The sequence below is a fragment of the Chryseobacterium carnipullorum genome (genome assembly GCF_003815695.1).
Lineage (GTDB): Bacteria > Bacteroidota > Bacteroidia > Flavobacteriales > Weeksellaceae > Chryseobacterium > Chryseobacterium carnipullorum.
This window is the reverse complement of record NZ_CP033920.1, coordinates 461,371-519,041: the sequence shown is the minus strand read 5'-3', so window position 1 is coordinate 519,041 and position 57,671 is coordinate 461,371. Positions and strand designations below refer to the sequence as shown.

Here is a 57,671-nt window from a genome sequence, read left to right as displayed (position 1 = left end):
CATGTGCAAAAGTCTGTACTAAAGCTCCTTCAGCTCCTTCAATATTGAATGTTCCTCTTAAAGTGATCACTGCAGAAGAGAAGATCCCTGCGACCATCAATCCTACGTGAGAGAAAGAAGAATAGGCAATGATTCTCTTCATATCGGTCTGGATGATCGCAATCAGTGCTCCGTGAACAATTCCTACAATAGCAAGTATAATCACGATCTGTCCTGAAATTCCCGCAATAGGAAGAGGAGTGATCGGAAGAAGATAACGGATAACCCCATAGATCGCCATCTTCAGCATGATCCCTGATAAAAGCATGGATCCCTGAGTAGGAGAGTAGGTGTATGTATCCGGCTGCCATGTATGGAAAGGAAATACCGGTAATTTCACTGCGAATGCAAAGAAGATAAACCAAAAGACCACCGTTTGTTGTGTTTCTTTAAGCTGGGCGTTGTATAAATCTGTTAAAGCAAATGATGCAGAGTGGTTGTACACATAGATCAATCCAGCTAACATGAATAATGACCCAACGAATGTATAAACGAAGAATTTCGTGGTGAATTCAAATCTTTTATTTTCCTGGCCCCAAAGTCCGGCGATAAACCAGATCGGAATCAAGGTTACTTCCCAGAAAATGTAGAACAACAGTCCGTCTAAAGAAGTAAACACGCCTACAAGACCGAACTGCATCAGCAAAATCAGACCGTAGAATGTATTTCTGTAGCTTACATTTTCGTTAAACGAAGATAAAATAATGATTGGCGTTAAAATATTGGTCAGCAATAACAGAAGCAGACTCATCCCGTCAATTCCGAAATGAAGTGAGCTTTTAATAAACTGTGACCAAGGGTAGTTGATCTCATGCTGCAATACACTGTCTACGGTCGGATTAAAATCAAAATCCGCTGCGATGTAGAAAGTAATAAGCATTTGAATCAATGCAATTCCTAGCGCCAAATATTTGCTGGATTTATTTTTCCATGCAAAAACTAATCCCGAACCTACTAGAGGTAATAGTAATAATGTTAATAATAAACCAGACATTATTGTAATATAAAGTTAACAATCAGTATAATTCCCACAGCTAAAGACATGATAAGAATATAAGTCTCTACATTTCCGTTTTGGATACGCTTCATCGCTTTTCCGCTGTCTTCAGCGCCTTCGCCTACAAAGTCTACAAAACGGTCTAAGATCCCTTTATCAAACATCTTTCCTCCGCGTCCTAATCCTTCAACAGTTTTTACAATCAATGCATTGTAAAGTTCGTCTACATATAATTTCTTAGCAGAAAGCTTTTCCCATCCGGTATAGCTTTCTTCTGCCAGTGCCATCTTTTTCTTTTTCACGTAGGTATTTTTTACAATAAACCATACAGAGAAGAACATCAGCACTGTGGCTGCTAATAATATCATTTCAGTGCCAAACGGAACTCCCGAAAGAGTAGCTTCCATCTGGTTATAGCTTTGCTCAGTAAGAACCGGTTTGAGCCATTCCATCAGCTTGGCATAATGACCGTGTCCGATAAAGTGAGGAAGGTTAATAAAACCTCCAAGCACAGAAAGGATAGCCAGAACGATCAACGGAAGCGTCATATTAGACGGGCTTTCGTGTAAGTGATGTTTCTGCTCTTCCGTCCCTCTGAATTCTCCGTGGAAGGTCAGGTAGTACAGTCTGAACATATAGGTTGCAGTCATTGCCGCTAAAACAAATAAGATCACCCAGTAAACAGGGTTTTTAGCGAATGCTGCTACTAAAATTTCGTCTTTTGAGATCATCCCCGATAATAGAGGGAAACCTGAGATTGCCAGTGTTCCGATAAGGAAAGTAGCGTGGGTGATAGGAATGTATTTTTTCAGACCTCCCATGAAACGCATATCCTGCTCGTTGCTCATCGCGTGGATGACAGAACCTGCTCCCAAGAATAGTAGTGCTTTGAAGAATGCGTGCGTCATTACGTGGAACATCGCTGTAGTATAAGCTCCCAATCCTAAAGCAATGAACATAAATCCAAGCTGAGAAACGGTAGAGTAAGCCAATACTTTTTTGATGTCGTTCTGACGAAGTGCATACAATCCAGCCAAAGCAGCTGTTAAGAATCCGATGAATAAAATTCCTCCCTGAACCGTAGGAGCCAAGGTAAATAAGAAGTTTGATCTTACTACCAAATAGATCCCGGCTGTTACCATCGTTGCCGCGTGGATCAATGCGGAAACCGGAGTAGGACCTGCCATTGCATCCGGTAACCAGGTATATAAAGGAACCTGAGCCGATTTACCGGTAGCCCCGATAAATAAACTGGCCGTAATAAAGATAATTACTGTTCCGTCTAATTCAAATTTTGAAGAGTTCTGTGCTACGGTAAGGTAATCCACTGCATTGGTTTGAGCCGCGATCATGAAGATCCCGATCAGTAAAGCAAGGTCACCAATTCTGTTCATGATGAAAGCTTTTCTTGCTGCTTTACCATATTCTTCATTGGTATACCAGAATCCGATCAGTAAGTAAGAACAAAGACCTACCCCTTCCCATCCGATAAACAGGATCAGGTAGTTGCTTCCCATTACCAGAAGTAGCATAGAGAAGATGAAAAGATTCAGATAAGTGAAAAACTTATAGAAACCTTTGTCATGACTCATATATCCGATAGAATATAAATGAATCAGAGAACCGATCCCTGTAATGATCATCACCATCATTAACGAAAGCTGATCAATCTGAAATCCGACATTAATCTGGATCCCGTTTACTGTAAACCACTCAAAAGCCTTTACAATGACAGGCTGACTTTCAGAATCAAATTTCATAAAAAGACTTACTGCAATACAGAATGATCCGAAAACCATTGCTGTAGCCAGAGAGCCTACGAATATTTTTGGAAGATTTTTTCCGAATAAACCGTTAATAAGAAACCCTAAAAGTGGTAAAAGTACTATTGCATACACTAAATTTTCCATTCCTTATCCTCTTAATTTATTAAATATACTTACATCCACAGAACGGGTATTTCTATACAGCATAGCAATAATTGCCAGACCTACCGCTACTTCAGCGGCGGCTACCACCATAATGAAGAAAACTAAAAGCTGTCCGTCTCCATTTCCTTTATATGCTGAAAAAGCAGCCAATAAAAGGTTTACAGAATTCAGCATAAGCTCTACACAGCCCAAAATAACAATAGCGTTTTTTCTCAACAATACTCCCAATACTCCCAGACAGAACAATACTGAAGAAAGAATGATGAAATAGTTAAGAGGGACGCTTTGTATAAATGTATTTACTTCTCCCATAATTTTATAAATCTTTTTTACCGATTAATACCGCACCTACGATACCTGCCAAAATTAGGATGGATGCAAGCTCAAACGGTAAAACATATTGATTAAACAAAAGTCTGCCCAGATTTTTAGTAAGACCCACTCCTTTGTCTACATCTTCCAATACAATGTGGTTATCGGTTACTCCTCTGAATACGCCTAAAACTCCAATTAATAAAAGACCGGCTGTAAAAACTCCAACAAATTTTAAAGTATTGTTCTTCTTACTTTCGTCTTGTTTATTAAGGTTAAGCATCATCAGGATATAAAGGAATAATACCATGATGGCTCCTGCGTATACTATAATCTGAATGATTGCAAGGAACTGTGCATTCAGAAGAATGTACATTCCGGCAATTGAAAACATCGTAACAATTAATGACAAAATAGCATAGAGAGGATTTCTTGCAAATACAAAATATACTGCACTAGCTACTGCTAAAAACGCCACCAAGAAAAATAAAAACTGATCCATTATTTTACCGCATTTTTTTGTTTCTCGGATTGTCTTGTCGTAATATCAATCCTTTCATTTATTTTTTCAACCAATTTATCTTTTCCATAGATGAAAGATCCTCTGTTGGTTTCTACATCTACCAATCTGTCTGTAAGATAAATGGCAGATTTAGGACAAGCTTCTTCACACATCCCGCAGAAAATACATCTCAGCATATTGATTTCGTATACCGATGCATATTTTTCTTCTCTGTAAAGACCTTTTTCCTCTTTGGTTCTTTCCGCAGCAGTCATTGTAATAGCTTCTGCAGGACAGGCCACGGCACAAAGTCCACAGGCTGTACATCTTTCTCTGCCTTCTTCGTCTCTTTTCAGAACGTGATGGCCTCTCCAGATGGAAGCTCTTGGTTTCTGTACTTCCGGATATGAATATACTGCCGGAGCACCTTTTATCACGGTTCTTACAGCATGCTTAAATGTAATCCCCATCCCGGTAAAAATAGCAGGAAGATAGATTTTTTCAGCAAGGGTCATTTCTTTGTTGGAAACAACTTTTGATCTGTTTGTAAGTTTCATTTAATTATGGATGTTAGATGTTAGACGTTAGATGTTAGAAGATGGAAGTGGGTTTTTATTTCCCGCATCACCATATTATCACATCATCACATCATCTCATTTTTAAATTATTCTAGTTTGCAAATGCTAAAATCACAGCACCTGTAATCAATAGATTGACTAATGCCATTGGGATCAGAGTTTTCCATCCTAAGTGCATCAATTGGTCATATCTAAATCTTGGAAGCGTCCATCTGATCCACATAAAGATCAGAATTCCGATTACCGTTTTCGTTAAGAATGCTACGATACTCAAGATTCCTGCAGCATTTTCACCCCAGTTCTGAGTTACCCATTCAATTCCAGGATAGTTATACCCACCGAAGAAAAGAACAACCATGAACGCATTGGAGATAAACATGTTCACATATTCACCGAACATATACAATCCCAATTTCATAGAAGAATATTCCGTAGAGTATCCTGTTACCAATTCAGATTCACATTCTGGTAAATCGAAAGGGTGTCTGTTGGTCTCTGCCAAAGCAGCTACGAAGAATACAAGGAAAGCAATGGGCTGGTAGAAAATATTCCAGTTCATACCGGAAACCCAAGGAATCACTCCCCATAGTTTTCCACCTGTTTGGCTTTCTGTAATTTCTTTTAAATCTAAACTTCCCGTCATCATAATGATAGAAAGTAATGCTAATCCCATCGCTAATTCGTAAGAGATCATCTGTGAAGAAGCACGGATAGCCCCTAATAATGAATATTTATTGTTGGAAGCCCAACCTCCGATCATGATTCCGTATACACCAATGGAAGCCATTCCGATGATGAAAAGTACCCCAACGTCAATGTTGGCTACCTGTAAATCAAAAGAAGTACCTGCAATATTTAAACTTTTACCCCAAGGAATAACTGCTCCTGTGATCAATGAAATAAACATGACCAATGCCGGTCCTAATACGAAAAGAAACTTTTCGGCATTGGCTGGAGTAAAATCTTCCTTAAAGAAAAACTTTCCACCGTCGGCAAGTGGCTGCAGTAATCCGAAAGGTCCGGCTCTGTTGGGACCAATTCTATCCTGCATGATAGAGGCAACTTTTCTTTCTGCCCAGGTAGAGTAGGCCGCTATCGTAAGAGACAGCAGGAAAAGTGCTAGTACAAGTATAAGTTTAAATGTTAGTAAATCCATTTTATTTTTATAGATGTTAGATAGTAGAGGTTAGAAATTAGCAAGTCTGTTGTCTAATGTCTGAAATCTGATATCTTATTAATTATTTTTCGTCTTTTTCACTGATTTCTTTCGCCATAGGATTGTCTAAAACTCTTAGCTCATCCTTAGGTTTTTCATAGTGGTTCAATGAAATTACTGAGTGTCTGTCGATATGTCTAGGACCTTCAATATTCCAGTCGGACAATTCTTTTCTTTCGAAACGGCATGTATCACAAATGAATTCTTCCACTTCACCCCACTGATCTTTTCTGGCCGTCACTCTTACAATCTCGTCACCTTTCATCCAAACTACGGCTTTTCCTGAACATTTATCACATTTGCAGGTTGCATTCATTGGTTTTGTGAACCAAACTCTGCTTGCAAAACGGGAAGTTCTGTCTGTTAATGCACCTACCGGGCAAACATCAATGATGTTTCCGATGAAGTCATTATCCAGAGCTTTGTTTAAATAGGTAGAAATTTCAGCGTGATCTCCTCTGAAAAGAATTCCGTGCTCTCTTTCACCTGTTAACTGATTGGCAGCCAATACACATCTTGCACAAAGAATACAACGGTTCATATTCAACTTGATATTCGGACCAAGATCATCTGCTTCGTAAGTATTTCTTTCAAATTCAGTTCTGGTTTCAAGGTTTCCGTGCTCATATCCAAGATCCTGAAGGTGACATTCACCAGCCTGGTCGCACACTGGGCAGTCCAGAGGGTGATTAACCAATAGGAATTCGGTCACCGCTTTTCTACCTTCCTGAGCTTTTTCAGACGAAAGGTTTTTCACTTCCATACCGTCCATTACGTTAGTTCTGCAACTAGCAACTAATTTAGGCATAGGGCGAGGATCTGCTTCGGATCCTTTCGAAACTTCGACCAAGCAAGTTCTACATCTCCCTCCACTGGTTTCCAATTTGCTGTAGTAGCACATTGCAGGAGGTACAGATTTTCCACCGATTTGTCTGGCAGCTTCCAAAATAGAAGTCCCAGGCAAAACTTCAGTAGTCTGTCCGTCTATAGTTATTTTGAATTTTTTAACCTCTTCGCTCATATTCTATGCTTTCGCTTATGCTTTTAAGGCGTTAAGCTATATTTTAATTATACTTCTTCGTGTTAAATGTATACCCGATTCCAGCAAGGACCTGTCCGAAAACAAAATCCTGACGCGCTTTATCCGGTTTATTATTCAATGTAGTCTTAATATCCCACATATTGATGTATCCGGCTTTAGCTTCTGCTCTGATCATCCAGTTTTTCCAGAAAACCAGGTTAAGGCTCGTTCTGAGGTCGGTTCCCATTCCAGCAACGTGAAAACGGTCACTTCTTTCATTTCCAAAAAGTTTGATATTACTTTTAGGAAACATTACCCCGATTCCTGCTCCATAAGACCATACTAAATCTATATTTTTTTTATGAATAAGATTTTTATATTTCTCAAGACCTAAATTTTCATAGTTAAGACCATCCGTATGTTCAAAAGTTAAGAACTGGGTATCGGCTAAATTAACCTGTCCGTTCTGCACCATTCCTGCATATTTAGGATCTGAAATGGTTCCTGAAAAGTCAGCCGTCTGGTCCTGTTTCATCACATATTTCATGTGATCGATTCCTAAAACAAGGGCTAAATTATCTTTTATAAAATATCCTATTCTGAAGTTATACTGCGTTACGGTAAACCAGCTTGGATCTATATAAACGATTCCGAACTTGGTAGGTTTATCTCTTGCCTGTACATTATTCAACTGAAAATCGTATCCGTTTCCTGTGAAATGGATGTCAGAATTGCTGAAAGCGCCTCTGTTCCATCCGTAAAAAACAAACACCTGACCTTTTTTGCTTAGTGGTAAAGGTTTTTCTTTCTTTTCAGCTTTATATGGAGTTACCTCCAGTTTATATTCTTTGCCTAATGTATCTTTTTTCACTTGACCGAAAGCAAAACCTGACACCATTAATCCAACAACCAATAACTTCTTCATTTTAGCTATGCATTTTTTTCAACAGCAGGAATAGGATCTGCGTAATTGGCTAATCCATAATTTTGTGTCTGAGATAATTCAGGGTTTTTCACGTGCCATTCGAATTCGTCTCTAAAGTGACGGATTGCTGCTGCAACAGGCCAAGCCGCTGCATCACCCAATGGACAGATGGTATTTCCTTCAATTTTTCTCTGTATATCCCAAAGAAGGTCGATGTCTTCCATTTTTCCTTCTCCTTTTTCTATCTTCTTAAGGATCTTATGCATCCATCCCGTTCCTTCACGGCAAGGCGTACACTGTCCACAACTTTCGTGATGATAAAATCTCGCTAAAGTCATGGTATGTTCCACGATACACTGGTCTTCATCTAAAACAATGAAACCTCCTGAACCCATCATCGTTCCGGTAGCAAAACCACCGTCAGCCAATGATTCATAGTTCATATATCTAGGTTCTCCGTTTACGGTTCTCAATAATAAATTAGCAGGAACAATAGGAACTGAGCTTCCTCCCGGAATACAGGCTTTCAGCTTTTTTCCGTTAGCAATACCACCGCAGTACTCATCAGAATAGATGAATTCTTCAACAGTAATGGTCATATCAATTTCGTAAACTCCGGGTTTGTTGATGTTTCCACAAGCCGAAATTAATTTCGTTCCTGTAGATCTTCCAACCCCGATTTTAGCATATTCAGCTCCGGTGATATCAATGATCGGTACGATAGCTGCGATAGATTCCACGTTGTTAACTACCGTTGGTCTTTCCCAAAGTCCTTTTACAGCCGGGAATGGCGGTTTTAATCTTGGATTTCCTCTTTTACCTTCAAGGGATTCAAGCAATGCTGTTTCTTCCCCACAGATATAAGCTCCTCCTCCTCTCTGAACATAAATTTCACAGTCGAAACCGGTTCCTAAAATGTTTTTACCTAAAAATCCTGCTGCTTTAGCTTCTTCAATGGCTTCTTCTAAAATATCAGGAATCCAAGAGTATTCTCCACGGATGTAGATGTAAGAAACATTTGAACCTAGAGTAAAAGATGAAATAAGCATTCCTTCAATCAGTAAATGAGGAAGAAATTCCATCAGATATCTGTCTTTGAATGTTCCAGGCTCAGATTCATCGGCATTCACGACCAGGTGTCTTGGCACGCCTTCCGGTTTTGCCAGAAAGCTCCATTTCATCCCTGTCGGGAATCCTGCTCCACCACGTCCACGAAGTCCGGAAGTTTTTACTTCTTCCAGGATTTCCTCGGGTGTCATTTTCAAGGCTTTTTCAGCTGCGGTGTAACCTCCCTGTTTACGGTAGGTTTCAAAGTAGCGAATACCTTCTATATGTGCGTCTTTAAGTAAAAGTTTTTTACTCATTTTTTTTATTCTTTTAGCGTTCGGCTATTGGTTCATGACCTTTAGCTTACGGCTATTTTAATTTTATTACAATTTATTAGTCTAAAGCGATTTGTCCTTCTCTACAAAGATCCAGGATTTCGTCTACTTTTTCTATTGTTAAATTTTCATGAAAGAATTTTCCAAGCTGCAACATGGGTGCGTATCCGCATGCGCCAAGACATTCAGCAGGCTTTAAAGTAAACATACCGTCTTCTGTAGTTTCTCCATCCTTAATGTTGAGTTTAGTTCTGATATGATCAAGGATTTTTTCGCTTCCGCAAACCATACAAGGTCCCGTTCTGCAAACTTCCAAAACATATTTACCAACCGGCTTCATATTGAACATAGTATAAAAAGTAGCTACTTCATATACTTCAATTGGCTTAATACTTAATAATTCAGCAACATAATCCATTACAGGAACGTCTAACCATCCTCCGAATTCTTTCTGTGCTATGTGTAGAACAGGAAGAAGAGCAGATTTTTGTCTACCTTCAGGATATCTCGCCATAATTTTATGTACCTGTGCTAAACTTTCCGGTTTAAAAGCTATTGTTTCGCTCATTTTTTATCTAAGATTAAAGAGTAAAGAACAAAGAAAAAAGATTCTGAAGTCCGTTATTCTAAATTCGTATTATATTGGGTTGAAGAAAGTCTTTTACCTTTCTTCTTTTATCTTTTTGTCTATTATATTATGCGTCTAATTCTCCCGCAATAATATTCATACTACACATCGTTACAATGGCATCTGAAATCACAGAACCTGTGATCATTTCAGGATAGGCCTGGTAATAGATGAAGCATGGTCTTCTGAAGTGAAGTCTGTAAGGACTTCTTCCTCCGTCGCTCACCAAATAGAATCCTAATTCTCCGTTTCCACCTTCTACAGCATGATACACTTCTCCTTTAGGAACATCGGTTTCTCCCATAACGATTTTGAAATGGTAGATCAGAGCTTCCATTTTCTTGTAAACATCTGCCTTTTCAGGAAGATAGAAATCAGGAACATCCGCGTGGAATGGTCCTTCAGGAAGGTTGTCGTAGGCTTGGTTGATAATTTTAAGGGATTCCCAGATTTCCTGCTGACGGACCATAAAGCGGTCATAGGTATCACCGGCAGTTCCTACAGGAATAATAAAGTCGAAATCTTCATAAGAAGAATAAGGTTGTGCAACTCTTACATCATAATCTACTCCTGATGCACGTAAATTTGGACCGGTGAAACCATAGCTTAATGCTCTTTCAGCACTGATTGCTCCTGCACCAATGGTTCTGTCCATAAAAATTCTGTTCCTTTCCAGTAAAGTACCGAATTCTTTGAATCTTGCCGGGAACGTTTTTAAGAAGTCCTGTAATAACTCATGGAATTTAGGAGTGAAATCTCTTTCAAAACCTCCGATTCTTCCCATATTGGTCGTCATTCTTGCCCCGCAAATCTGCTCGTACATATCGTAAATACGTTCTCTTTCGATAAACATATAGGTAAGACCTGTAATCGCTCCTGCATCCATTCCGGTTACCCCGTTACAGATCAGGTGGTCGCCGATTCTGGCTAATTCCATTAAAATAACACGCATATAATCTACACGCTTCGGAACTTGTATGCCGATCAGCTTTTCTACTGTCATGTGCCAACCAAGGTTGTTGATGGGTGCAGAACAGTAATTCATACGGTCGGTAAGGGTCGTGATCTGAGAATAATTTCTTCTTTCAGAAATTTTTTCAAAGGCTCTGTGGATGTATCCTACTGTCTGTTCCGCATGAAGAATCCTTTCTCCGTCCATCGTTAAGATATTCTGGAAGATCCCGTGGGTTGCAGGGTGGGTAGGTCCTAAATTGAGGGTATACAACTGCCCGTCAATCTGCTCCTTACTTTCGTATTGGTTAAGTATATTAGATAATGAGTTATCTTTCATAATTTAAATGCTTTAGGCTTTAGGCTTTAGGCTTTAAGCTTATTGCTTATTGCTTACTGCTTATTGCATTATTTTTATCTTCCGAACATATTATCGTCCTTATCTGTTCTTGTTCCATCTTCCAAGCGGTATTCTTTCAGCATCGGATGGTATCCCAGATCTTCCATATTCAGGATTGGTCTCAGATCAGGATGTCCTTTAAATTTAATACCATAGAAGTCAAAGGTTTCTCTTTCCATCCAGTTCGCTCCTGCAAATAATTCTACAAGAGAATCCACTTCAATATTTTCTCTGGACATAAAGATTTTCAGACGTAATCTGAAATTGGCCATCATATTGTGAAGGTGATAAATGACCCCGATTTCCTTATCAGGAAATTCTGGATAATGGATTCCGCAGATATCGGTAAGGAAATTAAATTCCAGTGAGGAATCTCTCAAATAATGAATGATCTTTTTGATATCTTCTTTCTTCACTTCAATCGTCAACATTCCATAAGGTTCTGAACTTGAAATAACAGAATCCGGAAATTCTCTTGTGATGGCTTCTAGTACAAATTCGTTTGTCATTCCGTTAGTTGCTTATGTTGTAAGAATCTAGTAATTTCTGGTATTCAGGCATATCTCTTCTTCTGATGCTTTCACTTTCCGAAAGAGCCTGAACCTGCATTACGCCTTCAATGATTTGTTCCGGTCTAGGAGGACATCCAGGAACGTAAACGTCCACCGGAATAATTTTATCAATTCCCTGTAATACAGAGTAAGTGTCAAAAATACCACCGCTGGAAGCACAAGCTCCAACAGCAACCACCCATTTCGGCTCTGCCATCTGAGTGTAAACTTCTTTTAGGACTGGTCCTAATTTTTTAGATATCGTTCCGCAAACCATCAACATATCTGCCTGTCTTGGTGAGAAAGAGTTTCTCTCCATACCAAATCTAGAAGCATCATACGTAGGGTTCAGGGTAGCCATAAACTCGATACCACAACAAGAAGTAGCAAATGGTAAAGGCCAAAGAGAAAACTTTCTAGCCATTCCGATCACACTGCTCAGTTTTGTTGCGAAAAACCCTTCTCCTTCAAATCCTTCGGGAGCAGGTGCATCTGTTCTTATTACTGGTTTTTTATCTGACATTTTTATTAAATATTTAAAGACTGAAGTATTGAAGGATTCAAAAAAATTGAGCATTACTCATTTTTAAATTATTCAAATACATTAAATCTTTTAATGTTAAAATTTATTTATCCCAATCTAATGCACCACGTTTCCAAACATAGAAAAACGCCATGAAGAAGATTGCGACGAACGTAAGTACGGCCAGGAATCCTTCTACTCCGAATTCTCTGAAATTAACCGCATATGGGTAAAAAAATACGATTTCAATATCGAATAGTACGAACAATACCGCAGTCAGGAAGTATTTAATAGAAAACGGTGTTCTCGCATTTCCCTCTACAGGAACTCCACATTCCCAGCTTTGGTTCTTGACAGAATTTCCTTTCTTCTGTTTCGGTCCCAGAAAATGTGCTCCAAGCAAAGAAACGGCTACAAACGCCATGGCTACACCTGCTTGGATAAGGATTGGAATATAACTTTCAGGTAAATTCATTTTTGCATTATTATCTCAATTTGCAAATTTAGCGAATAAACAAGAAAGCATGAAATTAATAAGCTTAAAAGTGGGATTAAAATGGGGAAAAGCGGTAATTTAGAATCAATAAAAATAGTACTTATTTCTTCATTTTTTTGAGGAGAGAGTAGGCCATGAATGAAATATATCCGAAAAGGATACTGGCTAATATTATGTTAACTACCGTATTCATTCGATCATCTTCGATCTTAAAAAAGAAGTTGTAAGCGATAAATGCTGCGATGAGAGCAGCGAAAACAATAAGATGTGGTTTCATGGATGATGGGATACGGGTTTAAAGATACGGGTTTCGGGTTATCAAATGCCGGGGTTGGGGTTTCAAGGGGTAAAGTATGAGTTATTTGTTACCGGTTTAAAATAAGTCACGAATAACTCATACTTTATTAATCATTAATGATCAGTCATTATTGACCATTAACGAATACGTTCTTCTTCGCTTGTGATTCACCGGATTGTAGTCCTGCCAGAGAACCTGGACACTCTTGTTTTCTTCAAGCTCCGGATTTGTTTCAGCAAAATCGATTCCCATACTGGTAAAACGTACGAAAATTTCTTTGAATATAATGGCTGTTACGCCGCGTCTCTGATATTCCGGATGAATTCCGATCAGGTAAAAATTCGCACGGTCATTTTTCTTTCCTGCCTGCAAGAAGTGCCACCATCCGAAAGGAAATAGTTTTCCCTTTGATTTCTGTAAAGCCTTTGAATATGAAGGCATCGTGATGGCAAAAGAAACCAGTTCGTTATTTTCATCTACCACGCAGATGACGTAGTTTTTGTCTATAAAAGGGAAGTATTTTTCTCTGTAGGTCTGTATCTGTTCGTCTGAAATAGGCGTGTAGGTAGAAAGATGTTTATAAGTCTCGTCAAGCAATTTAAACATCGGTTCTACGAAGGGGAGAATCTCCTGTTTAGATTTGAAATTAAGCACTTTAAGTTTGTATTTCTGCGCAATTAATCCACTGAATTTTTCTACTTTTTCAGGTAAGATTTTAGGGAAGTTCATTTCATATTCCACCCATTCTTTTTCTTTGGTAAGTCCCAGCTCTTCCAGATGTTTAGGGTAGTATTCGTGATTATAGATCCCGATCATGGTGGCCAGTTTATCAAATCCCATGGTAAGCATTCCTGCTTTGTCTAAGTTGGTGAATCCCATCGGGCCTTCAATCTTGTCTATGTTGTTTTCTTTGGCGTAATCTATAGCTTTCTGGATTAAAGCTTTAGAAACCTCCTTATCGTCAATAAAATCAATCCATCCGAAACGTACTTTTCTGATGCCCAATTCCTGTTCTTCTTTGTGATTGATGATCACAGCGATTCGTCCAACCACTTTATTGTCTTTGAATGCCAGAAACTGTCTGGATTTTGAATAATTTAAAGCAGGATTTTCTTTTGCATCCCAAAGTTTAAATTCGTCTTTGATAAAAGAAGGAACATAATAAGGGTTGTTTTTATAAAGATCCATCGGAAACCTTACGAATTGTTTTAATTCGCTTTGGTTTTTAACTTCAATAACTGAAACTTTAGACATAATTAGAAGGGAATTTGAGGACAAATATAAATAATAAAATGTAATACTTTGGCACAGTTTTTACATCATTATGGTTAAAATTTAAACACAAAAATCTATATAAAATGATGGGTTATTATATCATTATCGGTATTTCAATGCTGGTAAGCTGGTGGGTTTCATCCAGATTGAAATCGAAATTTGAATATTATTCCAATGTACATCTCAGAAATGGTCTATCGGGAAAGGAAGTAGCAGAAAAAATGCTTAGAGATAACGGGATCAATGATGTACAGGTAATTTCAGTTCCCGGCCAACTGACGGATCACTATAATCCGGCAGACAAAACAGTCAATCTTTCAGAAGGAGTCTATATGCAAAGAAATGCGGCGGCAGCAGCTGTTGCAGCTCACGAATGCGGACATGCTGTACAACATGCAGTAGGGTATTCAATGCTTAATCTGCGTTCAAAATTGGTTCCTGTTGTTAATATAACTTCTAATTTAATGCAGTTTGTGCTGCTTGCCGGTATCGGAATTATGGCAGCGACAAGATCTATTGAAGATCCCAATGGAAATACAGCCGTTTTGGCGATAGGAGTAGCGATGTTTGCCATGACCACGCTTTTTGCTTTTGTAACACTTCCTGTGGAATATGATGCGAGTAACAGGGCAATGAAGTGGCTTAAAGATACGGGTACAGTTACTCAGGAAGAATTTGTAGGAGTACAGGATAGTTTGAAGTGGGCAGCAAGAACCTATGTAGTAGCGGCTATCGGATCTTTGGCTCAGCTTCTTTATTGGGGTTCTTTGCTTTTAGGAGGAAGAAGAAATTAATCTTTAAATTCAAATGAAACATACTGCATCTCGGATAATTTGTCTGAGATGCTTTCTTTTTGGGCTAGTTTTAAAGAAGCTGTGAGAATGCAGTTTTCATTGGCATCAAAATGTAAAACCTTTGCATCAAATTTAGAAAGTAACGTGAAAATGGTATTCTGTTGATTGAAGTTGAACTGAATTTCAATTTCAGCTTCAAGTTCTTTGGTAATGATATTCGCTTCTTCCAGAGTAATTTTGGCACATTCTTTATAAGCTTTAACCAGACCTGAAACCCCCAGTTTTGTACCGCCATAATAACGTACGGAAATAACAAGAACATTGGTGATCTCATGAGCCAAAAGTTGATTGTAAATAGGAAGCCCTGCACTTCCGGAAGGTTCTCCGTCGTCGTTCGCCCGATAGTTTTCCCCTTCCAGACCCATTCTGAAAGCATAGCAGTGGTGGGTTGCCTTTGGATGTTCCGTTCTCACCTTTTCAAGGGCATCTTTCAGTTCTTTATCATTGTTGACAGGAAATGCAAATCCAATGAACTTGCTTCCTTTTTCTTTCAATAAAGTATTTTCTATGGGTTTTTCTATGGTTTTATATTCGAACATACCGTTCAGTAACTTTTGAACTGCAAATTTACGGTTTATATATTGATAAAAAAAAGAGCGTTTCCGCTCCTTTCTATTTTAAATACATATCGTACCATTAGGTTTACAGACTTCACTGGCATCTGTAGGAACGCATCTGAAGTAACCTGGTCTGCAAGGACAAAAATAGGTGCCATTTGCTAAATAATAGCATCCCTGGATTCCACCCTGAATAGACTTTAATTCTCTGCTTGATAATTTTCTTAAGTTTTTCATGTTGATATTGAATTTAATGGTTAGTTTGATAAAAGGTAAGCAATTAAATCCAATAAAAGTGAAAATAGATAAAAAAAATCGGAGGTAAGTTTTTGACTGATATGTTTTTATGGATGCTTTCCTTTGTTTTTTATAGTGTTTATCTGAAAAAATAGTATATTCTGAAATTAAAGTTCAATAGAGAAGCGATCAATATTTTGACGGCTTTCCTTGTATCTTTTTTGATTTTCTAACTTAATATTATATCCCTGCTCCACAAAGATCCATTGGAATCAGGCACATATAGCTTGTAGGGCCGCAAAAATCCTGCGGACATTTATCTCTGCATCTGGTTGGTTGTCCATTGGGTAGAGTACAGGTTACGAAGGCACCACCGGTGATGCTTTTTAATCCGATTCTTGAGATTTTTTTTAGATTTTTCATATTAATTTTTTTTGGTTAAAGACTAATTTAACCAAAAAAAAATTAATATAATTCTCTATTTTGAGATAAATTAACATATTTACTTATGCTGTTGTCTCGAAAATTTTTGTGGTCAGTAGTATCATGCTTGAATTCAGGAGCTTTTGTTCCATTTTCAAGCTTCAGAGCATCATTTTTAATGACTATTGCTTCATCCCAAAGTCCGGCATTGATAAATTGTTGTAAGGTATAACTTCCGCCTTCTATAATAATGGACTGTATCTGCTCTTTATAAAGTGCATGCATCAGATCCTGTAAGAAATTCTTCTTTTCAACTTTAATAAATGTGATGTTGTTTTCTATTCCTTCTTTAGTGGTATTGATAACCAGAGTTGGAGCTTCATTATTGTAGATCTTAAAATGGTTCGGAACTTTTAAATCAAAGTCTATAAGAACCCGTATGGGATTTGTTCCCTCCGCATTTCTAACTGTTAAACTTGGATTGTCATTTAAAGCAGTCTGGGTTCCGACCAGAATTGCATGTTCGTTTGCTCTTAACTGATGGACAAACTGGTTGACAAGTGAATTGGAAATGGCGGTAGGTGTAAAGTCTTTATCTAGAAATCCATCTCCTGATTCTGCCCATTTAAGGATGATGTATGGTCTTTTCTTTTCGTGGTAGGTGAAAAATCTTTTATTGAGTTCAACAGATTCTTTTTCTAATACTCCGGAAACGACTTCTATTCCTGCATCCAGGATGATTTTCTTTCCTTTGCCATTCACTTTATCGTGGGAATCCATAGCCCCGATTACTACTTTTTTGAATCCAAGTTCTTTTATTTTTAAGGCACAAGGCGGCGTTTTCCCGTAATGGGCACAAGGCTCCAGAGAAACATAAATCGTAGATTCAGCAATGAGTTCTTGGTGCTCTACAGAGTTGATTGCGTTGATCTCAGCATGGTTTTCCCCGGCCTTACGATGATAGCCTTCTCCGATAATGTTTCCGTCATGGACGATTACACTTCCTACCAGAGGATTGGGATAGGTATTGCCTAATGCTTTTTCGGCAAGCTCAATGCATCTTTTTATATATTGTTCGTGGTTGTTCATAAGTTGAAAAGAAAAAGCGAAGACAAATTTCTTTGCTTCGCCTTTATAATATTGTTTAATTGATTACTCTCCTGCAATAATATTGTGAAGATTTTGTCTTAAAGTTTCAAGATGCGCTTTCTTCTCATCGATGGTATTGAAGGTATCTCTTAGAAGTGGATTATCTTTTGACGGATTTTTGAAGAATGACAGGTTGTTTTCCAGTTTTACAATTTCACCTTCAAGATCAGAGATCTGGCTCTTGATTTTTCTTGCTTTATCGGTAAGCTGGTTCTCTGTGAGTCCTTCTTCTTTTAATTCAAGTTCATTGATTTTATTTAATTTCAACTTTTCTCTTAATGTTCTGTTGAACTCGGTATTGATAGCAATCTTGTCTCTCGGTACTTTTCCAATGTTATTCCAGGCTGTTTTTATGGCTTCTATTTTTTCAATACTGCCTTCGTCATTGGAAACCGTTTTCAGGTCTTCAAGAATTTCTTTTTTATGCTTGTAATTTTCCTTCCAGTTGTCATTGGAAGCGTTGTTTTTCTCTCTGTAATTATTAAAAAATGTGTTACATGCATCACGGAACTCATCCCAGATTTTATTGGTCATGCTTTTTGGAACGTGACCGACCTTTTTCCAGTCTTCCTGAAGTTTTTTGAATAAAGGAACAGTAATATCCCATTCTTCATTATTCATATTGTCCTGAGCCGTCTGGATAAGTTTTAGTTTTTCTTCGAGATTAGCCTGTTGCGAACCTTTCAGAGATTTATAGTAATTATTTTTTGTTGTGTTGAAGCTTCTGAGGATTGTTTTAAAGTCATTCCAGTTCTGGTTGGACAATTTTCTTGGAACACTTCCTGTTTTTAAGAATTCTGTTCGTAAATCTTCAACTCTTTTGATAGAATTCTGCCAGTAGTTGTGGTTAGGAGTTTCAGAAGGCTCAGATAGTTTTTTGATCTCTGCAATAATCTGGTTTTTCTTTTCCAGATTATCATTCTGCTCTCCTTCAATGGCTGCCGATAGTTCAGATTTTCTTTCGTGAATTTTATTGGAAATTTCTTTGAATTCTTCCCATGTTTTTTCACGGAATTCTTCAGCAACCGGTTCAGCTTCTTCTTTCCAAAGCTTATGAAGGTACTGAAGCTCATTTAATGCTTTCTGAATGACAGGCTCACTTTCGAGTTCTTTGGCTCGTGCAATGATGTGTTGTCTTTTTTCCAGATTGTGACTGAATTCCTGCTCAAGAAATTCTTTATTCAGATCCAGCATCTGGTAAAACTGATTCAGATGGTGAAAATAGTTATTGTTAAGAATCTTGAATTCAGATTTTGCCACCTGACCTGCTTTTGACCACTCTTCTTTGATTTCACGAATGGATTTGAAAAGATTGGTTCCGGGTTCAGAATTGGTATAAAGATTTTTAAGTCGTTCTATAATGTTCTGGCGGTGATCAAGGTTTTTCTTCTGCTCTTCATCCTGTGATTTCTGGTAAGTGTCATGCTTTTCTCTGAAAATATTGATCAAAGCAGACAATTTAGACTGTAAAGGATGCTCGTAGCTGAAGTTTTCAGGAGCATTTCCTCCCTCTTCATACTCATGCTTTTTGTCTTCCACTTCATCATGAATGTAATGACTTGCTTTTTCTTTTAACTGATTGAATCTTTTGAAATTTTCACCAGCATTGGCTGTGTTGATGATGGTTTCCATTTCTTTCAAAGCATCAGCGAGAGAAATCTCTTCAGTATGGTCCTCTTCCAAATGTTCTGCATCATCAGCGGGAGCCGTTTCAGCATGAGATGCCGGTACTTCTGATGTTTCCTGTTGAGATACTTCGTTAGAATTTTTATTTTCTTCGTTTTCAGAAAGATTGTTTTCTGTAGTCATAGCAAATCTTTTATGTGAGTGGCGTTAATATCCTTTTATATATAGCTGTAAAGCCAATTAAGGTACTAATTTAGGTTATTTTTTTTGAAAATTCCAAATTTCCCAAGCTTTTTCTGCTTGCTGTTCAAGCATGTAATATCCGTTCACTGTTTTAGCCCCTTTTTCTGATGCTTTAATGATGAACTGAGTATAGTTCGGGTTGTAGATAAGATCGATGATCAGGTGCTCAGAAGTGATTCCGTCAAAAGGGAATTCAAGACAGTCTTCAATATTGGGAAACGTTCCGACGGGAGTACACTGGATAATAATTCTATGATTGCGAACGGTTTCGTTGTCAAGGTTTTTAAAGTTGATATCAGAATTCCTGGAAATGGTAACCGATGGAATTCCATGTTTATCCATTACATATTTCACTGCTTTTGCAGCGCCTCCGTTTCCTAGTATTAAAGCTTTGTCCTGATAGGTTTTCTTATGAAGCAGAAGTGTTTTCTCAAAGCCAAAAGCATCAGTGTTATACCCGGTCTTTTTTCCGTCTCTGATCAAAACACAGTTTACTGCACCTATCTTTTCAGCTTCGTCACTAAGCCCGTCAAGGTAATCAATAATCTTTTCCTTGTAAGGGATCGTCACATTGAATCCTAAAAGTTCCGGATCGGTCAGGAGGTTTTCCACTTCATTGATTTCATTCAGATCAAAAATATCGTAGGTGAAGTCTTTCAGCATAAGCTTCTGAAACTTGTCTTCAAAGAATTTTTTGGAAAAGGAATAGGAAATATTCTTTCCTATGAGTCCTAGTTTTTTATTGGAATCCATAGATCAAAAATAAAAAAAAGACCGAATAAATCGGTCTTTGTTCTCAAATATTTTTTATGGTTTATTCTACGATGAATTTTGTAGAGAAACGGTCTGTTTTTAGGATATAATTTCCTTTGGTGATTCCTTTAAGGTTGATCTTATTGGAATTTTTGAAAGGGTTTGCGATTACTTCAATAAGTTTTCCTGAAAGATCATAGATTTCAGCTTTTACAATTGTGCTTAAGTTTTCACCTTTAACAAATAATTCATTGTTTTTTACAGGGTTAGGGTAGATCGCAAATTGAGATTTATCTTTTTTCACGTCTGAAGTTCCTAATGAATTGAAGCATGTCCAGCTTAGGTCATCGATAGCCACTCTGTTTGTTGTGATTGGGTTGACTATTTTAATGATGATATCACCACTTACGTTAATATTATCAATCATAATTGCAGCTGTGGGAGCGGTTGAAGAGTACGCTATTGTTCCTACGGTTACTCCATTGATCTGAACGTTCAGATTCCCTGAACTTCCACCAAATTTTAGTTGTGCTTTTACAGATAAGCTTTTAACTCCTCCAGAGATTGTAGAGCTCGTAAGGCTTCCGTCTCTGATTGTAATGGCTTTTCCTGAAATAGTCTGGTCAGTTCTTGCGTCTGTTGCAGTCCATGTGATGTTATTATTTGTCCATGTTCTGGTTGTATAGCCTGAGTCAGAAGCTGGGATGCTATCAAAGTTTTCAGTTCCACAGCTTGTGTTTCCGCCAGGTTGTCCTGCCAGAGTAGTTCCGTCTGCAGAATTACTTTGTGGAGAAGCGTTTCCTGAAGCATCTTTAGCAATCACATAGAATGTATAGGTCGTAGAAGGCGTCAGTCCCTGCACCGTTGCTGTAGTTCCTGAAACTGTTGTTTTTAATACTCCGTTTGCATATACATCATAAGCGATAACACCAATGTTATCTGTAGCAGCTGTCCAGCTTAAAGATATTGTATTGGAAGTTGGATTTTGAGTAATAAGGTTAGTCGCAGCAGTTGGAGCCTGAGTATCTACAACCTGTGTTCCCCAGATGAGCTCAACGAATTCCGGATGATCTATGAAAGGATTTTTGTTTTTCTGATATTCGTAAGTTGCGTTGTTTCTTGAAATTTCAGCAGGCGATACCGGATCTGTAGCATGCCACGCTCTTAATTGATTAAGCTCCCACGTTTGTAGTCCCGGGAATGCTGTTGTTCCCAGCATATCTCCTGTTCCATTGGCATTTGTAAAACTCGCAAGCTGAGATTGATATCTTGTTACAAAATAAAAAATCATTCTTGCCACATCACCTTTGAATTCATCAATGGGTTCAAATACAGTTCCTCCGTATCCTGCAGATGCCGAAGTTCCTAATTTTGATCCGTTTTGAGATGTGAATGACGGGCTAAGACCTACTTTTCCAAAAGGGTAATTAGATCTCATTCCATTTACTTTTCCGTCCGTTGCTCTGATGAAGTTGACATCCGCTACCATGGGCGAAGCCTCATTAAAGAGACTTTGAGGTACAATATGCTCTCTGTTATAACAGTTACCTTCAGCAGAATATTGTCCACATTGATTAGTGCCAATGGTATAAGTATAAGGATCCGAACCGGTTGGGTTTTCAGAATAAATATCTAGAACAGAGCCATCATTTTCGTAGAAGTAGTCACGATCGGTTGTTTGGTAGGCAGTCCATAAACCGTTATAGGCTTTAGCCTGATGGCCGTCGGTGATAATTTGGCTTAACTTGTTTTTTAAAGCTATGCCTGTCAAACCTGCCGTCCCGTCATAATAGGTTGGAGGTGCCTGTGCTGAAGTAAGAATAATTGCAGAACTCAGCAAAAAAAAGGATAAAATTCGTTTCATTTAAAAAAAATTGGGCCGTAAAGGTACAAAAAATCAAAAATGAAGTAGATTTTTTTTCAGAGTAAGTGTATTAACTTTTAGTAATATAGTCTTTGTTGATTTTGGAAAAGAACCATGAAATCATAATTCCGAAAAGGGAAGCGGTAAGTGCTACAATAACATAGTTTTTACCAACAATTTTTACAGGGAATGGTAACAATTCATTGGCTCTGAAGAATTCAGTGTAAAGTTGGAAATAGCAAAGGATGGTTCCGGCAATTAAACCGGCAATTACACCTGAAATTACAATAAGAATTCCGGTATAAAAATAAGTCATTCTTAAATGGCTTAGGGGAAAACCTAATGAAATAAGGGATCTGGATTGCTCTTTTTTATCAATTTGAAGGATAATAATGGCTCCGGCTAGGTTGAAGGTAGTAATGAAGATTACCAATGCAAAGATCAGGTAGATGAACATTTTTTCTGTATTGATCATCTTCCAGAAAGCCGCATTTTCTTCTTCCTTGGTTTTTATTTCTACGTTTTTACCCAAAGATGTAAGAAGGTTTTGCTTTACAGCATCTGCATTTTCAGGATTTTTTAATTTGATGACAATCTGATATGCGGATTTCTTTGGTAAGCTTAGAAGCTCCTCTGTAAGTTCTATAGGCGCAATAATATAACTGTCCAGTTGCTCTTTCCCTGGAAACACTCCAGTGACCAGAAAATCTCTTTTGTTATAAATATCTTCTTCCTTATTGATAATACCGGTTCCAGGCTTAGGCATGAAAACCGTAGCATAATTGCTTGTGGAATCTATCGGAATGGACAGCCTGTTGTGCAGATTGGTTTCCATCAATACTTCATTGGAGTATTTGAAACTTGGATACGTTCCGTAAAATACATCCTCGTTGATAGGGTTGACCTTTATATAAGCGGAGTCTACCCCTCTTATATAGGCAATATCGCCCTTTCCTTTATAGTTGACATACACTTTTTCCTCAATCACACGGGAAAAATTGCTGATGGCCTTATTGTTTTTTAGAATACCTATTACCTTGTCCAGATCTTTAACTGTTTTTCCTGAAGCACTTTTAAGGGTCAGGTCTGCGTGAAGATTGGAAATAAGGTCTTTGTTGAGAGTTTCCAGTCCTGAGAATACTGATATGATGACGAACATTGCAGTCACAGCAACCATCATAGCACCTGCCGAAAGCCACGTAATGAACGTCACGGCGGTACTGCCTTTTTTAGCCAAAAGGTATCTGGATGCTATGTAAAATGCAATATTCTTCAAGATCTTATAAAACCGGGTTGTCGCCTTCTCCTCTTAGTTCTTTCTCTAATTTTTCAACATCATCAAGAGCGGTGTCCAGGTAAAAATTAAGTTGAGGAATAATACGTACCTGTTTTCCCATTTTCTGACCAATAAAATTTCTGTATTGTGCTTTATTTTCTTCGATTTCCTTCATGACCGCAGTACGGAATTCCTGAGGGAAAATGCTCAGATAAATCTTGGCAACCCCAAGGTCTGCCGATACTTTTACGTCTGAAACGGATACCAATATACTCTGCTTGCTTTCTGAAGCCTGTTTGCGGAAAAGCTCTGCGAAGTCTTCCTGGATAATCTGTGCTACTTTTCTTTGTCTGTTACTTTCCATAAGTTATGCAAATTTAGTACTTTTGTTTGAATTGATACCTTTGAAATTCAGCTCGGGTATCAAATTTACGATTTAATTATATTTATTAGTATTTATGAAGCTAGAACATATTGGTATCGCGGTGAAATCTTTGGGAGTGTCTGATGACCTTTTTGCCAGATTATTAGGAAAAGAATCCTATAAAAAAGAACGTGTGGAAAGGGAAGGGGTAGTGACTTCTTTTTATGAGACTGGAGAAAGTAAAATAGAGCTTTTAGAAGCAAGTAATCCTGACAGCCCGATCTCAAAGTTTATCGATAAAAAGGGCGAAGGCATCCATCATCTGGCATTTGGCGTAGAAAATATCCTTGAAGAGATTGAAAGATTAAAAAAAGAAGGATTTCAGTTTATCTCCGAAGAACCGAAAGAAGGTGCTGATAACAAATTAGTTGTCTTCCTGCACCCGAAATCCACCAATGGGGTACTGGTAGAACTTTGTCAAGAAAAGCAATAAAAAGTTTTGTAGTGAAAGAAATTTTACTATTTTTGCAATCACAAAATTTAACCAAGTTTTGAGGTCCTATAGCTCAGTTGGTTAGAGCACCTGACTCATAATCAGGTGGTCCCTGGTTCGAGCCCAGGTGGGACCACTCTCGTAATCAAGCTTTTACATTAATTTGTAAAAGCTTTTTTATTTGTTTGACGAACATTTGACGAGCAAAGATTCTTTATTTTACCTTATAATTATTATGTTTTTTTTGTATTTTTAAAAATACAAAAGCATAATTTATGGACACAATTGCTTATTTAATTTTTTGCCTTTGGGCTATATTTACTATTGGTATTTCACTTTACAATCTTGGAAGAGTTTATTTCGCTCTTACACCGGTGATGATTTATTACACTTACAAGGAAGAATTGGTATGGTATGAAGGATTGAACAGCAATCGTGCAATTATCATAGTATTTTATTCTTCATTGTCTTTATTTATTGCTTTAACGTATGGTGTTTCGGTAATTAAAAATGATAGCTGGCTTAGTTTAATTGTAAATCTTTTTCTTAATATAATTATACAGGTTGGTTTAATGATGATTATTGAGAATAAAATGCCTCACAATCTTATCCAGACAATAAAGAATTTTTGTGATAAAAATTATGTCTACTATCCTCCAAGTGAAATTCAAGAGAATAAAAGTAATATAATTGAAAGGATTTTCGAAATGATTCAAAAGATCAATCAAACTATAATTGCTTCAGAAAATAAAATTGAAAAAGTACTTGAACAATCAATGTTAATTGAAATTCCCTTTAGACCAAAGGTAAATGAGAATATGTCTACTAGTGATATAATAAAACATTATAAAATATCACCGAAGTCAGCAAACGATGTCGGATTACTGAGAAATGGTAAAGAACCGAAAAACCCGATCATTTTTACTCGCTTACATTCGGGGAAAGTGAATAAGAAGATCATATTTCTGTTTTTTAAAGATAATTTTGAATTAATTGATTATCAAGATAAAAAATGGATTGCGGAACTATCTGTAATTCTTGAATTTATTAATAAGTATAGCACTTTTGAAACTCAAGACAAGGATTATTTGGAGCTTAATAATGATAAATTTGAGATGACAGCAGATATTTTGTCCAGATATAGAGATAAGATCTGATATTTAATTTTGTAGTAAAACAATTAGTTTCCTGATATAGACAAAGAATCATTGCAATAAAAATTGCAATGATTCTTTTTTTGCAATATAATAAGCTCCTAACAAATGTAGGCCTATTCTTATTTTGTTTTATTCGGGCTTGTTTTACAAAATTGCATTGAAGGGTTCACACTTGTATTGTGATACATTTATCAAAAATAAAATGTTATGGATTCGATTAAAAAAAGTAATTCATTAGAGGAGCAACTAATTTCTCTAGTAAAGGCACAAACAGAATTTACATCTAAAGCCTTGATGATTCTTTCTTTGGGTGTTAAAAATATATATTCCAAAGAAGAGGCTGCGCTTTTTTTAAACCTTGATCCGGACTATTTATATCAATTAAAGTTTCATAACAAAATAAAAGCATATAAGAAAAAAGGACAAAAAAAAATCTATTTCAAAAAAGAAGATTTAGAAAATTATGTTCTATCTGATGATTGTGATGAAGCAAATTGTATCGATTTTGAAAAAGAAATAATTGATAAATGGAAAAAATAATGATGGGAAAGAATATTAGGTTGTCAAAAAATAAGCAAGTAAAATTTAAAAATAAAAGCATTGTAACAAAAGCTATTATTCAAAACTGAAATATTATCAGCATTGATTTAAAAAACTTAAAACATTTAAAAAATCAGAAAATGAAAAGTATAGACCCTAAAACCCCGATTTGGAAGTTAACAGTAGAAGAATTTTTAGAAGTGTCAAAAAATCTTAATTCCGAAAAAAAATATGAATACGGGTTGAAAGGTCTTGCAAAGATCCTTGGATGTTCCATTTCGAAAGCATCAGAGATAAAATCTTTGGGAATATTGGATGAAGCCATTATCCAAAACGGAAATATCATCATCATCGATAAGGAAAAAGCTTTAGATCTTTTTGCGAAAAAATAGGATGTATTATCTTGAACTCATACATCGATTTTGGGGTTTTAACCAAGGGATACATCTTCGCCCCACTGCAATCGCAATGTACTTGTACCTCCTTAAAACGAGTTATGACAACGAACGTTATGATTTCAATATTTCAGATATTGTTATCAGTGAAGATTTGGGATTGACCAGACCAACAATAATATCTACAAAAGAGAAACTCAGGAGTTTAGGGTTGATCCACTATCAAACAAAAAACGGGTTCGCTTGTTATTACAGGTTAATATTGGACTATCCTTTAATTTCCGTATCCAAAAAAGTAAAGAAAGAAGTAGTTAATAAAGAGCAATTTGCTCAAAAAGCAGAAGAAATTGCAACTCATCCAAGAGTAGTTGATTCGATTCAAAACCTCACTAAAAATACTGATCAAGAAATTGAAGTAAAGTCAATACCATTTCAATCTGCAAAAGAGAAACGTAATAATGAAGACATACCTACGATGGAAGAGTTTATTAACTATGCGCAAACGTTGGATTCTTATGAAGTTAAAATGGATTTCAGCATTAAGGAGAAATATGAAACTTGGGCAAATAATAATTGGAAGAATAGCTCAGACCGTCAGATCACCAATTGGAAGTCTTCATTGAAAAGCACGTTGCCTTTTATGAAAAATAATATCAAAGATAAAAGCATTTCGTTGCAATCAATACCAAACATAAAGCGTCCAAAATCTTCAACAGACAAATACTAAAATATAGATAAAAACCTTCAATTAAATTCAATACAAAGTCAGAATTATGAAACTATCAGATTTAAAAACCGGACAAAAAGTAAGTATCAATGAGATGCTTGCTGAATATAAAGGCATTCAGAAAGTAAGAATCTCAAATTTTGGTAAAGTAGAAAAAAGAGTTTTCAAAGCCGATGGGATTAATATTTACAAATATTACAATCTTGCTGAAGGTACAAAAACGCTTAAAAGCGAAAAAATTGAATTGATGTAAAGTGTTCAAATCTGTACGAAAATAATCCTAAACAAACTTGAATAACGATTATGGCTTTTCCAGAGAAGGAGCTAAGACTCATCCGTAAGGAATTTGAAAATAAAGACGGGAAAACTCCTGACAGAATTAGATTAGGGAACCATTTTGTGGATGATTTCATATTTGAAGATCACGAAGCTGCGGATATCCCCATCAATGCATTGCGGGTAATCTTCAATATTGTTTCCATTATCAGTAATGAGCAGTTTCGTCCGGAAGACCGACCGAAGCAGCTCTCTTTGTTTGATGAAGAATTTGAGACCGATAACAATATTTTTGCTTCAATGAAAATAAGGAACAGTAAAATTTCTCCAAGCGGTTCGACAAAACAAGTTGTGGATGCCTATGAGTTTTTAACTAAATTCAAAATGAGCTGGTATAAATCTGTAAATTCTAAAGGCAAAGAAATTAAAACTTTTGGTGGACTGATTTCAATACCAAGTTATGAACAGAGAGGTTATACTACGTTTTTAATCAGCAGTTATTGGTTGAAAAAGCTGATGGTAATTCCTAAATACAATTATATGTTGTACAATTTGATATATAATATCAAGAATAACAAACACATTATTTTTGCCATCTGGCTTTCAAAACTTCCCGAAAACGGAGCTGCATTAAAGCTCTCAACCCTGAATAAGAAATTCGGTTTAAATTATAAAACCGCCAATGATTTTTGTTTCAAATTTTTGAAGTCTGCAAGAATAAGTTTAAATCAATACAACAGTTTGTCTTTCAATTATAAATACGAAGCCGATAACATTTTTATTCTTCCCTACTTCACTAAAGCGATCCAGGATTCCACTTTATCTCTGAATACAAAAGAACATTTGGAAATTACCTATCGCTTAGGGTATTTTAAAAAGAAATATCGAATACCAGAACAGGAGATGCTTCGGTTCTCTTTTCATTACAGAAATATTGTCCAAACGAGAGAACTGATCGAAATGTCTTACAAAGAATTTATCCGGAAAAACAGATCGAACAGAGTAAAATCTACAGAATTCCAGGGAAGTGCTTTTCTGAATGAAATTCAGGAAGTAATAATTGAATTTTACAGAAATACGAAAATGGGAAAATTATTGCCCAATGGTTATCCGGTTATAATCTAAATTCGGAAAAGCGCTCATTCCATTTCGGAAAAGCACTCATCTCTAATTCGGAAAAGCACTCATTGAAGTTAAATAAATGTTAAAATTAAAATTTCCACAAATGAGTTTTCGGAAAAGCACTCATTCCTTAATAAAAATAATTTCAAAAAGTGGATAAACATCAATAATTGTGGATAACAGCGACAAATGGTTGAAAAAAAATAATTCAATTCGGAAAAGCGCTCATTTCAAAACGGGTTAGTTTTCGGAAAAGCGCTCATTTCAATTTCGGAAAGACGCTCATCTTTAAGTCGGAAAAGCGCTCATTCCAAACTACCGTTAAATGACCTGCCATAGGGTGATACAACGAATCATTAAAAGTATATTAAAAAGTAATTAAAAAGTTTTTTTTTATTAAAAAGGAAATTGTGGATAAAAAAATTGCTTTAAAAAAGAAAAAAAATGAATTGCGAAAAAATAAAAAATAGAGTTTCGATTAAAAGTGTTTTAGAATCATTTAACTTTTTTCCTGTTAAAGAAAATAGTAAAACAGCATTTTATTTTGCGTTGGACAGAGAGGAGAAGGTTCCGAGTTTATCTGTAGATTTTGCAAAAAATAAGGCATTTGATTTCGGAACTGGAAAGATTTACGATGTGATCTCTATTGTTCAGCAGGTGAAAAAATGCGCCGTTCCTGAGGCTTTACAATATCTGAAAACTCTGGATTTTTCAGAGTGCATACTTAAATTAAAACCTGAAAAAACATCGCTGGCAATTTCTTATGAAATTACCAAAATTAGCGATATAGAACATCCTGCTTTAGTTGAATACCTTCATGACAGAAAGGTTACGGGGCAGAATCATTTGGTAAAAGAGGTTCATTATCGATTAAAAAGGAAAACCTTTTTTGGAATTGGCTTTAAAAATGATTCTGGAGGTTTTGAAGTGAGAAATAAATATTCGAAAATATGTCTTGGAAGGAAAGATATTACTCTTATTAAGAATAAAAACAATAGGAATAATGAAGTTTCTATTTTTGAAGGCTTTTTCGATTATCTGACATTCAGAAAGCTACAAAAAGAAGATTCAAATTCCGACTGTTTGATTTTAAATTCCACGTCAATGCTCTTCAAAGCTAAAGGAAGGCTAAAGGAGTACGATAAAATTTCACTTTTTCTGGACAATGATTCGAATGGTAAAAATACCAAAGAAATAATCAAAAAAGAGTATGAAAATATAGAAGATTGTTCTTTATTGTATGAAAATTTCAAAGATTTAAACGAGTGGTTTTGTAGTAGCTAATCAATCTAAAATGAACACTTGATTATAAGTTCGTATGTGACAAATTGGTCATATAACTGTTCTTCGGATCAGTAATTTTCAGTAGTAAACTCTTTTTGATATCTGTTGTCCTGAAGTCTCTTCTGTATCATAATTCCGTACCTGTCCTCTCAAAATCAATCAGCTCAATTTTCGGAATCATCATTTGCAGTATAAACTTCTTTCATTTTCCTATTAACCAGGTAATATGCAGATATTCTGTTTTCTCCTACCCATACAACATCTTTTTCAGTGATAAAGTAAGGAATCATGGCAGCGGAAACATTTACATCCTCCATTGTTAAGTTTATAGCATTGTACAGCTGCCAGTTGTTTTCCCTCCGAATCAGCAGATTCCTACCTCCGGTGAAATTACCATCTGCTGCTGTACATCCGTAATCAGGGAATATTTATCGGTCACCGCATTCCACAGATACAGCCTGTCAAAGCTATTTCCTCTTGCTTTATCCATTTTGTCCACCTGCTACGTATCCACCACATTCATCAGATAGAGTGGATTACCGATGGCAGTTTCTCCAAAATATCCACGGCGGGTCATTAGAACCTGCTTACGCTTACCGGTAGCCTACGGTAAGTTTAATAAAAAAATAGAGAGCAGATTTGCTCTCTAATTCTTTTAAGATGTTAAGATAGAATAAGACATAAAATATCTATATTCATTATAATCTCCTTATCTTCTGATTCTGTCCCAGATCTCATTCATTGCACCCTCAAGTGTACCTTGAGCACCAGTACTAGGATTCTGAGGATGACAATTACCTAATCCTCTTACTGATAATTTTTGTAATTCTAAATCTTGAGTTCCTACGCTTTTCTTGAATTGATCAAGAGTTAATCTTTTTTCCATTGTTTTGAAAATTTGTTGTTAAAAATTATTATTATATAAAAGTATAAAGCTATATATGTTATATAGATTTTTCCTTGTATTAAATTTTGTTGAAATAAATTAACAATTATTGCGAGTTGAGATTGATTCAGAACAAAAAGAACTAACAGTTAGAACTCTGTAATTTCCTATCTCTTTAACGTAAGCAGAAGTTGCTGTTTCTCTTGAATTGATTAAATTTAATTTCATCGATTTTCGTGTGTTATTTTGAGTTATAAAAATATTATAATTTTTTAATAGCAAAACAATTATTTAAACGTTTTTATATGCTCTGCATATTAAATCCCTTGTTAACCTCTTTAAATGATTCAAACGTAAATACATAAGGTTGATTAGATACATCAATAGAATTAATTAAAGAATTTTTCCTTTCATATATTTGATTAAAAGTATTTACAAATAATTCATACCAATCTTGTCCTTCCTCAGTAAATAAATTAGGTATAGTGAACATATTTATACCAGTTTCAAATCTTTTCATATTAAGAGAAAACCTTCCAATTACTTCTTCATTTTGTTTTCCTTGTAGAGCCTTTTCATTTATAACTATTTCTAAACAAGCATTAATAATTATAAAAGTAAATAGACCATGAAATCTAGAGTACAAATCTCCATGTTCATTTACATCTCCTGTTATTTCAGAAAACTTTGTATCAAATGGATAATTAAATAAATTAAATTTAGAGTTGTATGTTAGAGTATTAAATACAACATGTGCGCTTTCATGCAGTATATGGTCTAAAAAAAACACCTCATCATTTTCATTATGAGCATTAAGAAAGATCATATTATGAGCAAGAATATTTGCAAAAGAATTTGGCTCTCCATCAAAAATCATTATCTTTTTAATTGTCTTTTTTATTAAATCAAAATAGGTAGGAAAATATTCCTTTATTAGCTGGATTGCCTTATTAGCATGATCAATATGTTTTGTATATGTTTTTTCGATTTCTACATCGACTATTTCATCCTGAGCGTCAAAAAATATTTTTTTCAAAAGTGGGTGTTGGCACTTAACTATTTCAATATTTTCATCCAAAAAATGTATTGGTTCAAAGCTGTGAGAAACTTCTTTTCCTTCATGATCAATAATAAAAAACATATTATTTTTCCCCTCTAAAAACAGTTCTTTATTGGCTTCTTGTGTATGAAGATAACCAATTTGTGGAATATATATTGTCCCTGTATGATTAGAAAAGACTTGAATCTTTGATTTTGGATTTTTCTCATATCCAAAAATAATTGAATCTAGGTAACTGTTGTTTTCTTGCATAACATAAGCAAAAAGCAAAGGCTCAAGATATATTCTGTCATCTTCAAAATCAATTCTTTCAAAAATATTTTCATGTCTTTGATAAAGAAGCATTTTCAGAGAATCAATAACATTTCCCTGGCAATTGTCAAAATTTTTATAAAAATCCATAATTATCTTTCTTTAAAGTTTCGTACTAACGTGTATATAAACCTCTGTAATAATCTTATATCGTCTGTGATTATTTCAGCTTGCCCCATAAGATTATTAGGTGTAATTTTTTTATTGTAACTAGTAATAAGCCCTTTATTAAGTTCTATAATAACATAGTAAACATTTTCATTCGTTACATTGGTTACTTTTTTCACTTTTCCTTCCAATACACCATATTCTTCAAACGGATAGTTTAATAATTTGATGTTCACCTTTTGCCCTACTTTAACTTTACCTGCTCTTTCCATAGGCATTTTAGCCCTAGCAAAATATTTCCCCGTATCATTATTATTTGGAATAATAGAAAATAAGGTCTGTTCATTTTTAACATATTGGTCTTTTTGCCAAATATCAAAAAAATTGATTTTCCCATCTGTGGGCGCTTCTATGAGATATTTATTTTTCCATGTTAAAATTTGTGCTTTCAGCTCTTGTGCGGAATTTTCAAGATTTGTAGATAGTTCTATTTTTTGATTCTCTTTTTGTAGACTTAAATCAACATTTTCTTTCTTGATGATACTTTTATCACTTTCTAAATTTGAAATATTAGAGTTGTAGCTTTTATACTTATTTTCAGTTTGAAGCAATTCTATTTGACTTTTTTCAAACTCATTTTTAGAAATTACACCTTGCTCAAATAAGTCCCTATTTCTACTATACTCTTTTTTCTTTACCTCATACTCTTTACGAGCTATCTCTTTTTGATTATTAAACTCACCTTGAACATTATTTACTTTATTGATCCTATCTTGATTTGAGCTAATCCCTACAAGTTGGGGGTTGAAAGTATTGAAATATTTAAATTGATTCAAAGCCTTTATAAATTCATTATAATAAGATTGTACCTCTCCAAGCTTTAAGTTTAGCGGAGTGGGAATTGTCTTTATATCTGAATAATGATTTAGGAGAGAATCAATTTTTCTAATATCTGCTGTTTTAGCAGGATTCTCAATTATTGCAAGCCAACTGTCTTTTTTAACTTCGCCACCATCTAAAACATTAAGCTCATTAACTTTTCCATTCGTTCTGGAAACTAAATAAACAGGTGGATGCTGAGATGTAACTTCTACTTGGGTAGAAATTATATCAGGATATTTTATCATCCAAGAGATAAAAAATAAAACGGCAATAAAAATAAAAAATATTGAGTTACCCCAAGTAACAATCCAAGAAGGTGTTTTTTCAAGAATTTCTCTGGAGTAATCACTATGCTCCTCTAATAAATCTATCTTCTTTTTCATCAATTTGAAAGTTCTAGTTGGTTTTTAACTAACTCAAAATATGCACCTTTAATACTAACTAAATATTCGTGATTTCCTTGTTCTACAACCTTACCCCTACTTAAAACAACAATATTATCAGCATTTTTAACCGTACTTAGCCTGTGAGCAATAACTACTACTGTTTTGCCATTAAAAAAATCATTTAAATTATCCAGTATTGTTTTCTCATTATTTGCATCTAATGCACTCGTTGCTTCATCAAAAAATAAGAACTCAGGATCTTTATAAACTGCTCTTGCTATTAATGTTCTTTGCACTTGACCTCCGCTTAATGACATACCAGTAGATCCAGCAGATCCAATTACAGTGTTGTATCCAGTCGGCAAATTTTCAATCATTTCTTCAATATTTGCGATTCTAACAGCATTTGCAAGTTTTTCTTTATTTAAAGGTGCCTCTGAACCAGACTCAGTAATGTTTCTAGAAATCGTATCGGAAAATATATATCCATCTTGCATTACGACACCGCATAGATTCCTCCATTTCTTCGTATCTATAATTGAAAGGTCTAATCCTCCTAACTTAATTTTCCCTTCTGTTGGTGTATATAGTTTTAATAGTAATTTTAAAAGAGTTGTTTTACCACTTCCACTTTCACCAACAATTGCAGTTATTTTTCCTTGAGGAATTGTCAAATTGATATCATCTAGAATTACCTGAGATCCTTTTCCACCATATTGAAAAGAGAGATTTTCGAGTTCAATATTATGATTCTTAGGAATATCATGGCTGAATTCTTGTTTCTCATATTCATCTTCAATATCTTTTACTTCGTTGATTCTAGCGAGACTCATTTTAGCATCTTGTGCATCTCTAAAAAACTGAATAATTGAAAGAAGAGGATTATTTAATTGTCCAATAATATATTGGATAGCCAGCATCATTCCCAATGTCATATCTCCCTTTATTACGGCATATGCAGCAGTAAAAGATATTAGTATATTCTTAATTTCATTTATTGAGCCTGCTCCAATAAATTGAACTTGGGATAATTTAAGAGATTGTATTGAGTTTTTCAACAATCTTATTTGCATTTCTTCCCAACCCCATCTTCTTCTTTTTTCAGAACCATTAATTTTGATTTCTCTGATACCATTTATTATCTGTAACAAACTACTTGAATTACCAGAAGATTCATCAAATCTTCTATGATCTAACTCTGCCCTTTTTTTAATAAAAAATAAGATCCAAAGGAAATAAAGGGTAGCTCCAACAAAGAAAATTGCAAAAATAGTTTTATTATAATATAAAAGAATACCCATGAAAATGAGCATATTAAAAAAAGAGAAAAGGGTTAATGGTGATGTTGTTAAAAATCTCTCTAGCCTATCTGAGTCTTGTAATCTTTGTAAAATATCTCCTGGCCGTTTTGCATCGAAATATTTTATAGGAAGTTTCATTAGCTTGATTAAAAATTCCGTTGCTATCTTTAAATTTATTCTGGAACCAATATATAACAGAAGCCAACTTTGAATAAAATTGATAAATGCTTGTGAAAAAAACAGTGTAAGCTGTGCGATTAAAACTAAACTTACAAAGCTCAATTCTCTATAGTTAATACCTTTATCTACAACAGATTGAGTTAAGAAAGGAAGTATTAGCTGAATAATACTCACAATAGTAAGACCAACTATAATTTGGAAAGTATATTTTTTGTAAGGCTTTACATATGGAAGTAAAGAAGAGAATCCAATATCTTTTTTATGTTCTTCCTCTATATTATGGAACTCAGACGAAGGTTCAAAGATAATAACTAACCCCTCGTTTGTATCATTAAGATACTTAGTGTTTTGCCAAGCCTCATTAAATTTCTGTTCAGTATAAGTAATTAGGCCATATTCCGGATCAGCAACATAAATTTTATTCTTCTCTATTTTGTAAACAATAACAAAATGCCTTTGTCTCCAATGTACAATACAAGGTAGGGGGGCTTGATTTTTTAAAGTTTCAAAATTAATACTTGCAACTACCGATTGAAAACCTATTTTTTCTGCGGCTTCTGTCATTCCCATAACAGAAATCCCATCTTGCGTAATATTGCATAATTCCCTTAAATATTCAGATGAATATATTTTCCCATAAAATTTCGCCAACATTTTTAAACAAGTAGGTCCACAATCTGTTCTATCATATTGTTTGAAAAAAGGAAATTTTTTTTCTCTAAATTGCATTTGAGTTTTTTAATTTTGCCACAAATATACAAATAGATGATACAAATAGAAGAAATATCTAAAATAGGTCTTGGAACTTATAGAATGTCTAGTGATAACGAAAGATATATAGAAGTAATAAAGTATGCCATTGATTCGGGAATAAATTTAATTGATACTGCTGTAGGGTATGGATATGGAAAATCTGAATTACTAATAGGGCAGAGTACTGATCCAGAAACAAGAAGCTCTATTTTTATTGTGTCTAAAACAGGATATTCAAATAAAGAAGAAATTGCGGAATTCAATCAAAAAGATCCTAATTTAATAGCACTAGACGAAAATACTTTGTTTTCTAATTCTCCAGACTTTATCTCCTTTCAATTAGAAAAGTCTTTAAAAAGATTAAATACAAATTATATTGATTGTTATTTACTACATAACCCTGAATATTATTGTGAGAAGAATTTTTCTACTGAAGAATTGGAAAGGATAATTTTTAATTCTTTTAAATTATTAGAAGAGAAAATAAATGAAGGTAAATTAAGGTACTATGGTATAAGTTCAAATGATTTTTCAAAAATTCCTTTAAAAGCAATAATAAATAGTATAGCTGATTTTCCAAATTTTAAGTTTCTTCAATTCCCTTATAACATAGTTGAAAGAAACACCTCGTTTTTTTTTGACAATAAAAATAATATTACTATTAGTGAGTTAAAAAACATGGGCTTTTATATTTTCACAAATCGTCCGCTTAATACAATGTTAAATGGTAAATTATTAAGATTGGCGGATACTGATATAAATGATGTAAAACCCCTTGAATATGAAGAAGAGTTATTATTCAATGAATTATTACAAAAAATACAAAATTCCTTATCTAAAATGGGTGAAGATCCTAAAATAGAAGAATATTATCCAATACAATTCTTTGTAGAAAACAGAAAAAATATGCCAGATATATCAACAATTAATTTGGCTATCAATGATTATTTATATCCTTTTTTATCAGCAATTAATTTAGTGGATGAAAGTATACTTAATATTGTAAATAATCTTAAAAATTACTGGCATGTTTTTTCTCTATATGATAATCAGGAAAGATTGAATGATTTGAAAGACACTCTTGGTAACCAGGGAATAATAGATAAAAATTATAAGGGCAATTTTTCTTCATATTTAGCAGGATTATATCTTGGGAATTCTGGAATAAATTCAGTTTTAATGGGATTAAGAGAAAAGAAGTATGTGGATAGCATAAAAAATTTACTGTAATATTTTTGTTGAAATAATGAGAAAAGGGATCATATTATGAAATGAATGGAGTAATAAACAATATAAAAATCCATATTTAACCCTTACAAATCCTCCGACAAATGAAGATATTAGTTTAGGGAGTGTAATTATGGGAGCTAATAATAAAGTATCTAAAGTAAATTCATAATTTGAAATATGCATTAATGCGAATAAAACTGAAAAAAAATAAAAAATTACATTAAAATTATTTCTATATAATTTTACTAAACTATTAGAGTATTTCACACAAAGTAAATAACAGGTAATTCCAACTAAGATTGAAGCAGCAATTCTAAGAAAAAAAAAGTTTTCTATATCAAAGTGATCTTTTAAGGTAAAGAAATAATTAATTGTATAAAAAGACAATACACTAATAGATAAGGATAAATTGATCTTAGAATAACGTAGGGGTAACCTAAAAGCAATTTCTTCTATTAACGGGATAAATAAACATGCTAATAGAAAAAGAGTAAAATTATAGTCATCTATACTTTCATGCGCCTTTGATGGTTTATTGGTTATGTAAGTAATGATTATTGTAAGTATTAGCGTAATTGGAAAACTGACAATAAACAAAAGAAGAGTTCTATACATATTTCTATACATAGAACTGTTCTCTTCTTTATCTTTGTTAGGCTTATATATAAATTTTAAAAGCTCAATAAAAACCGATGTTTCAGCATTAGGCATGTAGGAATTCTATTTGATATTTACTGTTTTTTCAAGTTCATCAAATGGAATTATAGTTTTTACTCCGTAGTCTGAAACTGGCCAAGATTGAACAACCGTTTTTACATCAAGATTAAAATCTTTTATTGCTTTATATAAACCTTCTTGCCTTGTTCCTGCTTTCTCCAGTTGTCCATTTTTACTAATCCATACAAGGTCGTCCTGAAATAAAAGTTTTTCCTTTGGAAAATAATAAACTTGATAATCAACTGTATGATCAGACTTTTTTCCGATATAATAAATTTCCATTTTGTAATTTCCGTCTGAAATTTCTAACTTATTTTTTAGCTCTATAGCCTTTATTTTTTTTGGTTCAATTTGTAAACGATCGGGATTAATAGTACGAGGGGCGTTTACAATATAATCTATATATTCTTTGTTGAACTGGTTATAAATAATGTTAGCTTCTTTATGCACAAATGATCTTATTCCTCCAATATAATGAGGATGGAAATGACCAAAAGCAAAATATTTTATTGGTTTATTGGGAGCTATTTTTTTGACTTCATTAATAATAATTTCTCCATTTTCTGAACTAATTGGAGCTTCCGCTACAAGCATAAAATCTTTAAACTCTACTACTAATACCCTGTCATCCGTATGCTTTAATTCTAAAAAATAAATATTCTCATTATACTTTTCTAATTTTGTTTCAGCTTTTAATTTGCCATCCTCTTTGAAAGTGAAATTTTCTGGAGATGGCAATAAATTAGGAACTTTTGCATCTATTGATAATTTTGAAATTCTAACTTCGTCTAGTAATTTTCCGTTTATTTTTTCAATAGAAATGTTTTTGGGATAATATATTTTATCGTCAACATAATCTTTATAATTAAATACAGACAATACATCTCCAAACAATTCATCATCTCCAACAACTGTTACTTTGTTAAGCAGGTAGTCTTTTTTATTAATAAATAACTTTACAATATTTTTGTTAATTACCGCCTTATATACAGCAAATTCTTTATTTGCATTTTTTTTATCAATTTTTACTTTTAGTTCTTTAAAGTAATTTAGCAAAAAGATTGGTGAATATTTAGCAGAAAGATAGTATTGCTCATACATATCTTCCTTGGTAACAGAAGATAATTTGTTTTCACCATAATTCATAAACAATAATTTATCTTTACTCAATTGAATACCTGAATTGTAGTCTTTATTATCTTTAGAATATTTGTCAATCTTATTATATGTATCCTGGCCAATCCACACTTTTCCTTGTATGTTATAATTTGTCTGGTCCCAAGGATTAAAATCATGCTCTAATGCATTATAACTTTCTGAATAGTTAATATTTAAAATATTGTTTTCTAAAGGACTTACTTGTTTTGTCCAACAATTCATCAGGTAATCGGTTTTTTGAGCATTAAAATAGATTGATAGTAATAGGAATAGTATCCAAGCGCTTTTTCTCCAAAATATATTAAATTTCAATGCTTTAATAGGATTCATCATTTGTTTTAGTTGAATTAAGTTTTTCTAAAAGAATATATATCAAATTTATTTAAAAATTTAATATACAATTATAAGTAAAATTTTCCAACGCAACTTTCTCCTATTTTCTGAAATTGTAGAAGATAATTAAAGAATAAATTTATTATGCATTTAGAAGTTCATTTAATCCATATTGGTCAAATAATAGTTTCCCTATTTCAAGTCTTGACCACCCTTCTTTTAATTTATAAGTAAATAACAATTTATTACTATCTAAAAAACATTCTAAGTGAAGTAATAAGGCATTCTCATTTTCAGTTAAATGATCTTCGATAAGATTTAAATGTGTGGAAAAAATAAAGAGGGAGTTTTTAAATTTTGATAAGCCATTTATTGTATTTACAGTAATCTGCGCAGCATCATTGATATTTGTACCGCTAAAAATCTCATCAAAAACAACGAAACAGTTTTTAGATTTTAATTCTAATAAAACACTTTTTACATTTATGATTTCCTGAGCAAAATGACTATAACCTTCTTTGAGGTTATCATTAATTGAAAAATACAGGAAAATACTGTCATAAAAAGGGATATTACAGTATTCGGCAGGAACAGCAATTCCCAGGTGAGCAAGTAGAACAATAATACTAATCGACTTCATTGTAGTAGATTTCCCGGACATATTAGCTCCAGTAAAAACAATAATAGCTTTATTCTTTACATCTAATGTATTATTAACAGCATTGGTAAGGTCTAAATGGTAGAAATTTTCAATTGTAAAAGTATTTTCAGAATTAAACTGAGGAAATACCAAATTGTTCAACTTAATTCCCTTCGCAATACTGGAATACACATCAAACATGTAAAAAAAATCCCAGAATAAGTCAAAATTTCCCCTATCAATTTCGGGTGCAATTTTGACTAAGATGTTCTTTCTTTGTTTAAAATTAAGTTCTGTGCTATAAAACTCATTGATGGACAGTGAGTCGATGAACACAATCATTTTTTCAATTTCATAAGAATATTCTAGGCAAGTTTCTTTCTTTTGGAAATTTCTCAGTAACAATCCGAAATGATAAAAGAAGTCTATTAACAACGAAATATTAGTATTTATTTCTTTAAAATATTCACGGTATTTAATGCTAGTAAAGTAACTATATTGGGTGACATCTATTTCATCCAAAAATTTTTGAATTGCTGAAACTCTATTTTCCTTGATTTCATAACTATTAATAATTTGAAAATTATCCAGAAATAGTTTCAGTTTTTGTTGAACATATATTGTCTGTTTTTTGTTATAAGATTTTTGATTGAAAAATGAAATTAAATATTGCTTAGATTTTCTTGTCTGAGTGAAATTAAAATGGTTTATTATTTCAGCAATATTTTCCATGATTCATTTATGTTGAATTTATATGTAAAACTAGGTAATTAAATCTTAAACATGTTTTAAAAAAATCCTAAAATTATATTTTTTGCCTTTTTATAGTCATCTATTTTCTAATCTCATCGGCTGAACCAAACGTTTTTTTATAAAGGCTCCTCTGTTAATTAGGTCTAGGAATCGTTTGTTGCTGACTCTTTGCTATAAATTTTATCAATATAAACTTCTTGCATAAAACTTTTCAGGTCTTAATTCAATATAAAGATCCGAAAAAGACTTATTCCTTTTCAATTTCCGAGAGATATATCTTATTGAAATGATGAGTATACGGGTCTATCATAGATTTTCCCTGTTTATATAATTCTATTGCCTGTTTTCTACTTTTTTCAGCCTGTTGTATATTATCCTGTACCTTGTAGATTTTAGAGATATAGTAGAGGTTTTCGGCAAGAGGGTGTATCTCAGCTTGCTTTTGAAATGCTGCCATTGAATGGTAATAATCCTTTAGCTCAAAATAGGTAACTCCTAACTGGTAATAGTCAAACCAACCCGGAGGATAATCTTTCTGGGAGAGCTGACGGTTGATAATCTCAATGGCTCGATCCTTTTCCCCCAAGGCACTGTAACAGATCGCTTTTGCTATTTGCAGATGATAATCCCCGTTGACGGAATACCCGATATCCTTTACCAATGTTTCCAACTCCTGAAAATCGGCAATAGCCCCTTTGTAATCCTTAAAGAACTGATACCTGCACCATCCCCGGTAGCCGAGGTTATCTACTTTATTATAGTTAACAGCTTTGTCCATTAGAATCTTCCAGTTGAGAAAATCCCCACTTTTTAAATAGGCTACAGATTTTTCCTTGTATGCATAAGCAAAATAAGGACAGACTTCAATAGCCTTATCATAAGCCTGCTGAAATTCACGGCTGAACTGATAATATTTTTCATCAATACCTTTAACCATTTCGCAGGCTTTATACTGAAGCGTATCCCCATAATATTTGAAGGCTTTACAGTTTGGCTGTGCATTCAGTTTTGAGAAAAGTAAGGCAGTTATAACGAGAAGAGTATATTTCATATTAAGGCATTATCTCAAGTAAGTTTCCGTTTTCGATCTTAAAGATCAGATATTGGTAATAATCCACATCACGCCCCTTGAATTTTCTGGGAATCCATCCATTCAGGTTTTTAGAGATCTGCATCAATTGACCTGTTACCTTGCTGCTAAAAGTTTTGGAATTATAATTCCAATCCATTCCCATCATTCTGAAACGGTCGGTTTCTCCTTTACAATTGACAACAAAGCGTATTCTTACTAGTCCAGTTTCGCCAGGGATATTCTGATTTTGATATTGATTGAAAAATATCTTTTCAATCTCTGCCTTTTCACCATTATACTGTAAACCATTTGTATAGTTAAAATACTGAATGATGTAGTTTCTAAAACAAAGGTGGAAATCTTTTTTGTCAGTATCAGGGTTAAACTCTATATCCCCAATATTGGGGGGATATTCAGTATTTATTTTTTCAGCCTGACAACTAAACAGGGCTGGGAATATCAGAATAACAAACAGAAATGTTTTTGTTTTCATTAGTGAGATTCAAGTGTTTTAATAAAATCTTCGATCAGTCGGTCAGTTTTTCTATCGTAAATCTATACTGCATTTTCATACATCTGACCTTCTTCTGTAAGCTGGGGAATTTTTCTTTGCCATATTCCTTTTTACTGTAAAGATCTTTAAAATTGGCTTCCTGTGACAATCGCAAAATAAAATACATTAAAAATAAAATAATATTGATTTTTTTTTCGTCCCTTCATTTAGTTTATCTGCTAATCTAATAAAAAAGAAACTAAAACAATATCATAGAAGAAAAAATAATTTTTAGGTATGAATAAGTATCACCTAATTTTAGGTAAATCCTGCAAAATGGAAAGAAAATAAAGATAACAAAAAAGGAAAATGAAATATTTGATGAAGCATCGTCTTGATTTAAAGCCTGTCGATCTTCTGTAGCTGTTTGAGAGGTACAGCATAGCACATAAGGCTCTCTCGCTCTCTCGGCATGTCAAAGAAATTCAGATGCAAATTTGGACTGCTATGTGATATTTACCACCTGTATGTTATCACATTCTATTATGTATCGACTAGAGATATTTTTGATCTTATAAAGTTTCGTGTTAAATTATTGGATTATATAATTTACATAAAAATTTCCGATTAATGAAATTATCTACTGAATTAGGAGATGAATATCCTACTTACTTAAAAAAATTTACAGGTCATTATCAAACCTGCATAAATTACATACAGGTCACATCTAAACCTGTATAAAATAAATACAGCCTATTATTTTTCCATAGCAATTATTAAATCTAAAAAATAGTTACAGGTTATTATCAAACCTGTATAAATTAAATACAGGTTATTCCGTACCTGTATAAAAAAGTGACAGGTCATTGTCTTAACCTGTAAAAAATCAATCTAGGTTTGAGTTTTTTCCTTCGAAAACTCACAATCTATTTTTATTTCATAGGCAATAATTATTAGTAGATACAATAAAAACTGATTACTAGCGTATTGTATTTTTTAAGCTTCTTTTCAGACCTCCAAAAAAATTAACGGACTTTATTGGCAAGATGTGTCTTTGTACCCACAAATTTTGGCAAATTTCCGAGTACAAAGACGATCTTGCCTTTTCTGCAAAAAGGAGAAAAAACGGCGGAACTTGTTTTTTTATGTTAGGTGAGATTTAAGTTAAGATTCCAAACTAATCCAATTTATTCTTTTTTAATCTTTATAGATTCTAGACTCATCCAGAGTATTCTTAATTAGCCCAACTCCCATCAAAACTATTGTTTTAGAGGTTTTTATGATACAACTTTGCCGTAGAAATTTTATCAAAAAATGAAAAAATCATTTAACATTTTAATATTTGTTTTTACAATTGTCGTTAAAGCTCAGGTTGGAGTTAATACGCAGACACCCTCAGCAACTTTGGATATTGTCGGCAAACCAGATCTGCCCAATCACTTTGATGGCATAATTCCCCCAAGAATTACAGGTGATCAACTTGCAAATAAAACTTATTCAGTATTGCAAAAAGGTGCCATTGTTTACGTGACTCAACCTGCATCAAATCTTTTGGGTCAAGTCATTCATATTGTTGAAGAAGGGTACTACTATTTCAATGGTATGTTTTGGAATCAGATGTTTAAGGAGCCTACTTATTACGATGCTCTTATCGTATTGGACGAAACACTTTCTGCAAATACTATTTCTGAACAATCCTCGTGGAACACATACCTTCCTTTTCCTACAAATCCTCGTCAGCATACATTATCTACAAAGATATATAGATTAGGAACATCAGGTCTAGGAATAACCGGGCAAATCGATGCGAGGCGAATAGGAACAATTGGCTATTTAGATGTCAGTATAATTTGTTCAACACCTATCACTTCAAACTACGTAATACTGAATCTTTCAAAACCATTACGGGATTTAGGTTTTATGTCGGATGGCAGTGTGGGGTCACTGAACAACATTTTAGTAAGTGGGAACTCAAATGGAATTAGTTCAGGAGTAGAGCAGGGCATTATTTCATTAACGAACGTTGATTTCAATCTACTTCTTTGGAAAAATCAAATCGAAAAATTTACCGGTACCATAAAGGGCATGACCACTTTTCCGATTAATTATCTGAATGTAATTGAATGATAAATAAGACGGATATTAAGAAGAAACATTACATTAAAATAAGGATTTCCATCATCCAAAAAGAAAAGTGGAAAAAAGCCTGTTCAGAAAAAAAAATCTCTTTAACAAGTCTAATTGTTAATTCTGTTGAAAATAGGTTTATGGACAACGAGAGAAGAAAAGTATTAGCGTTCATAGAAAAGCAGGATAACATCTTCGGAAAGATTGAAAATAATATCAATCAGGTTGCAAAAATAGCAAATGGTCAAAAATTTATCAGCGAAAATGAACTCAGAAATTTTTCGGATAAGTTATCAGAGATCATAATTCTGAAAAAAGAACAGAATGAAATCTTTATAAAAATCTATGCAGAGCTATCAAGATGATTGTTAAGATCATGGATCCGGCAGGTCCCAGTTTTCCAGGAGTTCATTATAACGATAAGAAAATTGACAAAGGAACCGGAGAATTAATGCTGATAAAAAATTTTCCTTCCTTCATTAACGAATCAAGCAGCAAGGAAGAAGTAAGAAACTATTTGAGAGCTATTTCGATTGGGAACAAGAAAGTATTAAAGCCTCAATTTCATGCGATGATCTCTACGAAATTTCAAGGACATTCGAAAGATGAGCTGACTAAGATCGCTGAGAATTTTATGGATGAAATGAAATATGGAGCGCAGCCTTTTATTGTAGTTTTTCATAGTGACACCGATAATAATCACGCTCATATAGTTACTACAAGAGTCGATAAGCAGACAGGGAAAAAGATCAATGACAGTTATGAAAGGCTTAAAGCCCAAAAAGCTTTAAGCGTTACAATGGATAAATTGTACGGACAAAAACCTGAAGAGGAATTAAACAAATTATTTGGTTACAAAATCGGTTCAATTAGTCAGTTAGAAACTTTACTCAACAGAAATGGTTATAAGATAGGCAAAAACACAGATGATATAAATTCTTTTAACATTTTAAAAAACGGAGTAATACAGCAAACACTTTCAGGAAATCAGATTGTTTTTGATAACAGTAAAAATGATAAAAGGGCAAAGCAGATCAAAGCCATATTAAGCAAATACAAAGAATTGTATTCCAACAAGGTTTTCAAAGTGGAAGATAACCGGCTAAAAGATTCAATGCTCCCAAAAAAGAAGACTAAAGACGGAGAAAGTCCTTCAAAAGTGAAAATCGATTTTGAAAGTGAACTTCAAAAAAAGTTGAGAGATGTTTTCGGGATAGATATCGTGTTTCATCATAAAGAAGGTAATAAGCCTTTCGGTTACACTGCGATAGACTATAAAACACAGAAAGTCTATAAGGGAAGTGATCTGCTAAAAATGAACGAAGTATTTGACTTCACTTCTGACACACTGGATAAGAAGACTTTTGAAATCCTGAAAGATTATAACATTCCGAATGAGGAATCAAAAAAAATATTACTGAATTTTTTAAATAAAAAATATCCGGAATTAGAGATTAAGGATTTTATGCTGTTCGAAAACCGGGGCAAAAAAGATTTGGAAACCTACCGAAAAGTTCAGATTGAAGTCAAGGATTTCATCAGAAATGCAAACCGAAATAATGATAAAAATATTTCAATAACCAAGGGTGAAGATGGAAAAACATATGCGGTTCATACACGATTCCATTACATAGGAGAGCTTCAATCATTAATTGGAGAAAAGGAATATCAAAAATTTCTGAACCCAATTCAAGCGAGTGAAATCCGAGCAGAAAATAATGAAAGTAAAGAAAAAACAGAATTAACTAAAGCGGTAAATGAAATGTTATTTGAATTGATGAAAAGTTCCGGAACTGCAAAAGACCCGGCTGAAAATGAACTCAAAAAGCGACGAAAAAAAAGGAGATAAAGTTTACGGTTGTCGATTGATAGAAAAATCAAAATAAATCTTTAAGTCCGACAACCACCAACAGACAAAAAACAACCAAACCTATGATTATCACTTTTGCCACCCAAAAAGGAGGAACCGGAAAAACAACGTTGGCCATTGCTTTTGCCAATTACATTTCCTCCATATCAGGAAGGAAAATCAATGTTTTTGATTTTGATTATCAGAAATCATTCTACTACAAATGGAAAGAAGATGAAGTACTGGATGTTCCAAAATTGTATGATGTAGAAATTATCGACGAAGATAATGAACAGCCTTTTTCAGACTTTGAGACCCTCATTAATTTGAAAGAAAGCGATGAAATTAACCTATTTGATTTGGCGGGAACACTCGATGCAAAATACAGCGATTTGCTGATTTACAGTGATTTTATCGTGATCCCTTTTGAATATTCCGATGTTTCTGTAAAATCGACTTTGGTCTTCATCAATATGCTGGGACTACTGGAAAGTGAGGCCGAAAGAATATTTATCCGTTCCAAATATGATAAAGGTTACAAGTATCTGAATCAGGAAGCAATGGACATTGAGCTCGCAAAATATGGAATGCTGCTGCCAAGTCCGGTATTCAAAAGAAACTGCCTGCAAACTATTAACACCAGAAGCCTGATAGGCAAGCAAAAATATGCAGTAGAACATACATTCGATGAACTTATAAAATATATCAATAAAACCTCAAAAATCAAAATACAAGTGATTAAAAAGAAGGAAAAAATCAAAGACTCAATACCAACAAACGACAACGATTGACTGACAACTAAATCAATAAAAAATGATAAAAATTTCACTTACTATTCTGGCTGTTTACCTGATATATTATGCGGGTAATATTTTATATGATCTGTTTCTCAAAAAAGAAAAGGGGGTCTATAAAGAGGAGACGGAGGAATTTTCTTTATCCGAAATTTCCGGGCAGTACGAAGAACTTACGGCAATTATTGGGATTGAAGATGTAGAAAACATCAACACTCCAAAATCCTTTAGTAAAAATCAAATCCATTCCGATTCCGCTGAAACAAAAGACGAAAGACAGGATCTGGAGTATTTGAGGGAACAATTTGAATCTGAACAAGATTTGGATGAGTTGGACAATCCATCAAAAATGGATTTTACAGAAACTGAAAACCAATCACATCCTGAAAAAGCTGAATCAAGCGAAGAGTATCTTAACCAGAGCGAAAAAATATCGACCGAAAAGGAAAGCCAAAAACCTGGCGAAGGCATTCAGCATAGCCCAATTACAGTCAAGGCAGATCAGGAAGCTTCAAGGATAAAAGAATGGAAGACGATGCTCAATCTTTCTGAAACATTGGTTCAACTGGTTGCAAACTACAATGGATATAAAGTTTATCAATCCACGATGTAATTAGCCAACTTAATCAATAGCTAACGTATTGATTATAGGACTTAACAACGGATTTCAATCCGTTGTCCGGGACTTCTATGCCCAAAATTTAACACACACACTTTATTATTAACCCTTTATAAAATTTTTGAATTAAGATGAAAAATTTTTTCACAAAAAACGTGACCACGAAAAAAGTTTTAACCCTAGCCTTGGTCATTATGGCGATAACCCCCGCATTTGCTCAAGGAGGAGCAACCGCTATCTCGAATGCAGCAAGTGATATCAGAGATTATTGGGATCCCGTAAAGCTGATTTTAAAAGCCGTTGGTGGACTAGTCGGTTTCATTGGAGGCCTTAGGGTGTACAACAAATGGACGAATGGCGACCAGGATGTCAACAAAGAAATTCTCGGTTATGGAGGAGCGATGATTTTCTTAATTGTAGTTCCGGAATTCGTAACAGCATTCTTTGCCTAATATGGGATTCTATCTCTACAAGGGGCTGAAAAAGCCTCTTGTATTCTTCGGACTCAAGGGGAAATACATCTTTTATGCGGTAGGTGTTATCGGAGGAGGAGTAATCTCAGCATTGGTATTATCCAAATTCGGATTACTGGGTTCATTACTTGGTCTTGCAGTCACTGCGGGAGGTGTTTATTTCATCTTCAAAAGACAGGACAAATATGGTTTGTATGACAAAACCAAAAATTTCAATCAGATTTTAATCTTCCCTAAAAGGTTGAACAACAAAAGATTTTAGCAAAATGGCACAGACAAAAAAACAAGCATTTAGCATTCCATTTATCGGATATGATTATGCAAAAGATTCGGGTTGGGATTTTGATGTTCTTTTCGGACAATACGGAAACCCTATCATTGGAATCAAGATAAAAAATATTGTAGAACAATATTCCGCAGATCCGGATACTTATCTCAATTTTCACACGGTCTTAAATCAGGTGGTATCGATCATTGGAGAAGGGAGAATTGTTCAAAAATTAGATATTTTTTCTAAGAAAAAATATACAGCAGAGCAATCCAACCAATTTCTACAACAAAAATATTCCGAACATTTTGATGGAAGGCTTTTCAAAACCATTGAAACCGTGCTTTTCTTTACGGATATTATTGATGACAAGCTGAAAAAGAAAAACAAACACTATCAATTTTCAGAAAAAAGCTATAAAGAACTTAGAGACAAATGCCAAAAAGTATTGATGCTTTTGAAACAGAGTGATTGTGAACCTCAGTTTTTATTCGAGAAAGATTTTGAATACTATATTTCAGGAGTTTTGTCAATGCAGTTTTCCGAATCTCCAACATTTGATAATTTAAAAAGCACCAACGAATTTTTACAAATAGGAAATAGGTTTATAAAAAACATTTCATACGTTGATGTAGAAAACATTGATTTACCCTCAGAAATTGAACCTTACTCTATTCTTGGAGGAAACGGTGCCGCAGCTGAAACGGCAGTGGATAATTTTAGTTTTATCAATGAACTGGAAGACTACGAAACGATTGTTTATAATCAGATTATTACCATTCCGCCACAAGCACAACAACAAAGGGAACTCGATAAGAAAAAGAAAAAACACGAAGGAGCAGCCAATAACTCTCCGTCAAATGCGATTATCGCAGAAGAAATTCAGACGCTACTTCATAATATAGCCATTGATGGACAGCTTGTTGTCAATGCCCATTTTTCAATCCTTTTTTCCGCAGAAACTCTGGAGAAAATGGAAAACATTCAGTCGATGATAGAAAACAAGCTATTTACGAAAGGAATCATTGTTTCTAAAAATGCCTACAACCAGTTGGAACTCTTTCGGTCAGCGATTCCCGGCAACGGAACTGAACTCAGGGAGTACGATTTATTTATGACGACAAGCGAAGCGGCCTTGTGTTTTTTTTTTAAAGAAAGTTACCCCGTCAATGAAGAATCCAATTTCTACCTGAGATTTACAGACAGACAAGGCGTTCCACTAAAAGTAGATCCTTCGGATTTACCGATGAAAACAGGAAGAATAAACAACAGGAACAAGTTTGTATTAGGACCTAGTGGATCAGGCAAGAGTTTTTTAATGAATAATATCATCGAACAGTATCTTACGTATAACTATGATGTGGTTATTGTTGATACAGGAGATTCCTATTCGGGAACCTGTAAATATAAGGGCGGAAGATACATCCAATACACAGAAGAAAAACCGATTACGATGAATCCTTTTTTGATGGATAAAAAGGAATTTAATATCGAGAAAATTGAATTTTTAACCAATTTGATATTCCTGATCTGGCAAGGTCCCGATTCTTCGATGTCATCCGCACAAAAATCCATTTTAGATAATGTATTGATGTCCTATTATCACGGGTATTTCAACTCTGGAACGCCGTGGTATGATAATAAAACTTCTGAAGAACTCATTTTATATCTGAGTAAGTACAACATTCACGAAGATGATCTATTCACAGAATATGAAAATGAAGCCAAAGGGCAGCATACTTATTATGATATTTTAGGAATTAATTTCGATGCCAGTTCCGATGAAATAAAAGAAGCCGGAAGAAAATTGTTGAAATTTTATCACCCCGATAAGAACATCAATAATCCGGAATATGAAAGTGAAAATTTTTATAAAGTGTATGAAGCTTACGACACGCTGAACGATGAAGAAAGAAGGAAAATATACAATGAGACCCAATTAATTTTAATCAAGTCGAATGACATCATCAAGCAACCCAGATCATCTGAAGAATGGAACGAATCTTTTAGAAAAGCCATTATCAGAAAAATCAAAGAATTAGAGGAAAAGCTGATTATAACAGAGCTTTCCTTTAATGGATTTTATGATTACTGTGATCAATTTCTTCCTATTTACTTAAATAATAAGAAACACCATATCATAGAAAAGGAATTTAATCTGCGCACCTTTTTGTTTGTACTGAAAGATTTTTACAAAGGCGGCAGGTACGGAACGACTCTAAATGAAAGTGCCGATAATACGCTGTTCGATGAACCATTCATCGTTTTTGAAATTGATAATGTAAAGGACAACCCGAAGCTGTTTCCGATTGTAACGCTCATTATTATGGACACATTCATTCAGAAAATGAGGTTAAGAAAAGACCGGAGAAAAGCCTTAATAATTGAGGAAGCGTGGAAGGCAATTGCGAGTAAATTGATGGGAGGATATATCCTTTATTTATACAAAACGGTAAGGAAATTTTGGGGAGAAGCCGTAGTGGTAACGCAGGAATTGGATGACATTATTGGAAATGCGGTGGTAAAAGATTCCATCATCAATAATTCGGATACGTTCATTTTGCTTGACCAAACGAAATTCAAAGACAACTTTGACCGCATAGCGGCTTTATTATCCCTAAATAAGGTTGAACAGAACAAGATTTTCACCATCAATAATCTGAATAACAAATTCGGGAGAAGCCGATTTAAAGAATTTTACCTGAAACGAGGCTCAAAAGGCGAAGTGTATGGAAATGAGGTTTCCCTTGAACAATATTTGACTTATACCACGGAAAAGCCGGAAAAATCAGCCGTTGAATATTATGTACATCAATATGGGGACTACGATGAAGCATTACGCAGAATAGTTGACGATTTAAAAATCTTCGGAGACAGTCTTGAAAACCTTGTGTCACTCGTGAATCTATATCAAAATCCTTTAGATGATAAAATAAATTCTTTTTACAAAATAATGAAAAAACAGCACAAAGGGAAGAATGTTTTTAAAATCATCTCACAGCAATTAGAAGACCGTAATATCAGTTTTTCAGAATTAATAAACAAACAGCAATATGAAAAAGTTTAGCATTCTATTTTTAGGATTTGGAAGTTTACTGTATGCTCAAAACACCTACATAGACCCAACGGTAACGGCAGCGATGATTCTCTATTCTGAAAATCTAAAAGCCAAACAGAATGAAGTCATTGAAGAAACTTCAAAATTAAAAGATGCGCAAACCTGGGTCGGAACACAGATGGTTGCAGCCAATGGCATTCAGAATAAAATTTTGAAAGGCTTAAAAGAGGTTTCAGGTACACTACAAAACGGAATCCAGGCACAAGAAATTTACTCTGAACTCAATAAATGCTACAATTATTCATCACAAATTGTGCAATTAGCATCAGAACATCCGGAGTATGCCATTTTTGGAGTTAAAGCTTCACAAAAAACGTATGAGCAAAGTCTCAAGATAGTGACCGATGTTTCTGATATTCTCGCATCCGGAGAACTCAATCTGGCTACCGCAGGAGACCGATATAAAATCCTGCATAATATTTCCGGTAATGTCAAAAATCTGAAACTATGGCTTTTGGCGATTAAATTAAGACTGGAAAAAGCCAACCGACTAGGATTTTGGAATTCAATAAATCCGTTTGCAGGATACATTAATACCGATAAAGGGATTGTTGAAAATATAATGAACAGATACAAACGGAATTTTTAAGACCAAAAGATGAAAAAGAAAATTGTTGTCAGTTTGCTTATTCCTGTAGTTTATTTTGTGTTGACATCTTCCGGTGGCGGTTCTACACCGGCTTGGCAACAGGAAAATGTATCATTTCCGATGATGGATATAGAAATCAATGCCACAATGAAAGAACACGATCGGCAAAAAGAAATGCGACAAAAACAAACTGCTAATGCCACCGTAGAAACCGCCAATAGAACCCAGTGGAACAGTTTCAAAGACAAAATTACCAAGATACAAGACAGGCTTCGGATTGTTTCATTTGCTATTCAAGCCATACCGACAGGAATTGCAATGAGCAGGGAAATAACGAAAATAACAAACAATCAAACCGCTATTATCAATGAAATAAATGATGCTCCTTATTCAATTATAGCCGTTTTGCCTTCTCAGGTTCAGTTTGTTGATGACTTACAAATGGTAACACGGTTAGTGATGGGGATTGTGATTTCTTACGGAGCCATCAATCAAATGGAGAAATCAGAACGTAAAGTATTATTAGACTATGCTTTAGGCGAAGTAAAGGCAATAAGCAGAAATTCTACGCATATGCTTTTGAAAATTAGAGATATAAAAGCCAAAGTAAACCGTAACAAAAGAGCCTTTCAATATTATGTCAACAGAGATAAGCAAGTAGTTGAAAGCATTATGGATAACATCAAATCCTTTTAAAAATGAAGAAAATAGTAACCTTTGGAATATTAGCGTTTTCAGGAATCACGGTTAATAGCCAGCAACTCGTTATCAATGATAAACTCCTGTCACAAATCACCGTAAACCACGGCGTCCGATTGGGAAGCGAGCAGACTTTTCTGGATTCCTATGAAAAACAAAAAGAATTGTATGATGATATCAACAATAAAATAACGCAAATCATTGCGATTCAGGAGTACATCTATCAACAATTGAAAAATGTTAATTCAGCGCTTACCCAGAGCAAAAAACTCATCTACCTGTATCAATATTTGGGTAAAATAGTGAGCAACTCCAATAAAATGCTGGATTTATCCGCACAGCATCCTGAATATTCCGTACTCATTTCAAAATATTACATAGAAATTGGAAAACAGACTTTGAAGCTTCAGCAGGAAGTTACCGGGGATATTCTCAATGAAGACAAAGACTTTCTGATGGATGCAATGGATAGGGAGATGCTGATTGAGAAGATCTTTACCCGGGTAAGAAATATTAATGGAAATATTCTGTACATCAATCTACGATTAGAGAATGCCAAGAAGATCCCTTACCTGTATCAGGTTCTGGTGCTTCGCAATTACATCAATATCGACAAAGCTATTGTTGGCGACATCATCACTAAATACAACCACATCTTTAATTAAAAAATCATGAAAAATCTACTAAAAAAAATCAGCCTATTTCAGTTCCTCTTGATTGCAGTCTCATTGTTTGGACAATTGAGTGTAAAGAGATTAAATGACCCGTCAATTGTTGCGCAGCATAAAAGAATGGTCTTTCAAGATTGGGGAGATTGGAGACCTTATCCAAAATACTTCTTAGGAATTCAAACCAATTTTGCCTACGCTACAGTCTGGGGAATTTGGGCTCCAAAAATCAACAGGGATTATAAAGATGGCGAAGACATTAGACCATTAAAACCTACTGGAGTTCAAAATCAAAGATTTGCCCAGTTAAAGTTTCAGGAGGAAGAAGCAAAAAAAATAAAAGCAGCATCCGACACTATTCATAAAAGAAGCGTTCAGGATTTTGCCCATTGGACTTCCGCCACCGTTGATGCAGATCCTCTTTGGTTATTGTATTACAAAAGAATGCTAAAACCCATTACCGAATTTCCCGATACCCCTCAAAATTTTTTAGAATGGAGGTTGAAAGACCAGCAAACATTTGAAACATTGAGCACCACGGGCACCATAAGACGGCTTCAGGAGGAATTGGATCTCATCAAAGAAAAGTACGTAATGTCCAGAAGTATGGATATGCCAAGAGGAAAACGATTCATTATGTACCACGAAACCCTTATCAAATGGAGAAAATTTGTTCAGGAATTAAAGAAGCACAATAATAAGACGACACTTCTTTTGGACTACAAGAATATTCTGAAAAACCATTCAAATTATGCGTTACCACCTGCGTGGACACCCGCATCAGACCAGCAAATTGTTCAAAATATGATGCAACACTATAAACACAAATATTAAAATGAATAAAATACTGACTTTATCTTTTTGCTTATTAGCAATTCTTTTACCTGTAATGGGTTTTGCCCAGACAGATAGCGATTACAGTAATTTACTCCAATTTTTAAAGGGAGATGGCGCCTTTGAGAAGTGGTTTATGGAGGTTTTTACCAAATTGGACAACAGTGTGCAAGATAGTGCCGCCGGTTCCGCTTTGGTAGGAAAAGCAATTGGAGGTTTAGGCGCTTTAATGTACCTCGGATATATGGGTTGGCAAATGGCGGCCGGAGATCGTGAATGGGAAATCACCCCCATGCTGAAACCCATTCTCATCGGATTTACGCTTGTTTACTGGAGTGGATTTGTCAGCCTTATCCAAGCACCATTTGAGGCAATTGCCGAACCCGGAATTTCAATTTTCAGCGAAATAGAATCGGAAGTCAATGATTTACGGGTCGAGAGATTTAAAAAGCAGCAACAATTGCTTGATGCCGTCATAAAACTGAAAGCGGAAGAAGATGCCAAACAGGAAGTCATTGAGAATACCACTGAAGATGCCGATGACTCGTGGTTTGACATCAGTGAGGGATTAGATAAATTAATTCAACCCATTAAAGAATGGCAAATCAGAATGCAATTTCAGATGCAAAAATTAGCCGCAGAACTCATAGAATTTGTCTGCCTTTCCATCCTTCGGATTTGTGTTTATCTTATTTTCTTCATCCAAAAAATATGGTCTTACATTTTAATTATTTTAGGACCCATAGCCGTAGGAATGGCTCTTATTCCCGGATTTGAAAATTCTTTATACAGTTGGGTATCCAAATTTATCAATATCAATCTGTACACTTTTGTTGCCTATACCATTATCAACATCGGTCAGCAACTCATCGCTTCCGGGTACGAGATGGAAATAGAAAGATACGACACCTTATTATCAAACGGAACGATCACCAACTTAGACGCTTTGATGGTCTATGTGAGTAATTCCGGTATGATCTACAACCAACTTTTTACCTGTGTTGCTTATGTTGTGACAGGCATTGGTGTACTGATGACCCCAACCATTGCAGATTCAATAGTTTCAGCCGGAGGAGCAGGAGCAATGACTAAAATGAAAAATGCAGCAGGAAAAATGGCGAGTAGTGCAAAAACAGCAATCTTGGCTGCCAAAACAGGAGGTGCTTCTGTAGCAGCAGCCACAGCAAAAAGTGCGGCAGCAGGTTCAGCATCGGGAAGAGTTCAGGAAGCGATGAAAAACGGAAAATAATCTCAAAAAAATACCACAACAAAATGCTTATTAAAAATATAGAACAAAGAATTAAAATCAACAAGGTTGTTTCATTATCTACCATTGCTTTTGCCGTTTTCATTGTCATTGCCGGATTTTTCTTTGCGTACAGAATGATTGAGGATTCCAGAAAATCAATTTACATTTTAGACAATGGCGTTCCGGTTCTTGCCAAGCAAACGGACGTACTACTGAATCGACCTGTTGAATACAAAGCGCAAATAGAACTTTTCCACCGATTGTTTTTCACGCTCGCACCAGATGATACCTATATCAAGGATAATATTCAAAAGTCATTGTATCTGATTGATGACAGCGGAAAGAAAGAATATACGAACCTAAAGGAAAAAGGATTTTACAATCAGATCATCGCCTCCAGTTCGATGGTAAGTATCCATACCGATTCAATTGCACTCAATATGGAACAGAAGAAATTCTCTTTTTTCGGGAAACAAATGATCACAAGAAAATCCTCTGTCATTACCAGAATGCTCATAACCGAAGGTTTCTTTGAAGACATCATCAGAAGTCCCAATAATCCTCACGGTGTGATTCTTAAAAACTGGCGAATCATCAATAACGAAGAACTATCCAATCAAAACAAAAACTCTTACTAAAATGAATACGACATTAAAACAAAAGGGTCAGAAATGGCTACAGTGGGCAGTTCAAAATCCAAAGAAATTCTTCACGTATTCAATGATTCTACTGTCGGTTTCATTTATTGGGTCTCTCATTCAAGGTGTCTTTTTTCCTTCCGAAACGGCTTTCAAAATAAGGCCTCCTGTTCTCTATTCAAAAAGTAAGATGAGTCAAAATCCATCCTTAAATAATGATAAAGAGATGGAGAAGATTGTGAACGAACTGAAAACTTTAAAAGTAAAAAGAGACCAAAACGCTCTTGAAAAAGAAGACAGCTTACGAATTGACTACTTGTTTAACCAATACCAAAAACTAAAAAATGGACATTAAAAAAATAAATTTTAAAGAAAAAAAATATGTTTTGCCGCTTTTGGCTCTGCCATTTCTTTTTCTTTTCGGCTATGTAGGCGCGCAGTTTGTCAAAGAGGACACTTCTGAAAAAGACAAGCCAAAAGAATTGTCAATATCACTCGGAGATACGCAGGATTCTATTATGAGCAAAAATGATGCATATGATGCTTTTTTCAAAAAAGAGGATAACAGAACAATGCTTGGTGGATTGGACAAAGAAGAAGACAGTTTATTGAACTATGATGACCAGTTGTCATTAGCGCAAAAAAGAAAAATAGATTCACTAAAAGCAGTCAATAGCAGACAAAACGGATACCAGGCAAAAGGAAATCAATCCTCCTATTACAAACCAAATCAATCACAAAGGGACGATAAAGATTACAACAGATCATCTGAAATCATCAAAATGCTGAATGACAAATCCTACGGAAACCAAGAAGATAAATACACTGATACACCTAAAGAAAAGACACAAAGTGTCCAACCGGATCCTGTAAAATATTTAAAAGAACAAATGCTCGTGATCGATTCTTTAGAAAAATCCCGTGATCCTGAGTACCAAAGTAAACTCGCAGCAGAAAAAAAACTGAAGTCCAATAAAGACAAGTTGGAAGATTTTCTTAATTCAACTTTCAATGTCAGTAAATCCGGTATTAACAGTGGTTTCAATGCTTTCTATAAGGAGAAAGAAAACAGTTTTATCAAAGCGGTAATTGACGAAAACAACAAAGGATTTTTAGGAAGCAGGATCAGGTTTCGCCTGTTGGAAGACATCTTTGTTGGAAACAAAAAAATAATAAAAGGCTCGATTTTATACGGACAAATCTCAGGATTTTCAATGCAAAGAGTCAATCTCAATATTGTTTCGGTCTTTACCAAAGGAGAAATCTATCCTGTCAATCTTTCGATTTATGATGTAGACGGGATGAAAGGATTATACGTTCCGCAGAGTGTTTTCAGAGATATGGTGCGAGAAATGGGAAGTAATTCTGTACAAGGAACACAGATGGATATGGGCGGAAAAGGATTCTTCTCAAGTATTGGAACCAGCCTGTTTACTTCAACCTCTAAATCCATTGCCAATCTCATCAAAGAGAACAAGGCAAAACTAAAATACAATTCATATGTGTTTTTAATCGACGAAAAACAACTGAAAGATTCACAAAACCAACAAAAAAAATAAAAAAAATGAGAGTTACTTTATATATCCTTTTACTATTCTTTGCCAATTTTTTAACTGCACAAACAGCAACCAAAGAACAGATCATTTCCGACTTACCGGAGATTGAAATTACCGAAGGCATCAACCTTCATATTATTTCGCCGGAACCGATTCAATACGTCGATTTATCTACGGAAAAACTTACGGGAGATTTACCCACTACCAATATTGCCAGGATAAAAATCACCGACAATCATTATTCTGACGAGAAGGGGAAAATTAAAATGCCTACTGCATTTTCCAATGGAACTCAAATTGGAATTATTACGGTTGTTGCTCAGTCTTTCATCGCACAGTACAAAGTAGTTTACAGAAATCAAGACAATCTAAATACGATTACCAATATTCACATACAACCCGAAGCGATGCAGCCCATAGAATTTGATAAAATGGTTTTTTCAAATCTTGAACTGAGAAAATTTGCAATGGATATTATTCAAAAAAAATCTGAGAAAAATCCGATTAGGGAAGAAAAAAATCTGAAACTCAGCTTTCAACTCAATAATGTATATGTGATAA

General features: G+C 34.6%; 63 protein-coding genes and 1 tRNA gene (2 of these 64 only partly in view). 28 read left to right on the top strand and 36 right to left on the bottom strand.

Annotation, left to right across the window (positions count from 1 at the left end; all coding sequences use genetic code 11):
- The 16 genes from EG346_RS02465 to EG346_RS02395 form a co-directional block, all read right to left on the bottom strand.
- Positions 1–1,033, bottom strand: partial view of a complex I subunit 4 family protein gene (locus EG346_RS02465; RefSeq protein ID WP_123876897.1) — the 5' portion only. It extends 461 nt beyond the left edge of the window; only the first 1,033 of its 1,494 coding nucleotides appear in the window; its start codon is at positions 1,031–1,033; its stop codon lies beyond the left edge, outside the window.
- On the bottom strand, positions 1,033–2,946 hold the full coding sequence (gene nuoL, locus EG346_RS02460; RefSeq protein WP_123876896.1) for an NADH-quinone oxidoreductase subunit L: 1,914 nt from the start codon (positions 2,944–2,946) through the stop codon (positions 1,033–1,035). The genes EG346_RS02465 and nuoL overlap by 1 nt, the downstream gene beginning before the upstream one ends.
- Before the next feature lie 3 nt (positions 2,947–2,949).
- Entirely contained in the window at positions 2,950–3,279 is a 330-nt protein-coding gene (gene nuoK / locus EG346_RS02455) for an NADH-quinone oxidoreductase subunit NuoK (protein WP_034703571.1), read from the bottom strand.
- A gap of 4 nt (positions 3,280–3,283) precedes the next feature.
- Positions 3,284–3,781 (bottom strand): NADH-quinone oxidoreductase subunit J family protein, encoded by a 498-nt coding sequence (locus EG346_RS02450; RefSeq protein ID WP_073331955.1) that lies wholly within the window; start codon positions 3,779–3,781, stop codon positions 3,284–3,286.
- A complete protein-coding gene (locus tag EG346_RS02445) occupies positions 3,781–4,338 on the bottom strand; it encodes a NuoI/complex I 23 kDa subunit family protein (RefSeq protein WP_073331953.1) in 558 nt (185 codons plus the stop codon). The genes EG346_RS02450 and EG346_RS02445 overlap by 1 nt, the downstream gene beginning before the upstream one ends.
- Positions 4,339–4,450: 112 nt before the next feature.
- Complete coding sequence (gene nuoH, locus EG346_RS02440; protein ID WP_073331950.1) at positions 4,451–5,515, bottom strand: NADH-quinone oxidoreductase subunit NuoH; 1,065 nt, start codon at positions 5,513–5,515, stop codon at positions 4,451–4,453.
- Positions 5,516–5,597: 82 nt separating this feature from the next.
- Positions 5,598–6,596, bottom strand: a complete 999-nt coding sequence (locus EG346_RS02435; protein ID WP_073331948.1) for an NADH-quinone oxidoreductase subunit G — start codon at positions 6,594–6,596, stop codon at positions 5,598–5,600.
- 43 nt (positions 6,597–6,639) lie between these two features.
- Positions 6,640–7,521: a hypothetical protein gene (locus tag EG346_RS02430; RefSeq protein WP_123876895.1), complete on the bottom strand. Its 882-nt coding sequence runs from the start codon at positions 7,519–7,521 to the stop codon at positions 6,640–6,642.
- 5 nt (positions 7,522–7,526) lie between these two features.
- Complete coding sequence (nuoF, locus tag EG346_RS02425; RefSeq protein WP_073331945.1) at positions 7,527–8,885, bottom strand: NADH-quinone oxidoreductase subunit NuoF; 1,359 nt, start codon at positions 8,883–8,885, stop codon at positions 7,527–7,529.
- 76 nt (positions 8,886–8,961) lie between these two features.
- Complete coding sequence (locus EG346_RS02420) at positions 8,962–9,471, bottom strand: NADH-quinone oxidoreductase subunit NuoE family protein (protein ID WP_073331942.1); 510 nt, start codon at positions 9,469–9,471, stop codon at positions 8,962–8,964.
- Positions 9,472–9,598: 127 nt separating this feature from the next.
- The gene (gene nuoD / locus EG346_RS02415; protein ID WP_073331940.1) at positions 9,599–10,822 is read right to left on the bottom strand and encodes an NADH dehydrogenase (quinone) subunit D; all 1,224 of its coding nucleotides are present in this window, start codon (positions 10,820–10,822) and stop codon (positions 9,599–9,601) included.
- A 74-nt stretch (positions 10,823–10,896) separates the two neighbouring features.
- Positions 10,897–11,391: an NADH-quinone oxidoreductase subunit C gene (locus EG346_RS02410; protein WP_073331937.1), complete on the bottom strand. Its 495-nt coding sequence runs from the start codon at positions 11,389–11,391 to the stop codon at positions 10,897–10,899.
- Between the two features lie 4 nt (positions 11,392–11,395).
- The gene (locus EG346_RS02405) at positions 11,396–11,956 is read right to left on the bottom strand and encodes an NADH-quinone oxidoreductase subunit B (protein ID WP_034730699.1); all 561 of its coding nucleotides are present in this window, start codon (positions 11,954–11,956) and stop codon (positions 11,396–11,398) included.
- Positions 11,957–12,059: 103 nt separating this feature from the next.
- Positions 12,060–12,431, bottom strand: coding sequence for an NADH-quinone oxidoreductase subunit A (locus tag EG346_RS02400; RefSeq protein ID WP_073331935.1), 372 nt, complete (start codon positions 12,429–12,431; stop codon positions 12,060–12,062).
- Positions 12,432–12,552: 121 nt separating this feature from the next.
- On the bottom strand, positions 12,553–12,729 hold the full coding sequence (locus EG346_RS24710; RefSeq protein WP_164466311.1) for a hypothetical protein: 177 nt from the start codon (positions 12,727–12,729) through the stop codon (positions 12,553–12,555).
- Between the two features lie 141 nt (positions 12,730–12,870).
- Entirely contained in the window at positions 12,871–14,004 is a 1,134-nt protein-coding gene (locus EG346_RS02395; protein WP_073331932.1) for a GNAT family protein, read from the bottom strand.
- A 107-nt stretch (positions 14,005–14,111) separates the two neighbouring features.
- On the opposite strand from EG346_RS02395, the gene EG346_RS02390 reads away from it, so the two are divergent.
- A complete protein-coding gene (locus EG346_RS02390) occupies positions 14,112–14,819 on the top strand; it encodes a zinc metallopeptidase (protein ID WP_073332165.1) in 708 nt (235 codons plus the stop codon).
- On the opposite strand, the gene EG346_RS02385 is transcribed toward EG346_RS02390, so the two are convergent.
- From EG346_RS02385 to rbfA, 9 genes are all read right to left on the bottom strand, one after another.
- Positions 14,816–15,418: an IMPACT family protein gene (locus tag EG346_RS02385; protein ID WP_123876894.1), complete on the bottom strand. Its 603-nt coding sequence runs from the start codon at positions 15,416–15,418 to the stop codon at positions 14,816–14,818. The two genes, EG346_RS02390 and EG346_RS02385, sit on opposite strands and share 4 nt — an antisense overlap.
- Before the next feature lie 78 nt (positions 15,419–15,496).
- Positions 15,497–15,673 carry a bacteriocin-like protein gene (locus EG346_RS24705; protein WP_164466309.1) on the bottom strand — a complete coding sequence of 59 codons (177 nt, stop codon included), beginning with the start codon at positions 15,671–15,673 and terminating at the stop codon, positions 15,497–15,499.
- A 240-nt stretch (positions 15,674–15,913) separates the two neighbouring features.
- Positions 15,914–16,096: a bacteriocin-like protein gene (locus EG346_RS02380; RefSeq protein WP_123876893.1), complete on the bottom strand. Its 183-nt coding sequence runs from the start codon at positions 16,094–16,096 to the stop codon at positions 15,914–15,916.
- 42 nt (positions 16,097–16,138) lie between these two features.
- Entirely contained in the window at positions 16,139–17,185 is a 1,047-nt protein-coding gene (ribD, locus tag EG346_RS02375; protein ID WP_123876892.1) for a bifunctional diaminohydroxyphosphoribosylaminopyrimidine deaminase/5-amino-6-(5-phosphoribosylamino)uracil reductase RibD, read from the bottom strand.
- 63 nt (positions 17,186–17,248) lie between these two features.
- Entirely contained in the window at positions 17,249–19,054 is a 1,806-nt protein-coding gene (locus EG346_RS02370) for a DUF349 domain-containing protein (protein ID WP_123876891.1), read from the bottom strand.
- A gap of 75 nt (positions 19,055–19,129) precedes the next feature.
- A complete protein-coding gene (locus tag EG346_RS02365) occupies positions 19,130–19,867 on the bottom strand; it encodes a shikimate dehydrogenase family protein (RefSeq protein WP_073331922.1) in 738 nt (245 codons plus the stop codon).
- Positions 19,868–19,928: 61 nt separating this feature from the next.
- Positions 19,929–21,731, bottom strand: coding sequence for an endonuclease (locus EG346_RS02360; protein ID WP_123876890.1), 1,803 nt, complete (start codon positions 21,729–21,731; stop codon positions 19,929–19,931).
- Positions 21,732–21,801: 70 nt separating this feature from the next.
- Complete coding sequence (locus tag EG346_RS02355) at positions 21,802–23,007, bottom strand: ABC transporter permease (protein ID WP_073331917.1); 1,206 nt, start codon at positions 23,005–23,007, stop codon at positions 21,802–21,804.
- Between the two features lie 4 nt (positions 23,008–23,011).
- A complete protein-coding gene (gene rbfA, locus EG346_RS02350) occupies positions 23,012–23,371 on the bottom strand; it encodes a 30S ribosome-binding factor RbfA (protein WP_073331915.1) in 360 nt (119 codons plus the stop codon).
- A 94-nt stretch (positions 23,372–23,465) separates the two neighbouring features.
- Here rbfA and mce point away from each other — a divergent pair, with 94 nt between their 5' ends.
- The 9 genes from mce (at position 23,466) to EG346_RS02305 (ending at position 29,365) form a co-directional block, all read left to right on the top strand.
- Complete coding sequence (mce, locus tag EG346_RS02345) at positions 23,466–23,864, top strand: methylmalonyl-CoA epimerase (protein WP_123876889.1); 399 nt, start codon at positions 23,466–23,468, stop codon at positions 23,862–23,864.
- A gap of 62 nt (positions 23,865–23,926) precedes the next feature.
- Positions 23,927–24,000: transfer RNA gene (locus tag EG346_RS02340), tRNA-Ile, on the top strand.
- 139 nt (positions 24,001–24,139) lie between these two features.
- Positions 24,140–25,021, top strand: a complete 882-nt coding sequence (locus EG346_RS02335; protein WP_123876888.1) for a hypothetical protein — start codon at positions 24,140–24,142, stop codon at positions 25,019–25,021.
- A 207-nt stretch (positions 25,022–25,228) separates the two neighbouring features.
- Positions 25,229–25,561: a helix-turn-helix domain-containing protein gene (locus EG346_RS02330; protein WP_123876887.1), complete on the top strand. Its 333-nt coding sequence runs from the start codon at positions 25,229–25,231 to the stop codon at positions 25,559–25,561.
- A gap of 140 nt (positions 25,562–25,701) precedes the next feature.
- Entirely contained in the window at positions 25,702–25,953 is a 252-nt protein-coding gene (locus EG346_RS02325) for a DUF3853 family protein (protein ID WP_123876886.1), read from the top strand.
- Position 25,954: 1 nt separating this feature from the next.
- Positions 25,955–26,683: a helix-turn-helix domain-containing protein gene (locus tag EG346_RS02320; RefSeq protein ID WP_123876885.1), complete on the top strand. Its 729-nt coding sequence runs from the start codon at positions 25,955–25,957 to the stop codon at positions 26,681–26,683.
- Between the two features lie 46 nt (positions 26,684–26,729).
- The gene (locus tag EG346_RS02315) at positions 26,730–26,936 is read left to right on the top strand and encodes a hypothetical protein (protein ID WP_123876884.1); all 207 of its coding nucleotides are present in this window, start codon (positions 26,730–26,732) and stop codon (positions 26,934–26,936) included.
- Between the two features lie 50 nt (positions 26,937–26,986).
- A complete protein-coding gene (locus EG346_RS02310; protein WP_123876883.1) occupies positions 26,987–28,084 on the top strand; it encodes a hypothetical protein in 1,098 nt (365 codons plus the stop codon).
- A 441-nt stretch (positions 28,085–28,525) separates the two neighbouring features.
- Positions 28,526–29,365, top strand: coding sequence for a DUF8464 domain-containing protein (locus EG346_RS02305; RefSeq protein WP_123876882.1), 840 nt, complete (start codon positions 28,526–28,528; stop codon positions 29,363–29,365).
- Between the two features lie 164 nt (positions 29,366–29,529).
- Here EG346_RS02305 and EG346_RS24700 read toward each other — a convergent pair whose 3' ends face one another.
- From EG346_RS24700 to EG346_RS02290, 6 genes are all read right to left on the bottom strand, one after another.
- Positions 29,530–29,682: a hypothetical protein gene (locus EG346_RS24700; RefSeq protein ID WP_164466306.1), complete on the bottom strand. Its 153-nt coding sequence runs from the start codon at positions 29,680–29,682 to the stop codon at positions 29,530–29,532.
- Between the two features lie 47 nt (positions 29,683–29,729).
- The gene (locus EG346_RS25285; RefSeq protein ID WP_262511630.1) at positions 29,730–29,855 is read right to left on the bottom strand and encodes a hypothetical protein; all 126 of its coding nucleotides are present in this window, start codon (positions 29,853–29,855) and stop codon (positions 29,730–29,732) included.
- Positions 29,856–30,074: 219 nt separating this feature from the next.
- Entirely contained in the window at positions 30,075–30,251 is a 177-nt protein-coding gene (locus EG346_RS24695) for a hypothetical protein (protein WP_164466304.1), read from the bottom strand.
- 301 nt (positions 30,252–30,552) lie between these two features.
- Positions 30,553–31,713, bottom strand: coding sequence for a hypothetical protein (locus EG346_RS02300; RefSeq protein ID WP_123876881.1), 1,161 nt, complete (start codon positions 31,711–31,713; stop codon positions 30,553–30,555).
- Between the two features lie 2 nt (positions 31,714–31,715).
- Complete coding sequence (locus tag EG346_RS02295) at positions 31,716–32,996, bottom strand: HlyD family secretion protein (protein ID WP_123876880.1); 1,281 nt, start codon at positions 32,994–32,996, stop codon at positions 31,716–31,718.
- Positions 32,996–35,209 carry a peptidase domain-containing ABC transporter gene (locus tag EG346_RS02290; protein ID WP_123876879.1) on the bottom strand — a complete coding sequence of 738 codons (2,214 nt, stop codon included), beginning with the start codon at positions 35,207–35,209 and terminating at the stop codon, positions 32,996–32,998. Before EG346_RS02290 ends, EG346_RS02295 begins: the two co-directional genes overlap by 1 nt.
- Positions 35,210–35,245: 36 nt before the next feature.
- Between EG346_RS02290 and EG346_RS02285 the strand changes: the two genes are divergently transcribed.
- Entirely contained in the window at positions 35,246–36,463 is a 1,218-nt protein-coding gene (locus EG346_RS02285) for an aldo/keto reductase (protein WP_123876878.1), read from the top strand.
- On the opposite strand, the gene EG346_RS02280 is transcribed toward EG346_RS02285, so the two are convergent.
- The 5 genes from EG346_RS02280 to EG346_RS02260 all read right to left on the bottom strand — a co-directional run bounded on the left by EG346_RS02280 (position 36,455) and on the right by EG346_RS02260 (position 41,629).
- A complete protein-coding gene (locus EG346_RS02280) occupies positions 36,455–37,174 on the bottom strand; it encodes a CPBP family glutamic-type intramembrane protease (RefSeq protein ID WP_123876877.1) in 720 nt (239 codons plus the stop codon). The two genes, EG346_RS02285 and EG346_RS02280, sit on opposite strands and share 9 nt — an antisense overlap.
- Before the next feature lie 9 nt (positions 37,175–37,183).
- The gene (locus EG346_RS02275; protein ID WP_123876876.1) at positions 37,184–38,671 is read right to left on the bottom strand and encodes an MBL fold metallo-hydrolase; all 1,488 of its coding nucleotides are present in this window, start codon (positions 38,669–38,671) and stop codon (positions 37,184–37,186) included.
- A 142-nt stretch (positions 38,672–38,813) separates the two neighbouring features.
- A complete protein-coding gene (locus tag EG346_RS02270; RefSeq protein WP_123876875.1) occupies positions 38,814–40,043 on the bottom strand; it encodes a MutS-related protein in 1,230 nt (409 codons plus the stop codon).
- Positions 40,044–40,311: 268 nt separating this feature from the next.
- Positions 40,312–41,115: a tetratricopeptide repeat protein gene (locus EG346_RS02265; RefSeq protein ID WP_123876874.1), complete on the bottom strand. Its 804-nt coding sequence runs from the start codon at positions 41,113–41,115 to the stop codon at positions 40,312–40,314.
- Between the two features lies 1 nt (position 41,116).
- Entirely contained in the window at positions 41,117–41,629 is a 513-nt protein-coding gene (locus EG346_RS02260; protein ID WP_181876107.1) for a hypothetical protein, read from the bottom strand.
- Between the two features lie 1,314 nt (positions 41,630–42,943).
- Between EG346_RS02260 and EG346_RS02255 the strand changes: the two genes are divergently transcribed.
- From EG346_RS02255 to EG346_RS02175, 17 genes are all read left to right on the top strand, one after another.
- Positions 42,944–43,756, top strand: a complete 813-nt coding sequence (locus EG346_RS02255) for a phage tail-like protein (RefSeq protein WP_123876873.1) — start codon at positions 42,944–42,946, stop codon at positions 43,754–43,756.
- The gene (locus tag EG346_RS02250) at positions 43,753–44,121 is read left to right on the top strand and encodes a hypothetical protein (protein WP_181876106.1); all 369 of its coding nucleotides are present in this window, start codon (positions 43,753–43,755) and stop codon (positions 44,119–44,121) included. Before EG346_RS02255 ends, EG346_RS02250 begins: the two co-directional genes overlap by 4 nt.
- Positions 44,118–45,605: a relaxase/mobilization nuclease domain-containing protein gene (locus EG346_RS02245; RefSeq protein WP_123876872.1), complete on the top strand. Its 1,488-nt coding sequence runs from the start codon at positions 44,118–44,120 to the stop codon at positions 45,603–45,605. Before EG346_RS02250 ends, EG346_RS02245 begins: the two co-directional genes overlap by 4 nt.
- Positions 45,606–45,688: 83 nt before the next feature.
- Positions 45,689–46,396 carry a ParA family protein gene (locus EG346_RS02240; protein WP_123876871.1) on the top strand — a complete coding sequence of 236 codons (708 nt, stop codon included), beginning with the start codon at positions 45,689–45,691 and terminating at the stop codon, positions 46,394–46,396.
- 22 nt (positions 46,397–46,418) lie between these two features.
- Positions 46,419–47,012: a hypothetical protein gene (locus EG346_RS02235; RefSeq protein ID WP_123876870.1), complete on the top strand. Its 594-nt coding sequence runs from the start codon at positions 46,419–46,421 to the stop codon at positions 47,010–47,012.
- 137 nt (positions 47,013–47,149) lie between these two features.
- A complete protein-coding gene (locus EG346_RS02230; RefSeq protein ID WP_123876869.1) occupies positions 47,150–47,470 on the top strand; it encodes a DUF4134 domain-containing protein in 321 nt (106 codons plus the stop codon).
- A 1-nt stretch (position 47,471) separates the two neighbouring features.
- A complete protein-coding gene (locus tag EG346_RS02225; RefSeq protein WP_123876868.1) occupies positions 47,472–47,753 on the top strand; it encodes a DUF4133 domain-containing protein in 282 nt (93 codons plus the stop codon).
- A 4-nt stretch (positions 47,754–47,757) separates the two neighbouring features.
- Positions 47,758–50,826 carry a TraG family conjugative transposon ATPase gene (locus tag EG346_RS02220; RefSeq protein WP_123876867.1) on the top strand — a complete coding sequence of 1,023 codons (3,069 nt, stop codon included), beginning with the start codon at positions 47,758–47,760 and terminating at the stop codon, positions 50,824–50,826.
- The gene (locus tag EG346_RS02215; protein WP_123876866.1) at positions 50,813–51,466 is read left to right on the top strand and encodes a hypothetical protein; all 654 of its coding nucleotides are present in this window, start codon (positions 50,813–50,815) and stop codon (positions 51,464–51,466) included. Before EG346_RS02220 ends, EG346_RS02215 begins: the two co-directional genes overlap by 14 nt.
- A gap of 9 nt (positions 51,467–51,475) precedes the next feature.
- The gene (locus EG346_RS02210; RefSeq protein ID WP_123876865.1) at positions 51,476–52,162 is read left to right on the top strand and encodes a hypothetical protein; all 687 of its coding nucleotides are present in this window, start codon (positions 51,476–51,478) and stop codon (positions 52,160–52,162) included.
- 2 nt (positions 52,163–52,164) lie between these two features.
- Entirely contained in the window at positions 52,165–52,830 is a 666-nt protein-coding gene (locus EG346_RS02205) for a hypothetical protein (protein ID WP_123876864.1), read from the top strand.
- A 6-nt stretch (positions 52,831–52,836) separates the two neighbouring features.
- On the top strand, positions 52,837–53,667 hold the full coding sequence (locus EG346_RS02200) for a hypothetical protein (protein ID WP_123876863.1): 831 nt from the start codon (positions 52,837–52,839) through the stop codon (positions 53,665–53,667).
- A gap of 1 nt (position 53,668) precedes the next feature.
- Positions 53,669–54,916 carry a TraJ family protein gene (locus tag EG346_RS02195; protein ID WP_123876862.1) on the top strand — a complete coding sequence of 416 codons (1,248 nt, stop codon included), beginning with the start codon at positions 53,669–53,671 and terminating at the stop codon, positions 54,914–54,916.
- Positions 54,917–54,939: 23 nt separating this feature from the next.
- Positions 54,940–55,554 (top strand): conjugative transposon protein TraK, encoded by a 615-nt coding sequence (gene traK / locus EG346_RS02190; protein ID WP_123876861.1) that lies wholly within the window; start codon positions 54,940–54,942, stop codon positions 55,552–55,554.
- A gap of 1 nt (position 55,555) precedes the next feature.
- Positions 55,556–55,909, top strand: a complete 354-nt coding sequence (locus tag EG346_RS02185) for a hypothetical protein (protein WP_123876860.1) — start codon at positions 55,556–55,558, stop codon at positions 55,907–55,909.
- The gene (gene traM, locus EG346_RS02180) at positions 55,905–57,113 is read left to right on the top strand and encodes a conjugative transposon protein TraM (protein ID WP_123882544.1); all 1,209 of its coding nucleotides are present in this window, start codon (positions 55,905–55,907) and stop codon (positions 57,111–57,113) included. Before EG346_RS02185 ends, traM begins: the two co-directional genes overlap by 5 nt.
- A 5-nt stretch (positions 57,114–57,118) precedes the next feature.
- Positions 57,119–57,671 carry the 5' portion of a DUF4138 domain-containing protein gene (locus EG346_RS02175; protein ID WP_123876859.1) on the top strand. The gene runs 317 nt beyond the window's last position, so the window shows 553 of its 870 coding nt (coding positions 1–553); its start codon is at positions 57,119–57,121; the stop codon falls past the right edge of the window.

What these genes read in the sequence shown, in the direction of transcription:
- EG346_RS02365 (WP_073331922.1), bottom strand. Translation starts at nt 19,867, where the DNA reads ATGGATTCCAATAAAAAACTAGGACTCATAGGAAAGAATATTTCCTAT.
- EG346_RS24710 (WP_164466311.1), bottom strand. Translation starts at nt 12,729, where the DNA reads ATGAAACCACATCTTATTGTTTTCGCTGCTCTCATCGCAGCATTTATC.
- EG346_RS25285 (WP_262511630.1), bottom strand. Translation starts at nt 29,855, where the DNA reads ATGGATAAAGCAAGAGGAAATAGCTTTGACAGGCTGTATCTGTGGAAT.
- EG346_RS02250 (WP_181876106.1), top strand. Translation starts at nt 43,753, where the DNA reads ATGATAAATAAGACGGATATTAAGAAGAAACATTACATTAAAATAAGG.
- EG346_RS02305 (WP_123876882.1), top strand. Translation starts at nt 28,526, where the DNA reads ATGAATTGCGAAAAAATAAAAAATAGAGTTTCGATTAAAAGTGTTTTA.
- rbfA (WP_073331915.1), bottom strand. Translation starts at nt 23,371, where the DNA reads ATGGAAAGTAACAGACAAAGAAAAGTAGCACAGATTATCCAGGAAGAC.
- EG346_RS24705 (WP_164466309.1), bottom strand. Translation starts at nt 15,673, where the DNA reads ATGAAAAACTTAAGAAAATTATCAAGCAGAGAATTAAAGTCTATTCAG.
- ribD (WP_123876892.1), bottom strand. Translation starts at nt 17,185, where the DNA reads ATGAACAACCACGAACAATATATAAAAAGATGCATTGAGCTTGCCGAA.
- EG346_RS02295 (WP_123876880.1), bottom strand. Translation starts at nt 32,996, where the DNA reads ATGAAAAAGAAGATAGATTTATTAGAGGAGCATAGTGATTACTCCAGA.
- EG346_RS02450 (WP_073331955.1), bottom strand. Translation starts at nt 3,781, where the DNA reads ATGGATCAGTTTTTATTTTTCTTGGTGGCGTTTTTAGCAGTAGCTAGT.
- EG346_RS02430 (WP_123876895.1), bottom strand. Translation starts at nt 7,521, where the DNA reads ATGAAGAAGTTATTGGTTGTTGGATTAATGGTGTCAGGTTTTGCTTTC.
- EG346_RS02410 (WP_073331937.1), bottom strand. Translation starts at nt 11,391, where the DNA reads ATGACAAACGAATTTGTACTAGAAGCCATCACAAGAGAATTTCCGGAT.
- EG346_RS02185 (WP_123876860.1), top strand. Translation starts at nt 55,556, where the DNA reads ATGAATACGACATTAAAACAAAAGGGTCAGAAATGGCTACAGTGGGCA.
- EG346_RS02405 (WP_034730699.1), bottom strand. Translation starts at nt 11,956, where the DNA reads ATGTCAGATAAAAAACCAGTAATAAGAACAGATGCACCTGCTCCCGAA.
- mce (WP_123876889.1), top strand. Translation starts at nt 23,466, where the DNA reads ATGAAGCTAGAACATATTGGTATCGCGGTGAAATCTTTGGGAGTGTCT.
- EG346_RS02265 (WP_123876874.1), bottom strand. Translation starts at nt 41,115, where the DNA reads ATGAAATATACTCTTCTCGTTATAACTGCCTTACTTTTCTCAAAACTG.
- EG346_RS02235 (WP_123876870.1), top strand. Translation starts at nt 46,419, where the DNA reads ATGATAAAAATTTCACTTACTATTCTGGCTGTTTACCTGATATATTAT.
- EG346_RS02285 (WP_123876878.1), top strand. Translation starts at nt 35,246, where the DNA reads ATGATACAAATAGAAGAAATATCTAAAATAGGTCTTGGAACTTATAGA.
- EG346_RS24700 (WP_164466306.1), bottom strand. Translation starts at nt 29,682, where the DNA reads ATGGAGGATGTAAATGTTTCCGCTGCCATGATTCCTTACTTTATCACT.
- EG346_RS02445 (WP_073331953.1), bottom strand. Translation starts at nt 4,338, where the DNA reads ATGAAACTTACAAACAGATCAAAAGTTGTTTCCAACAAAGAAATGACC.
- EG346_RS02230 (WP_123876869.1), top strand. Translation starts at nt 47,150, where the DNA reads ATGAAAAATTTTTTCACAAAAAACGTGACCACGAAAAAAGTTTTAACC.
- EG346_RS02205 (WP_123876864.1), top strand. Translation starts at nt 52,165, where the DNA reads ATGAAGAAAATAGTAACCTTTGGAATATTAGCGTTTTCAGGAATCACG.
- EG346_RS02255 (WP_123876873.1), top strand. Translation starts at nt 42,944, where the DNA reads ATGAAAAAATCATTTAACATTTTAATATTTGTTTTTACAATTGTCGTT.
- EG346_RS02300 (WP_123876881.1), bottom strand. Translation starts at nt 31,713, where the DNA reads ATGGATTTTTATAAAAATTTTGACAATTGCCAGGGAAATGTTATTGAT.
- EG346_RS02400 (WP_073331935.1), bottom strand. Translation starts at nt 12,431, where the DNA reads ATGAATTTACCTGAAAGTTATATTCCAATCCTTATCCAAGCAGGTGTA.
- EG346_RS02225 (WP_123876868.1), top strand. Translation starts at nt 47,472, where the DNA reads ATGGGATTCTATCTCTACAAGGGGCTGAAAAAGCCTCTTGTATTCTTC.
- EG346_RS02330 (WP_123876887.1), top strand. Translation starts at nt 25,229, where the DNA reads ATGGATTCGATTAAAAAAAGTAATTCATTAGAGGAGCAACTAATTTCT.
- traK (WP_123876861.1), top strand. Translation starts at nt 54,940, where the DNA reads ATGCTTATTAAAAATATAGAACAAAGAATTAAAATCAACAAGGTTGTT.
- nuoK (WP_034703571.1), bottom strand. Translation starts at nt 3,279, where the DNA reads ATGGGAGAAGTAAATACATTTATACAAAGCGTCCCTCTTAACTATTTC.
- nuoL (WP_123876896.1), bottom strand. Translation starts at nt 2,946, where the DNA reads ATGGAAAATTTAGTGTATGCAATAGTACTTTTACCACTTTTAGGGTTT.
- EG346_RS02320 (WP_123876885.1), top strand. Translation starts at nt 25,955, where the DNA reads ATGTATTATCTTGAACTCATACATCGATTTTGGGGTTTTAACCAAGGG.
- EG346_RS02380 (WP_123876893.1), bottom strand. Translation starts at nt 16,096, where the DNA reads ATGAAAAATCTAAAAAAAATCTCAAGAATCGGATTAAAAAGCATCACC.
- EG346_RS02395 (WP_073331932.1), bottom strand. Translation starts at nt 14,004, where the DNA reads ATGTCTAAAGTTTCAGTTATTGAAGTTAAAAACCAAAGCGAATTAAAA.
- EG346_RS02435 (WP_073331948.1), bottom strand. Translation starts at nt 6,596, where the DNA reads ATGAGCGAAGAGGTTAAAAAATTCAAAATAACTATAGACGGACAGACT.
- EG346_RS02270 (WP_123876875.1), bottom strand. Translation starts at nt 40,043, where the DNA reads ATGGAAAATATTGCTGAAATAATAAACCATTTTAATTTCACTCAGACA.
- EG346_RS02240 (WP_123876871.1), top strand. Translation starts at nt 45,689, where the DNA reads ATGATTATCACTTTTGCCACCCAAAAAGGAGGAACCGGAAAAACAACG.
- EG346_RS02210 (WP_123876865.1), top strand. Translation starts at nt 51,476, where the DNA reads ATGAAAAAGAAAATTGTTGTCAGTTTGCTTATTCCTGTAGTTTATTTT.
- EG346_RS02335 (WP_123876888.1), top strand. Translation starts at nt 24,140, where the DNA reads ATGGACACAATTGCTTATTTAATTTTTTGCCTTTGGGCTATATTTACT.
- EG346_RS02275 (WP_123876876.1), bottom strand. Translation starts at nt 38,671, where the DNA reads ATGATGAATCCTATTAAAGCATTGAAATTTAATATATTTTGGAGAAAA.
- EG346_RS02390 (WP_073332165.1), top strand. Translation starts at nt 14,112, where the DNA reads ATGGGTTATTATATCATTATCGGTATTTCAATGCTGGTAAGCTGGTGG.
- EG346_RS02420 (WP_073331942.1), bottom strand. Translation starts at nt 9,471, where the DNA reads ATGAGCGAAACAATAGCTTTTAAACCGGAAAGTTTAGCACAGGTACAT.
- EG346_RS02260 (WP_181876107.1), bottom strand. Translation starts at nt 41,629, where the DNA reads ATGAAAACAAAAACATTTCTGTTTGTTATTCTGATATTCCCAGCCCTG.
- EG346_RS02325 (WP_123876886.1), top strand. Translation starts at nt 25,702, where the DNA reads ATGAAAAGTATAGACCCTAAAACCCCGATTTGGAAGTTAACAGTAGAA.
- nuoF (WP_073331945.1), bottom strand. Translation starts at nt 8,885, where the DNA reads ATGAGTAAAAAACTTTTACTTAAAGACGCACATATAGAAGGTATTCGC.
- EG346_RS02310 (WP_123876883.1), top strand. Translation starts at nt 26,987, where the DNA reads ATGGCTTTTCCAGAGAAGGAGCTAAGACTCATCCGTAAGGAATTTGAA.
- EG346_RS02315 (WP_123876884.1), top strand. Translation starts at nt 26,730, where the DNA reads ATGAAACTATCAGATTTAAAAACCGGACAAAAAGTAAGTATCAATGAG.
- EG346_RS02280 (WP_123876877.1), bottom strand. Translation starts at nt 37,174, where the DNA reads ATGCCTAATGCTGAAACATCGGTTTTTATTGAGCTTTTAAAATTTATA.
- EG346_RS02215 (WP_123876866.1), top strand. Translation starts at nt 50,813, where the DNA reads ATGAAAAAGTTTAGCATTCTATTTTTAGGATTTGGAAGTTTACTGTAT.
- EG346_RS24695 (WP_164466304.1), bottom strand. Translation starts at nt 30,251, where the DNA reads ATGGAAAAAAGATTAACTCTTGATCAATTCAAGAAAAGCGTAGGAACT.
- EG346_RS02195 (WP_123876862.1), top strand. Translation starts at nt 53,669, where the DNA reads ATGAATAAAATACTGACTTTATCTTTTTGCTTATTAGCAATTCTTTTA.
- EG346_RS02245 (WP_123876872.1), top strand. Translation starts at nt 44,118, where the DNA reads ATGATTGTTAAGATCATGGATCCGGCAGGTCCCAGTTTTCCAGGAGTT.
- EG346_RS02220 (WP_123876867.1), top strand. Translation starts at nt 47,758, where the DNA reads ATGGCACAGACAAAAAAACAAGCATTTAGCATTCCATTTATCGGATAT.
- EG346_RS02370 (WP_123876891.1), bottom strand. Translation starts at nt 19,054, where the DNA reads ATGACTACAGAAAACAATCTTTCTGAAAACGAAGAAAATAAAAATTCT.
- nuoD (WP_073331940.1), bottom strand. Translation starts at nt 10,822, where the DNA reads ATGAAAGATAACTCATTATCTAATATACTTAACCAATACGAAAGTAAG.
- EG346_RS02360 (WP_123876890.1), bottom strand. Translation starts at nt 21,731, where the DNA reads ATGAAACGAATTTTATCCTTTTTTTTGCTGAGTTCTGCAATTATTCTT.
- EG346_RS02385 (WP_123876894.1), bottom strand. Translation starts at nt 15,418, where the DNA reads ATGTTCGAATATAAAACCATAGAAAAACCCATAGAAAATACTTTATTG.
- EG346_RS02200 (WP_123876863.1), top strand. Translation starts at nt 52,837, where the DNA reads ATGAAAAATCTACTAAAAAAAATCAGCCTATTTCAGTTCCTCTTGATT.
- nuoH (WP_073331950.1), bottom strand. Translation starts at nt 5,515, where the DNA reads ATGGATTTACTAACATTTAAACTTATACTTGTACTAGCACTTTTCCTG.
- EG346_RS02290 (WP_123876879.1), bottom strand. Translation starts at nt 35,209, where the DNA reads ATGCAATTTAGAGAAAAAAAATTTCCTTTTTTCAAACAATATGATAGA.